This is a genomic window from Alistipes sp. D31t1_170403_E11, assembly GCF_015553985.1.
GTDB lineage: Bacteria > Bacteroidota > Bacteroidia > Bacteroidales > Rikenellaceae > Alistipes > Alistipes montrealensis.
Genome location: NZ_JADNHQ010000003.1, coordinates 172,502 through 230,172 on the forward strand (window position 1 = coordinate 172,502; position 57,671 = coordinate 230,172).

Consider the following 57,671-nt stretch of genomic DNA (forward strand, 5'->3'; position numbering starts at 1 on the left):
TCGTGAACGTCATGGAGGTTCCGTAGTAGCAGTTGTAGCCGCGGACGCAGACGCCGGGATAGAAATGGGCCGGATAACGTTCGGGCGTGATCGAATAGATACCCGGGGCGATCTTCTCCTCGTCGCCTTTCTTAACGAGCAGGTCGATCCCGAGCATGTCGCTCTCGACGAGTTTGCCTTTGCCCTTGCCGTCCCAGCCTCCGCCTAACGGGTATTCGTCCGTAATCTCATAGATTTCCCGGCTGCCTATTACGATATGCTGGAACCCGTATTCGCGGCCCGAGTAGTCGCAGGCCGTGGAGACGGGTACGGTTCCCAGGCCCCGGACCCAGATTTCGCTCTGCGGATAGCAGTCGGCACGGTTTACGCCGTGTGTTTTGAGATAGTCGAAATTCAGTTCGTAGTCGTCCTTCAGGCTCGAAGTACCGTCGTTCTCGTTGTCGCTCGACTGGTCTTCGAGGTAGATTTCGCCCGTGTATGAACCCCGGATCGAGTAGCCTGCAATGGACTGAAGATCGAATTCGATCGTATAATGCGTTTTGCTGCTGCCCTGCCGGATCACGATATCGCCCGAAACGGCGTAAGCGTATTCACCCTGCTGCGTACCGTTGTCGTAGGCTCCGTAGGTTCCCATCGGGATGATTATGCCCATGATCGGGACCTCCACGGTCTTCATCCAGGTAAACTGCGCATACGTATCGGCGGCCTTGTAGGTTCCTGGGATAAGGCGGCGGTCCACCTTGGGATTGGTGAACTTCTCGGCGAATACGGCGATTTTCATGGCGTAGGCGTTGGGTTCGCTGTTCTCCGCCTTCTGGTCGTAGATGGTAATCTCTGTAAGTCCGGTTCCGTTCTCCATGATGTCGCCGTTATACACGGCCTGGGCATAGGCTCCTTCGATGACGATATCGCGCTCGATTTGCGGCATGGCCACGTTGAGCGTTCCGTTGCCGATTGGCAGTTCGCCTTGGTAGACGAGTGTGTGCTCCTCGTAGTTCTTGTCGAGGAACGAGGCCGTGAGGGTTACGATGCCTGCCTGGTCACGGGAGATTTTCACCGGGTCCAGGAGCGTGAACAGTTGCATCTTGCCGTCGGCATCCCGGTAATAGACGCCGCTGTATTCGCCGTCGAAGGTGTGGTCCCCGTGGTTCCCGCTCTCGAAGAAAGAGCCCGTGGGCATGTTCTTCCAGGTTTCGCCTTGGGTCCCGTAGAAATTCACCACGATCGCATACCCTTCCGAAGTGAGGCTGAACTGCGTGCCTTTGACCTCGAACTCGGCATTGGTCAGGGCTGCGTAATATCCGTCGGTCCCGGCATTCCCTTCGTCGGGTCCCATGTAGTAGCCGAAAATCCGGTTGGTAAGGGTTACGTCGTAGACATCGCCCTGCTGCTGTCCCTGCTGCTTAATGCAGGTTCCGTTGTACCCGGCCTGGAGCGTCTCGCCGGATTTCAGGGTTACGTCGAGGTTCATCTTCGCCGTGGTGAGGGAGGTGAGCTGCAGCGACAGCGTCGCTTTTTCGACATTGTCCGCGGCTGCGGAGGATATGTTTACTTTTTTGTAAACCAAGCTGTTACTGGCAGAGAGCAGGTCGACGTTCCCCGTCGGGGTGGTTGTCGAAATCTTCATGTAGTCGTCGGCCAGCAGCATCGCGTCGAGATCGACGAGGCCCTGGGTCGGCGAGAAATAGAAGGTATAGACCTTCTGCTCGTCGACCGTATAGACCACGGATTCGATCTTGCTCTGCACTCCGTTGTACACGAGGGCATTGTCCGATGGTCCGGGTGTCGGGGTGCCGCCATCGTCCGAAGAGCACGACGGCAATAGCAGGCTACATATTCCCAGGACAGGAAGCAGCATACGGAATGGATAGAATTTTTTCATAGAGGTGAGATTTAAAGGGGCCGGGGCGTGACCGGCCGAAATTTCAGTTTGCATTGCTCATCCGTCGTCGTTGCCCGGAACGACGGAGATAATTGCTCACCGCACCTCGAAAGCAGGATTAAAAAAAGAAAGCGTGGTGCTGAAGATTATTTTAACAGTGAGGTTCTGGAAGACCTGGGAGATAAAATAAGCAACAACTCCACGCTATATCCGATAGATATGGATATGACGCAAGAAGAAAAAACCTGCTTATTCTCTCTCCAATTGAATTTTCCAGATTCCACTGTGAGAATAAACTTACACTTTCATATATGTCGCCCAAAAATAGAAAACATATTTGAAATATGCAAGAATTATCTTCTTGTTTAGGAGTTGTTACTGATACAAAAATCGTAAAAATGTTTGTGAAAATCAATATTGACTATAAAAAATGTAATTTTAATCCTGCATAATTGTTGTTTTTTGTAATTCGAATCCTCGTTTTGCGTCGGTCCGGGGCATCCGGGCGAAGTTCGGTCCCGGTTATACCTATTATAATATATACGGAGAAAAGTATAATTTATACGACAAAGAGTTTTTTTGCAGGAGCGCTTCGGCTGCGGCAGCCGGCATGCGGTAATTTGCAGCGTTGAAAAAAAAGAACGACCGGTGTGATTTTCGCGGATTTATGTTAACTTTAGATCTGCAAACAACCGAAAACTGAAATACGATGAATAAACTGTTGCTTACGGCGGTCTGCGCCGTCATTTGCTGGATTGGCCCGGCCCGGCCGGCGCCCCCTTACGTGCCTGCCGGGGAGAATCTTCGGGCGCGGAAGGAGTTTCAGGATGCCAAATTCGGCATCTTCCTGCACTGGGGGCTCTACTCCCTGCTCGGTACGGGCGAATGGACGATGACCAACCGCGACATCAATTATCAGGAGTACGCCAAGCTGGCCAATGCGTTCTATCCGCACGATTTCGATGCTTCGGAATGGGTGTCGGCGATCAAGTCTTCGGGCGCGGGGTATGTTTGCTTCACGACGCGCCACCACGACGGTTTTTCGATGTGGGACACCGCGCAGTCGGATTACGACATCGTGGACGCCACCCCTTACGGGCGGGACATCGTGAAAGCCCTCTGTGACGAGTGCGGCCGGCAGGGAATAAAACTGCACCTTTATTACTCGCTGATCGACTGGTTCCGCGACGATTGTCCGCGCGGCAGGACGGGGCTCGGGACGGGGCGTCCCGGAACGGCGATCGACTATGCGCACTATTACGACTTCATGAAAAACCAGCTCACGGAACTGCTGACCGGTTACGGCCCGATCGGAGCCGTGTGGTTCGACGGGGTGTGGGACCAGGACCGAAATCCCGGTTTCGACTGGAAACTCCGAGGGCTGTACGACCATATCCACGGCATCCAGCCAGCCTGTCTGGTGGGTAACAACCACCACCTCGTCCCGTTCGAGGGGGAGGATATTCAGATTTTCGAGCGCGACCTTCCCGGCGAGAATACTGCCGGGCTTTCGGGGCAGGAGATCGGCCGTCTACCGCTCGAAACGTGCCAGACGATGAACGGCATGTGGGGTTACAAGATTACCGACCTCGACTACAAACCGGCCCGAACGCTGATCCGCTACCTCGTGCGGGCTGCGGGGCGCAACGGGAACCTGTTGCTCAATATCGGTCCCCAACCCGACGGGAAGCTGCCTGCAAAAGCGGTCGAACGGTTGCGGGAGATGGGCGAATGGCTCGCGCGGTACGGCAAAAGCATCTACGGAACCCGCGGCGGCGACATCCCGCCGCACGACTGGGGCGTGACGACGCGCAAGGACGACAAACTCTATGTGCATGTGCTCGATTTGCAGGACGATGCGCTGTACCTGCCGCTCGCGGAAAAGGTTGGGAGCGCCCGGTGTCTGAACAACGGCGAACGGGTGAAGTTTGACGCGCTCCGGGGAAAAGGGATCGTCCTGCACCTGCAGGATATCCCGCAGGACACAGACCGAATCATAGAACTTACGATCCGATGAAACGAAAATTACAGTTGTTTGCCGGCCTGCTGATGCTTGTGGGGATCTTGTCGGCGTGTTCTTCGGCCGGCGACAGCCGCTTCATGCGGCGGGTAGAGGCCGATTTCCGCTACAAGCAGGAATTACTGCCCCGGGGCGACCTGTTCCGGGTGTTCGGCGACCCGATGACGCGGCAGGAACGCGAAGCCATGATGTTCCTTTATGCCTACATGCCCGTGGGAGATATTACCGACTATCCGGGCGGCTTCTACCTTGAAAACGTGCGCAGCACGCTGGCTACCCGGCAGGAGATGCCTTGGGGGCGTGCCGTTTCCGACGACCTGTTTCGGCATTTCGTGCTTCCCGTGCGGGTGAACAACGAGCACCTCGACGATTCGCGCCGGGTATTTCACGACTGTCTCAAACCGCGTGTTGCTGGGCTGTCGATGTACGACGCCGTTCTGGAAGTGAATCACTGGTGTCACGAGAAGGCCAACTACCAGCCGTCGGACGCGCGGACCAGCTCGCCGCTGGCCACGGTGCGCACGGCCTACGGCCGTTGCGGCGAGGAGTCTACCCTGCTCGTCGCGGCCCTGCGGTCGGTGGGCATCCCGGCCCGGCAGGTTTACACGCCCCGCTGGGCGCATACCGACGACAACCACGCCTGGGTCGAGGCCTGGGCCGACGGGCGGTGGTATTTCCTCGGGGCCTGCGAGCCGGAACCGGTGCTGAACCTCGGGTGGTTCAACGCCCCGGCCAGCCGCGGAATGCTGATGCACACCAAGGTATTCGGCTATTACGACGGTCCGGAGGAGGTGATGAAAACCACGGCTAACTATACCGAAATCAACGTGATCTCGAATTATGCCGCCTGCGCCCCGCTTGCGGTGACTGTCTCCGATACCGCGGGGAATCCGGTGGCGGGTGCGGTTGTGGAGTTCAAGCTCTACAACTATGCCGAGTTTTATACCGTTTCGCGCAAAACAACCGACGAACAGGGACGGACATCGCTGTCGGCGGGGCTGGGCGATATGCTCGTTACGGCCGCCTGCGACGGACGGTTCGGCCTCCGGAAGGTCTCGTTCGGCAGGGAGCCGCAGGTGACGGTTGTCCTCGATCACGCAATCGGCGATGAATTTTCGTTTTCTGTCGATGTGGTTCCCCCGGCCGGGAACGCCGACTTGCCGGACGTGACAGCTGCACAGCGTACAGAGAACGACCGCCGCTTCAACTGCGAAGACTCCATCCGCAACGCCTATATCGCTACTTTCCCGGCGAAACCCGCCGTCGCGGAGTTTGCTCGCTCCGTTGGCATGAAGCCGGACGATGTGGCCGGATTTATCGCCGCTTCGCGCGGCAATCACGCCGAGGTCATGGATTTCCTGCGCGAAGCGAGCCGGAAAGGATATGCCAGGCGTGCCCTGCAACTGCTCGCGACCCTGCCGGAAAAGGATCTGCGCGACACTCCGGCGGCGGTGCTTGCGGACCATCTTTATAACACGGACAAGGATGCCGATGCCGCGACCGTGCTGGCTCCGCGTGCGGCCAATGAGATGCTTACGCCCTATCGGTCGTTCCTGCAGCGTGAAATTCCGGCCGCCGATGCCGCTGCTTTCCGCGATGATCCGCAGCGTCTTGTCGGGTGGTGTCGCGACAGCCTGACGCTGCGTCCCGAGTTCTGTACCGTCTCCACAACCGTTTCGCCCGAAGGCGTATGGCGCAGCAGAACGGCAGACGGGCCATCTCGCGCTATCTTTTTCGTGGCCGCGGCCCGCTCGCTCGGCATTCCGGCGTGGATCGACCGCGTGACGGGAAACCTCTTCTACCGCTATGCCGGAAAGGAGGTGCTCGTCGATTTCGAAGCGGCGGACGACCGGCGGCTGGAAACCGGCAGGCTGAAGCTCGGCTATGCGCCGATTCCGCGTCTCGACGATCCGGAATATTTCAGGCATTATACCCTGTCGCGTTTCGACGGAAACTCCTTCTCGTTGCTGAACTATCCCGATTTTGAGAATTGGAGCAAATTGTTCCGCACTCCCGCCGATCTGGAAATCGGCTATTATATGCTCGTGACGGGCAGCCGGCTCGCCGACGGCAGCGTGCTCGCAAACGTGTCGTTCTTCAATGTCCGGCCGGACAGCACGACCCAAACCGGCCTGGTGATGCGTGACAACTCGGAAGCGGTCCGTGTGATCGGGAGTTTCGATTCCGAGTCGAAATTCATCGACGCTGCGACGGGGACGGAAACTTCGGTACTGCTCACCGCAGGGCGCGGCTATTTCGCAGTCGGCCTCGTCGGTGTCGGGCAGGAGCCTACCGATCATGCGCTGAAGGACATCGCCGTGAAAGCCGCGGAACTGGAAAAATGGGGGCGTTCGATCATCCTGCTCTTTCCCGACGAGCGGGCCTACCGGAAATATGCGGCCTCGCCCGCCGCTCCGCTTCCGCGAACCGTTACGTTCGGCATCGACCGCGGTGGCTCCGTCCGCAGACACCTCCTCGAAGCGATGCATCTGCCGGAGACCGTTCCGCTTCCGGTTTTTATCGTCGGCGACACGTTCAACCGCGTCGTGTTCGAATCGCACGGCTATACGATCGGTCTCGGCGACCGCCTCCTGCACACGGTACGCCAATTATAACTGAAAACCATGACAACGGAACTTTGTGCCTATACCTGCGATGCGTGCGACATTGCCCGGCGGACGGGCGTCACGCGCATCGAACTCTGCGCTGCGCCCCTCGAAGGCGGTACGACTCCTTCTGCCGGGCTGATCCGCTATGCCCGGCGCCTGCCCGGCCTGCGGCTGAGTGTGATGATACGGCCCCGGGGCGGGGATTTCCTCTATACGGATGCCGAAACGGCGCTGATGGCCGAAGAGATACGCTTCGCCCGCGAATGCGGGGCCGACGGCGTAGTTTTCGGACTGCTGACCCCGGAGGGAGAGGTGGACGAGGCGCGCACGGCGCAGCTCGTGCGCGAAGCGGCGGGGATGGAGGTGACGTTCCATCGCGCGTTTGACATGGCGAGCGATCCGTTGCGGGCGCTCGAAGCGGTCGTCCGGACCGGATGCCGCCGGGTGCTCACCTCCGGGGGCCGTAATACGGCGCAGGAGGGGCTCGGAACGCTGCGCGCATTGGTGGCTCAGGCGGCCGGACGTATCGAGATCATGGCGGGAAGCGGCGTCGGTCCGTCGAACGCCCGCCTGTTGACCGCCGCGGGGGTGGACGCCCTGCACTTCAGTGCCCGCAGGGAACGGGAGAGCGCGATGCGCTTCCGCAATCCGCAGGTTTCGATGGGCGGGTGCGCCGGTGTTCCCGAATACTCCGTCACCGATACCGACGAGGCGATTGTCCGGCAGATCCTGGCCGAACTCGGCTGACAGGCGGTTTCGTGGCGGCGGATGCCGCCACGTTCGTACAGAGGGAGGCTGGATATGATTCCGGCCTCTTCCTGTTTTTGGCACCGAAACAGGTGATTTGCGTTCAATTTTTGCAGTAAATCGTGCAATAAAATACGAATGCCCTATTTTTATTCTCCCGTTTGGGCGATTTACTGCAGATGCACGACAGTTTTCATATATATACCGACATATCGGCCCTTCCGGCCGGCGAACATGACGCGTACATGGAGGAAGGGTTCGGGGGAATCTGTACCCGGGGGACCGCCGTAATAAAGGTTTTTTCGGTGAGCCGCCGGATATCCAGGAACGATCTGGTGACCGTCCTGCCGTTGCAACAGGTGTCGATCCGTGATGTCAGCGATGATTTTGCAATGACCTTTTTCAGGTTCGACAAGGATATGTTTCTCGATATTATGAGCGGGCTGGGAAAGATCACTCCCGATTTCTTTTTTTACATGCGGAAGAATTTCCAGCTCCGCCTGAACCGGAGCGAAGCCGTGCGGTTCCTGGGTTTTTGCCGCGTAATCGATTTCCGGGGCCGCAGCGACGATTCCAATTTCCGCCGGGAGACCATCCTGCACCTGCTGCGCATCTATTTCTGGGATTTCTACGTCCATTTCCAGAAGGTCATGGCCGCCGGGGAGAAGCCGCTCGCGAACTCCAACAAGGAGAACATCGCCTTCAAATTCGTCATGCTGGTTTCCGAGCATTTCAAAACGCACCGGGAGATTCCGTTTTACGCCGACAAGTTGTGCATATCGACTTCTTACCTGACCCGGGTCGTTCAGGAGATGAACGGCCAGTCTGCGCGTGAGGTGATCGCAGATCATGTCGTCCTTGAAATAAAGAAACTGCTCCGGAACGCAACCTTCGACATAAAGGATGTGGCCCGGAAAGCAGGGTTCGCCAACCAGTCTTCGCTGAGCCGCTTTTTCCGCCTGCATACGAAGATGTCTCCCTCGGAATACCGGCGAACGGTCCATATCATACGATAGAAACAATACCTTATAAATGAAGCAAACTGAAGCCGCCGCCCGAAAAGCGGGCAAAATGTTATTTGAGAAGAATATGTCCGAATTGCTGCACGAACAGATATTCTTTACGGAACGTGTATATGCCTCCCTGCCGATGGGAGTCGAGATTTATGATGCCGACGGAATTCTGCGCGCGCTGAACGAACGGGCGCGGCTGATGTACGGCGTCGAGCGGGCTGCGGTGGTCGATAAGGTAAACCTGTTCGACAGCCCCTACGTCGACGAACAGCTCGATGCGAAGATCAGATCCGGCGAAGAGATCGTCCTGGAATTCGAATACGACTTCGACCGGATCAACCAGGAGTATTTCTCGACACGGAACAAGAATACCATCATTTACGAAGTCAAGGTTTTCGCCATTCGCAACCGGGACGGCGCTATTGTCGGACACATACTTCTCACCAACGACGTGACCTCCACCAAAGAGGCCGAGTACCGCACCGAAGAGAGCAAGAAGAACCTGGAGATGGCTATGGCTGCGGCAAACATGTCTTCGTGGGTCTACGATGTGCGCAAAGGTGTGTTCGGATCGCTCTACGGGACCCCGATCATCGGCAACGGCATGACGCTGGACGAATTGCTGGCCAAACTCTATCCGCAGGACCGTGTTCCCGTGGCGGAACTCTTTGACCGGCTGGCTCGCCGGGAGGTTTTGCAGGGGCAGATCACCGTACGCGTCTTCAATAAAGACGAAGGGCAGTACCGCCATTACGAGAGCCGAATGCGTCTCTCTACCGAACACCGGGGCAAACTGCAGATCATCGGCACTCAACTGGACGTGACCGAAAAGATCCGGATGACCAAGCGGACCCATGACCTTCTGGCCAAGCGCGAATTGGCCATGAAGATCAACGACATCGTCCATTGGGATTTCGACGTGCGGACGCAGAAATTCGAGTCTTACAACGATCCGGTCAACGATTACGCTTCGGACCGTCTGGTCTCCGTGGACGATTACCTGGCCGTGGTCCATCCCGAAGACCGCTCTTCGGTCAACGATGCCATCCAGACCATGTTGTCGGGCAAACAGCTCAACGTCGACTTCTCCTGCCGTATGCAAACCAAATACGACAATGTGTGGCAGTACTGGAACGTCACGGGCGTTCCGTTTGAGAGGGATGAAAACGGCGGAGTCTCGCGGTTCACGGGATTCCGGCAGAACATCTCCAAACTCCACCAGTTGAACGAGGAGCTCAAGGAGCGGAACTATAAGATGGACCTTACGTTCAAGACCGTCGGCATGTCCTACTGGGACTTCGACGTGAAGACCGGGCAATACCGGTCGTTCAACGATCCGGTGAACGATTACAGGTCCGAAAAGAGTATTTCGCCCGAAGATTACCTGAATGCCGCCCATCCCGACGATACGGAGCGTGTCCGGGAAAATATCGAAAGCATGTTCCGGGGTACGAACAAGGAGTTCAGTCTGCAATACCGTTCCCGGACCAAATGGGACCAGGAGTGGCAGACCCTGATCGTTACGGGGCTCCCTTCCGATTGGGATAAAAAGGGGAACGTCATTCGTTACACCGGTATCGCCTTCAACAATACCAAATGGGAAAAGATGGCCCAGGACCTGAAGGATATGAAAGACCGGGCCGAGCTTTCCGACCGGCTCAAATCGGCCTTCCTGGCCAATATGAGCCACGAGATACGCACGCCGCTGAACGCCATTGTCGGTTTTTCCGAATTGCTGGTCGACTGCGACGATCCGGATGAGAAGGCCGAGTACTGGCGCGTTATCGAGTCCAACAACGAACTGCTGCTGCGGCTCATCAACGATATTCTGGACCTCTCGAGGATCGAATCGGGAACTCTCGAACGCAAGCGGGAGAAATTCGACCTGTCGCAGGTCTGCAGCGAACTGTACACGATGATCCGGGCCAAGATCACCAGTCCGGATGTCGAGTTGCTGCAGGACAACCCCTGTTCGGGCTGCTGGATCGTACTCGATTGCAACCGTCTCAAGCAGGTGTGGATGAATTTTCTGACCAATGCGGTGAAATGCACCAGGTCCGGACATATTCGGATGGGATATTCCGTCGAAAGGGAGGGCATCCGGGTTTATGTAGAGGATACCGGAACGGGTATTCCGAAGAAGCTCCAGGACCGGGTTTTCGGCCGGTTCCAGAAACTCAACGAATTCGCGCAGGGTACGGGGCTCGGGCTGGCGATCTCCAAGGCTATCGTCGAGGCTGCGGGCGGCGAGATCGGATTCACTTCTGAACCGGGCGTGGGATCGACCTTCTGGGCCTGGGTGCCGTGTGAGGTATCGAGGCCGGGATACACAGGCCCGTCCGATCCGTCCCTTCCGAACGCCTGTCTGTCGGACGGCGGAGCCCCGGACCGGAAGCTGAAAATCCTGGTCGCCGAGGACAACGACAGCAACTATTCGCTGGTGCGGCATATCCTCAAGAACTACGATCTCACGCGGGCGGCTAACGGCGTGGAGGCCGTCGAGGAGGTTCGCAGCCGGAATTTCGACCTCGTGCTGATGGACCTGAAGATGCCCGTCATGGGAGGTTTGGAGGCGACCCGGAAGATCCGGGAGTTCAACGCCGAAGTTCCGATCGTCGCACTGACGGCTAATGCTTTCGATTCCGACAGGGTCAGCGCCATGGATGCGGGATGCAATGCCTTCCTGGCCAAACCTGTGAAGCGGAAACAGTTGCTCGATCTCTTCTCCGGCCGCCGGTAGACTGGCATCGCCCTCTTTGCAACCGGGGTGCAGCCCTGATCGCCATCCTGAATGCCGTCCGGATACAGAACATGATAAAATAAACCGATGGGTCGCGCTGCCCGAAGGCTTTACGCTTCAGAGTGTTAACTGTGTTCTGAAAGGCCTCTGCCCTGCTTGCACTGCAAAAAAATAATGCTTTTGCAATCAGGTTGCACGAAAATACATCTATCTTTGCCCCAGTGAAACGAATCGTCTCCATACTGTTCCTGTCGGCGGCGGCGCTGGTTTTAACTGCGCTGTCGCTCGTGCCGCATCATCATCACGGAAATGCGGTGTGTACGGTTGCGGAGTTATGCAAGGCCGATTCAATCTATAACGACCGCCACACGGGGCATGACGCTTCCGGCGAGAGCGAATCCGAAGGATGCGTTGTCCATGCGTCCTATGCTCCGTCGGATGTGTTGACGGGCGTTGCGGCTCCCTGCGTACAACCTGCCTTGCAGGCCGTTTCACCGACCCTGCCTGCCCCTGCGGTCTCGCTCCGGCATGCGGGATACGGTCTCTGTATCATCGCCTATACCTCCGTCGTGCCCGTTGCGGGCGGCGGATTGCGTGCCCCTCCCACCCTTTCATAAGCGGAAAATCCTGTTTTTCTCCGCACGCATGTTCTGTTCCGGCATTTCCCGGGGCGGAATTTCTTATGCATGATAATTGCATAATCCTCTTGTAGTTAAACTGAAACCGGATGCACGAACCGCATCCGTATATAAACGACCGAAAGATGAAAAAACAGATTCTCGGAGCGGCGGCTGTTGCTGCACTCCTGCTTGCCGGATGCAACAGCGGACAGGCTGTCGAACACACCGAAGGCGACGGGCACGACCACGGCGCGGAAACTCATACCGAAGGTGACGGGCACGATCACACAAATGAAGGCCATGCGGATGAAATCGTTTTCAGCAAGGAACAGGCAGCCTTTGCCGGTTTGAAGATCGATACCGTGAAGCCCGCTGCATTCAGAAATGTTATCCGTACGAGCGGCGAAATACGCGCCGCCCAGGGCGACGAAGCGACGATCGTGGCAACGGCCAACGGTGTCGTGTCGTTCCCCCGGCAAACCATGACTGTCGGCGCCCCGGTCGCGGCGGGAGCAACCGTCGTGACGATCTCGGCGAAGAACCTCGCCGACGGCGACCCTGCCGCCAAGGCGAAGATCGCCTACGAAACGGCGCTCAAGGAGTATGAACGTGCCAAAGGACTGGTTGCCGACCAGATCATTTCGGCCAAAGAGTTCGAGCAGGTGCGCCTGCGCTATGAGAACGCCCGGACGACTTACGAGGCGCAGGCTGCCGACATGACGGCCTCGGGCGTGCGCGTCACGTCGCCCATCGGGGGATACATCACCAGCCGGCTGGTCGGTCAGGGCGACTATGTGACCGTCGGACAGCCTGTTGCCACCGTGTCGCAGAACCGCCGCCTTCAACTCCGCGCCGACGTGCCGCCCAGCCGGTTCGGCGAACTGAAAACCGTCGCCGGGGCGAATTTCGTCACGCCTTACGATAACAAAACCTATGAACTGGCCGCGCTCGGCGGCCGCCTGCTTTCGGTGGGTAAAAGTTCCGACAAAACGTCGTTCTATATCCCCGTGACTTTCGAGTTCGACAACACGGGCGAGGTGGTTCCCGGCTCGTTCGTCGAGGTGTTCCTGCTCGGCGCACCGCAGCAGGACGTTATTTCCGTTCCCGTTACGGCGCTCACCGAGGAGCAGGGCGTCTATTTCGTCTACGTGCAGGTCGACGATGACGGGTATCTCAAACGCGAAGTCAAACCCGGCCAGAGCGACGGCGAGCGGGTCCGCATCCTTTCGGGGCTTTCCGGCGGTGAACGCGTCGTGTCGAAAGGAGCCTATCAGGTCAAGCTGGCGGCCACCTCTTCGATCGTTCCCGAAGGTCACACCCACTAATCCCCTGCTTCCATGCTGAACCGAATAATTCGTTTTTCACTCGATAACCGCATCGTCGTACTTGTCGGCGCGGTGCTGCTGATCCTCGCGGGCGGATATACCGCGAGCCGGATGGAGGTAGACGTATTTCCCGACCTCAATGCCCCGACGGTCGTTGTGATGACCGAGGCCAAGGGCATGGCTCCCGAAGAGGTCGAGCGGCTGGTGACTTTCCCCGTAGAAACCGCCGTAAACGGCGCTACCGATGTCCGCCGTGTGCGGTCGTCGTCGACCACCGGATTCTCGATCGTCTGGGTCGAGTTCGACTGGGGCACGGACATCTACCGCGCCCGTCAGATCGTCTCCGAAAAACTGGCCGTCGTGGGCGAATCGCTGCCCTCGAACGTGGGCCAGCCGACGCTCGGACCCCAGTCGTCGATCCTCGGCGAGCTGATGATCATCGGCCTCACGGCCGACACCACTTCGCTGCGGGAGCTGCGTACGCTGGCCGACTGGACGATCCGTCCGCGCCTTTTGTCCACGGGCGGCGTGGCGCAGGTCACGGTTATGGGCGGCGATATCAAGGAGTACCAGATTCTGCTCGACCCGGGCCGGATGAAGCACTTCGGCGTCGGGCTGGACGAGGTGATCGCCGTGGTGCAGGAGATGAACCGCAATGCTTCGGGCGGCGTGCTGTATGAATTCGGCAACGAATACATCGTCCGCGGCGTGCTTTCGACCGATAAGGTCGAGGAGTTGAAAAAAGCGGTCGTAAAAAGTCCGGGCGACATTCCGGTGACGCTGGACGACATCGCCGAAGTCCGCATCGGCGCCAAAGCCCCCAAGCTGGGCGTCGCATCCGAACGCGGCATTCCGGCCGTGCTGATGACCGTCACCAAACAGCCGTCGACCAGTACGCTCGAACTGACCGAAAAGCTCGACCGCTCGCTGGCCGAGCTGCAAAAGTCGCTTCCCGCCGACGTGAAAGTTTCGACCGACATTTTCCGGCAGGCGCGTTTCATCGACAGTTCGATCGACAACGTCCAAAAATCGCTTTACGAAGGCGCCGTTTTCGTCGTCATCGTGCTGTTCATCTTCCTGATGAACGTCCGTACGACGGTCATTTCGCTCGTCACGATTCCCATTTCGATCCTCGTGGCCATCCTGACGCTCAAACTCCTGGGGCTGACCATCAACACCATGAGCCTCGGAGGTATCGCCATCGCCATCGGGTCGCTCGTCGACGATGCGATTGTCGATGTGGAGAACGTCTACAAACGCCTGCGCGAGAACCGCCGCAAACCGAAGGCGGAGCAGCTCGGCGTTATCGAGGTGGTTTACGAAGCCTCGAAGGAGGTGCGTATGCCGATCCTCAATTCGACGCTCATCATCGTGGCCAGCTTCGCACCGCTGTTCTTTCTCTCGGGCATGGAGGGCCGCATGCTGGCGCCGCTGGGCATCACGTTCGTCATCGCGCTCTTTGCCTCGACGTTCGTGGCGCTGACCCTTACGCCCGTGCTGTCGAGCTACCTGCTGGGCAATCCCAAAGCGGACCGGGGCGGCAAGGAGCCCTATGTGGCGCGCAAGCTCAAGGCCGGTTATGAAAAGGCGCTCGAATGGGCGTTGTGCCACAAACGCATCGTGCTGGGATCGACCGCCGCGGTATTCGTCGCCGCCGTAGTCATGCTCTCGACCTTCGGGCGCAGTTTCCTGCCGCCGTTCAACGAAGGTTCGTTTACGATCAACGTCAGCACCCTGCCCGGCATTTCCCTCGAAGAGTCCGACCGCATCGGCCGCATGGCCGAGGAGATTCTGCTCTCGGTTCCCGAGATTCAGACCGTAGGCCGCAAGACCGGCCGCGCCGAACTCGACGAACACGCATTGGGTGTGAATACCTCGGAGATCGAAGCCCCGTTCGTGCTCGGCAAGCGGTCGAAGGACGAGGTGCTGGCCGAGGTCCGCGAAAAGATCAAGGTCATTCCGGGTGCGAACATCGAAATAGGCGCACCGATCACCCACCGTATCGACGCCATGCTGTCCGGTACGCGGGCCAATATCGCCGTCAAGCTCTTCGGCTCGGACCTCACCAAGATGTACGAACTGGGCAACGAGATCAAGGCCGCCGTGGCCGATGTCCCGGGTATTGCCGACCTGAACGTCGAGCAGCAGGTCGAGCGGCCGCAGCTGCGCATCGAACCCAGGCGCGAAATGCTGGCCAAATACGGCGTGACGCTGCCCGAATTTGCCGAAATCGTCCGCGTGATGCTGGGCGGCGAGGTCGTCTCGCAGGTTTACGAGGGCAATCGTTCGTTCGACCTCACGCTGAAGGTGGACGATCCCAGCCGCGAGAGCGCCGAACGCATCCGCAAACTCATCGTCGATGCCAACGGCCGCAAGGTTCCGCTCGAAAATATCGCCGAGGTGGTTTCGGCTTCCGGTCCCAACACGATCAGCCGCGAGAACGTGTCGCGCAAGATCGTCGTTTCGGCCAACGTCGCAGGGCGTGACCTGCGGGGCGTGGTGAACGACATCCGCGACCGCATCGACACCCGGATTACACTTCCGGAAGGTTATCATGTCGAGTACGGCGGGCAGTTCGAAAGCGAGCAGGCGGCTTCGCGGACGATCCTGATCGTTTCGGTATTTTCGATCCTCGTAATTTTCCTGCTGCTGTTCAAAGAGTTTCGAAGCGTCCGGCTGTCGTTGGTGATCCTGTTGAACCTGCCGTTGGCGCTGATCGGCGGCGTGGTGAGCATCTTCTTCACGCAGGGCGTCATGAGTATCCCGGCCATCATCGGCTTCATCTCGCTGTTCGGCATTGCGACGCGCAACGGTATGCTGTTGATCGACCGTTACAACTCCCTGCATGCTTCGGGCGCATCGGTCCGCGAAAGCGTCGTCCGCGGTTCGCTCGATCGCCTGAACCCGATCCTGATGACCGCCCTTACGTCGGGGCTGGCGCTGATCCCCCTGGCGTTGGGCGGCGATCTGCCCGGCAACGAAATCCAGAGTCCGATGGCCAAGGTGATTCTCGGCGGACTGATGAGTTCGACGCTGCTCAACGGCTTCATCATCCCCATCATGTATTCCTATATGTACAGTCGGCGCGAAACCGTGGCCGCGGAAACCTTAACCGAAGAATAAGACCATGAAAAAGATACTATGGATTGCAGCGGCATTGCTGGCGGTTTCCCCGCTTGCGGCCCAGAACGCGACCGACGCCGTGCTGCGCTCGGTCGAAGAGAACAACACGACGCTCCGGGCGCTCCGCGAGGAGGTCGCCGCGGAACAACTGGCCAATAAAACCGACATTTTCCTGCCCGGTCCCGATGTGGAGTTCAGCTACCTGTGGGGGTCGCCGGGCGGCATCGGCAACCGCAACGACATTCGCGTCACGCAGTCGTTCGACATCGCCACGATCAGCGGCATGAAAAACCGGTTGGCCGATGACAGGAACCGCCTTGTCGGACTGCAATACAAGTCGGAGCGGATCAAGGTGCTGCTGGAAGCGAAGCGATACTGCATCGAACTCACCTATTACAATGCTCTTCGGGCGGAGGTCGCCAAACGGCTCCGATACGCCCGAACGCTGGCCGAAGGCTATGGCGAACGGCTGGAACGCGGCGACGCCAACCGGTTGGAGTACAACAAGGTACAGTTGAACCTCTCGGCCGTCGAGGGTGAAATGGCGCGCATCGAGGTTGAACGCGCCGCCCTGCTCTCGCAACTGGCGCGGCTCAACGGCGGTGCTCCCGTGCAGTTCGACGATATGCTTTACGGCGCACAGGAGCTGCCCGCCGATTTCGAGGCGTGGTATGCCGATGCCGAGCAGCAGAATCCGCTGCTGCAATACGTCCGCACCCAGGTCGAAGTGAGTAAAAAGGAGGTGAAGCTCAACAAGACGCAGGCCCTGCCGACCTTTTCGGCGGGTTATATGCGTGAAAAGACGCTGGGACAGGCTTACCAGGGCGTCACGGTCGGAATGTCGATTCCCCTGTGGGGCAACAAGAACAAGGTGAAGCAGGCCAAAACCGCTGTCATTGCGGCGGAAGCCCGGCAGGAGGAGGCCCGGCAGCAGTTTTACGACCAACTGCAAACGCTCTACCTGCGTGCCGACGGGCTGCGGCAGACGGCGGCCAAATACCGTGCTTCGCTGTCGTCGCTCAACAACACGGAATTGCTGGCCAAAGCCTTGAACGCAGGCGAAATATCGTTGTTGGATTACATCGTCGAGATAGGGCTGTATTACGATACGGTCAATCAGGCTTTGTCTGCCGAACGGGACTACCGGCAGGCTTTTGCCGATCTTTCGGCTGTCGAGCTGTGACATGCCGGTCTTTTCCCTTACCCCGGTTCCGGCCTGTTTTTTCCGGAACGGGGGTAATTTGTTTCCGGGTCTGGAAATGCCTGCCTCAGCGCGTCGTGACGCCGTTTTGCGAAAATAATCCGGACTTTCGACCAGTTTTTCGGGAATAACCGCTATCTTTGCCACAGGTTTGGTTCTCCTGTTCCCGGATGCGGGAGGGAGTGAAAAGGGAATCGGGTGTAAGTCCCGGACAGACCCGCTGCTGTGTAGCTCCGTTTTCGTTCCGAACATCTCGGCCACTGGTCCCTAAGGGGATCGGGAAGGCTTCGGAACGGGAGTCAGTCAGAAGACCTGCCAGATCGATTCGACATCAGGTAACCCCGCGGAATGGGCATTTGATATCGGCTGTAATTACTGAATGGTTTTTGTTTCGGCCTGCCTCCGGATTCGTGCCTTTCCGGCACGCGGTTTTTACCGGATCAGGGTCGGTTTGATGAGGATGACGCTTATGGAATTACTCGAACGATTATTATTTGGGTCCGAGTCGCTTTGGGGCGGCGGAGTTGCCCACTCGGTGCTGATCCTGGCACTGGTCGTTGCATTGGGCATCATGTTGGGCAAACTGAAAGTCGCCGGTGTGTCGCTGGGAGTGACGGGCATCCTGTTCGTCGGCATCGCCTTCGGCTACTTCGGAATGAATATCGACCAGCACCTGATGCACTTTCTCAAGGAGTTCGGACTCATCCTTTTCGTCTATTCCATCGGTCTGCAGGTCGGCCCCGGATTCTTTTCGTCTTTCCGCAAAGGCGGTATTACCCTGAATAAGCTGGCTGTGCTGGTAGTGCTGCTCGGCGTCGCCACGACGGTCGCGCTTTATTATATCACAGGCCTTTCCATAACGACGATGGTCGGCGTGATGTCGGGCGCTGTTACGAATACGCCGGGCCTGGGCGCCGCCCAGCAGGCTTTCAGCGACCTGCATGCCGGGGCCGATGCGCCGGACATCGCCACGGGTTATGCCGTGGCCTACCCGCTGGGTGTCATCGGGGCCATCCTCACGCTGGTCGGACTTCGCTACCTGCTGCGTATCAATGTGCAGAAGGAAGAAGCCGCCGCCGGACAGGGCATGGATGTACAGAAAGACGCGGTATCCCGTCGTCTTTCCGTCGAGATCACCAATGCGGCCGTCGATGGAAAAACCATTGCCGATATCCACAGCCTTGCGCTGCGCGATTTCGTCATCTCGCGCATCAGCCGTCCCGGCGGAAGTCCCGAACTGGCCGACGCTGATACGGCGCTCCACTGCGGCGACCGGATCCTGCTGGTAGCTGCGCCGCGTGATGTCGAAGCGCTGGTCGCCCTGCTCGGCCGGGAGGTCGACGCCGCGCCGATGATCCAGGACAAGACGATGATTTCGCGCCGCATCCTGATCACCAAGCCCGAACTCAACGGCAAGACCCTCGCCGAACTGCGCGTCCGCAACACCTGCGGAGTGACCATCACGCGCATCAACCGTTCGGGCATCGACCTGGTAGCTTCCGGGAACCTGCAACTGCAAATCGGCGACCGCGTGACGGTCGTGGGCCCCGAATTGTCGGTAGCCCATGCCGAGCGGCTTTTCGGCAATTCGCTCAAGCGGCTCAACCATCCCAATCTGATCCCTATTTTTATCGGCATTGCGCTGGGCGTGGTGCTGGGCAGCATCTCGTTCTGGATTCCGGGCGTTCCGCAGCCAGTCAAACTGGGACTGGCCGGCGGCCCGCTGATCGTCGCCATCCTGATCGGCCGCTACGGACCGCACTACAAACTGGTCACCTATACTACGATGTCGGCCAACCTGATGCTGCGCGAAGTGGGCATTTCGCTTTTCCTGGCGGGTGTGGGGCTGGGCGCGGGCGAGGATTTCGTCCCGACGCTCCTCGCGGGCGGATACGTCTGGATCGCCTACGGAGCCGTGATTACCGTCGTGCCGTTGCTGCTGGCGGGACTTTTCGGGCGTTTTTACTATAAACTCAACTATTATACGCTGATCGGCGTCCTCTCGGGGGCGTCGACCAACCCGCCTGCGCTGGCCTATTCGGCCGAGCAAACGTCGTCCGACGCTCCGTCGGTCGGCTATGCGACCGTTTATCCGCTGTCGATGTTCCTGCGGGTGCTGGCGGCGCAGCTTTTGATCTTGCTATTTGTATAAACCGAAAGACGCGGTGAAGAGAATACCTTAATCGCCATCCCCAAGTATAGAAACCTGCATTGGCCGCGTCTTTTCTTAAAAACGACAGTTATGAATATTGTACTGTATGGAGCGTCGGCCGAGACCGCCGGACGCATTGCAGGCAAGTACGGCCTGAAAGTGGTGAATTCCCCTGATAAATTCGACGCGTCGGGAACGATGATACTCGTTCCTGCGATCAGCACACCGCGCTATCTGCTGGCATTCTACAACGCCATGCTGCGCCACGAAAACGATGTCGATGCGGTTATTATCTGCGGCATCGAATCGTGTGAAGTCGCCAGTACGGTGCAGTATTGCACGCCCCAGGGCAAATTCTTCTCCCTCAGCGGCGAACTGGAAAAGGACGAACTCGTCTCCGAGTTGTGTCTGATCCTCGACTCTCTTTTTGCCGAAGGCAACCAGATCAACCTCTGACGAATTACGCTTCCTTCAGGTCGGCGAACCAGTAGGTGTAGGTCTTCGTCTTTCCGTCGTCGAGGCGGATGTCGTAGCTCTCGCTGAAGGGTTTCCCGAGCCGGAACGGCACGGGCGAGCGGAAGATCGGACCGTCGTAGCAGAAGGTGTGGTATTCGCCGTTTTCCCCGTTGGGGTCGGTCCCGGCGGGCAGCGATGCGACGAACCCGGCGTCGATCACCTGGCCGATAGCGCTGGCTCCGAGACCGTCGGCCATGGTCGTCACGACGACTGTTTTCAGTCCCGTCGCGAGGTAATCGCGCATGACTGCCTCCGACGATTGACCCCACAGCGGTTCCACGACCTCGATTCCATGCGGCGCAAGTTGCTGTTCGCGGTATTTCCGCACGTCGTGCAGGAAGATGTCGCCGAAAATGAAATGCGTCACACCCTGGGCCTTGAACTGCTCCACGGCACGGGACATCGCTTCTGCATAATCCTCCATATTGCCTTTGGGCGTCAGGTCGGCTACACGGAGCGGAATGCCGATGCTTTCGGCCTGCGCCTGTAACAACGGCATCGGAATCCCGTGCATCGTCGAGCGGTGCGTGTCGCGGTTTACCGTCGTCAGCAGGGCTGCGATTTCATATCGGTCCGACCGGACGGCCCGCCACAGGGCATGGGCCGAATCTTTGCCGCCGCTCCAGTTGAAAACGGCCTTTATCCGTTCCATACGATCTTTTTCGTGTCGTGGAAGAACCCGCATACGAGCGTCAGGTATTCGGGTATCAACCCTTCGCTGCCCCATTTCAGGTGGATGCCGAACAGTTCGGAGGTCGTGCGTTCGATGTCGAACCCGCAGGCTTCGAGCGATGGCCGTACCAGTTGCGGATGGCGGCAGGGCCTGCCTTCAGGGCGCGTGCACTCCCCTTCAGGGCAGTAAAGACACGTTCCGACATAGGCGAACGACCGTCCGCCGTACTGCCCTTCCATTTCGAGCAGCCGCCGTTCGAGCCGTTGTCGTTCGGGACGGATCAGGTGCTTTGCCTCCGAAATCGGGATGCCGGGCTTTTTCGGCGTGATCTTCGTGGCTATGATCAATGCCGTTTCGTAGCGTGTGAGGTACTCGGCCTCGTTGAAGTTGAACGGCGGGCAGCCCCAGCTTCGTCCGTAGTTGCTGCAATCCTGGCAATAACGGGCTATTCGCCCGGCGTCGCGGAAGCGGGCGATGTAGTCGGCGACGGGAAGTTCCGCCGTAAAATCTTCTGCAATGTAGTGAGCTGAAAAATCCATGGTGCAAAATTAATAAAATCCGTCCATTGAGGACGGATTTTTTTTGCCTGTGGGAGCCGGCAGTAAATCGTTGTATGGCAGACAACGTTGAACTAATCTCTAATTTTCCGGCTCCCACCGACAAAGTATGTGTGTCACGGCTTGCGCCGGAATCGCTCCGTGATGTCCTCCATCCCGCCGTCCGGTCCTATCCGGTAGAGCCGCTGGTTGGTCGTCGGCGACGAGAGCGGACCCTGCGCTTCGACCCAGCCGCCCAGTTTGATGAAATCGAACGCCGTGGTCTCGAAGCCTTCCGGCAGCGTCTCCCGCCCCGAGTACCAGCCCGTATGCAGGATCGGATAGGTCTTCCGCACGATACCCGCCAGCCGGGCGATCGTGTGCGGCTCGGCGTCGCCGCCCATGAAGCAGACGCAGGTTACCGAACGCCCGTAGCAGGCCAGCAGGGCCAGCAGTTCCGCGTCGTCGAGTTCGCGGCCTTCGTCAGCCGCAAGGTGCGGACTGTGGCATCCCGGGCAGCGGTTGGGGCAGTTCGTGATGTTGAACGCCAGCGTCGTTTCGCCCGGGATTTCCGCGAACACCACGTCGAAATTGTGATACTTTACCATTTACTCAGCTTTTGCGTAGAAGCGCCGCGACGCCTCCTGCTGACGCGCCGCCGAGAAGTTCGAGACGCGCTTCATGTAGCCGATCACGCGCGTCAGGTAATCCAGGTTGTCCGAGTGGCACTCGGGACACTCCTTCAGGTAGCGTTTGTCGATGTGCCCGCACTTGTTGCAGACCGTGTTGGGGATGTTGAACGTAAAGTAGTTGCACCCTTCGGTGGCCGCTACGCGCAGCAGGTGGCGGTACTGCTCCTTCGAGAGATGCTCTTCGAGGTTCATGTGCAGCGCCGAGCCGCCCGTGAGATGGTCGATATATTTGCGGCCGTGGAGGCGGAACTTGTCGATGACGTTCAGCGACTCGTCCTCGACGACGTAGAAATAGGAGTTGTAACAGTCGCGCGGCACGGCATATCCGTCTTCGCGATCCCACTTGGCATGCTTCACGCCGACGTTTTCCGCCGGAATCATCTCGCAGTTGAACATCACCTCCTTCGAGCGGTATTTCTTGTTGTAGCGCTCGATCAGCCCGAGCACCTGCTGCACGAATGCCGCATAGTCGTCGTTGTCGTCGATCCGGATGCCGAGTGCCTCCGCCGCCTCGACCAGCCCGTTGACGCCGATCGTGAGGTATTGGCGTGCGAGGTTGATGTAACCCGCATCGAAGAGCGGCAGCATGCCTTTGGCCTTCAGCTCCTTGAGGTTCTCGTTGTAGGCCATCTGCACCTTGTGGACCAGGTCCACGACCTCTTCCAGGTAAGTCATGTAGTGCATGCCGTTCTTTGCGGCATACTGGATGCAGCGATTGAGGTTGATCGTCAGTACGCTCTTCGAGCCGGTCGAAACGCCGCCCGCGCCCAGCGTGTAGCTGAACCCGTTGTCCTGGATCTCGTTTCGCAGGCGGCAGCACGACGACAGCGAATCGGCGTTGTCGCTGATGTAGGTGAAGAACGAGTGCCCTGCGGCGTACATCTCGGCCGTGAAGTCGCCCCACTCCCGGTCCATCGCGTCGCCGTCTTTAGTCAGCAGTGCCATCGTCTCGACGGGGAACGTCAGGACGGTTTTCGTGCGCTCGCGGTTGAACCACGTCATAAAGCGCTTCTGCAACCATGACAACGACTCCCAGTGGGGTTTCGAACCGTCCGGGAAGACGAATTCCCCGAAGAGCGATTCGAAATAGTAACGGTCGTAGTAGGCGACGTTCCAGAACACGGCCTGGAAGTTGCGCGCCCCGGTGGGCTGGTTGATCGAGTAAACGATCTGCTCGAAGCAGTCGGTGATCATCTTGTCGATCGTACGCTGTTTTTTCGAGAGGTCGACGACCTTGTCCGCATGCTTGTAGTAGTCTTCGCCGTATTCCTGCTCGACGAAATAATTCATGTACATCAGGAATTCGGGTGTGGCGCAGGCTCCCGACAACATCGACGAGACGATGAAGACCATGTTGACGAACCCGCCGCAGAACGATTTGAGGTTCGTCGGGCGCGTCGAATTGCCGCCCACCGACAGCGTGCCGCCCAGCAGCCACGGGTACATCGTGATCGAGGCGCAGTAGTTGGCCATCGATGTCTCGTCGTTTTTGTAGATGAAATGGTTTTTCAGCAGGCGCATGTATTTGTCCGACAGTTCTTTGCCGTACATCTCCTTGATGCGGTCGGTCAGCAGGCGGCGGTTCAGGCGGATGAAGTTCTGCTTCGGAAGTTCTCCGATCAGCGTGGCGATGTTCTTGTTTTCGACGTTGGCGTTGGCATCGTATTTCGAACCCGTCGCGGGGTTCGACGCATCGCAGTAGTTGATCAGGAATTCGAGTTTTTCGCGGTCTTCGCGGTCCTCGGTGTGTTTCTGGCGGTAGAGCATGTAGCTCTTGGCTACGGCGAAATAACGTTCGGCCATCAGGGCCACTTCCACCTGGTTCTGAATCTCCTCGACGTTCATGCCGTCGGCCACATGCACGCGGCTCAGCACCGACGTGAGGTCGTCGTCCGTGGCATATCCGCCTACGGAGAGAAATGCTTTGCTGATCGCGCGTTTGATCTTCTCGACCGAGAAGGCTGCGCGTTTGCCGTCGCGTTTGACGATGTAAATCTCCGAAATACCCATATCTATCCCATATTTGTTATGTGCCGGCGCTGTGCGAAGTCCCGTTCCCTCCTGCGGTGACCGTGGGAGAGGCGTTCTTTCGTCGAAAACATTGACAGTGTAAAATGGTCCGGGTATCGCCCTAAATCCCGAAGGCGGATACCGTTCCCGGCAAGGCAGGTCTTCTGACTCGCTCCTCCCGCACGCCTTCCCGTCCCTGCGGACAGTGGCATAAAGAGTGTGCGGAACGCAACGGAGCTTACAGCTACGGGAATAGTCCCTGATTTTCACAGGAGTTCCCTTTTGATCTCATGCCGGCAGCCGCCGGCGGAGAACCTTGCACGGAAACAAATATAGGGATAGTTCCCTGGAAAGCGAATACCCTCCGGGGCTTTTAATGAACATTTTGTGAACAAAAGCTATCCGGCGTAGCTGTGCATGCCTCCCGGGGGAGTTCGGGCCGTGACCGTGTCGTCGCATAAATGTGGTATTGTTGTTGCCGCAGATCGGTGGAACGATTTAAAAAACTGAAAACCATGGGAAAGATAGAAATCCGGAACGACCGCACGGTCCTTTCCACCGAAAACAACGGCTACGCCCGCGACGAACGCGACGAGACCCTGGTCGAAGACGATTTGGTGGATACCGAGATTCCGGTCGACGACCGTATTCCGGACGGGATCGACGAGATCGTCGAGGACGACCGTCCGGTTTATGACGAAGAGGGTTACCGCCACAAACCGGGCGAATAACCCGTGCCGACACCGAAAAAGCCATCGTTCCCGAAGGACGACGGCTTTTTCGTAATGCGGGCTGCCCCGCTGTTTCGTGTTTATTTATTGGTATATCTCGTTTAGCAGGCGTGCCAGGCGGCGTCCGCCGCGCAGGAACTGCTTTTCAACGACGGGCGTATACTTGAAAATGTAGTCGTACGAGATTTTCGTCCCCTCGGGGCTGAAGTCGTAAATTTCTTTGCAGATTTCGTGCGTCTCCTTCACCCAGTCGGCAGGCTCCCCCGCTACGATCTGTGCAGCCTCTTCGTCCGTCAGCCGGTCGATCTGCTGCTGCCACTCGCTGTAACTCCAGTTGTGCACCGCTTCGGGAATGTTCGTATCCCAGGCTGAGTGCAGGTTCGTCTCGCGGCCGAAAAAACGCACGGGACGCTTGTTGCCGCCCAGGTCGCTCAGCCGTCCGAGGTGCATCGGGCAGTGCATGTCCCCGACCAGATGGATCAGCATTTTGAGGTTCAGCGTCTCCTCTTCGGGCGTGAGTTTTCCCGATTTGAGCTTTTCGGTGATCTCCGTTACCGCCGTCAGCACGTCGCCTTTGGGATTCCGGGGCATTGTTTCCAGCGTCTGGCCTTCGTCGATGTTCAGGTAATGCCAGGTCTTCGAGTAGGCGTATTCGGGCCAGTAGCTGGCGAAGTCGAGCCAGTTGGCGATATATACGGGCGAATAACCGTCGAGGGCTTTATGGACCTTATCCGCCGCTTCGGGCGTCAGATGGCATTCGGCGATGTAGGCCGTCACGTCGTGTCCCTTCTGTCCCCACGCAAAAGCCCCGCGGGCGAAAAGGAGGCACAAACTTATCAGAAACAGTTTTTTCATCTATCCGGGGTGTTTGCAGTTCGTGGGGCGGCGCGCTTAGTGGTTCATCGTTGCGAGGAACTCCTCGTTGGTGTCGGTAAGGCCCATTTGCTTCTGGAGGAACTCCATGGCTTCGACGGGCGTCATATCCGAAAGATACTTGCGCAGCACCCACGTGCGGTTCATCACGTCGCGCGGCAAGAGCAGGTCTTCGCGGCGGGTTCCCGAGGCGATCACGTCGACTGCCGGGTAGACGCGCTTGTTGGCCAGCTTGCGGTCCAGCTGCAACTCCATGTTACCCGTACCCTTGAACTCCTCGAAGATCACTTCGTCCATCTTCGAACCGGTGTCGATCAGCGCCGTGGCGATAATCGTCAGCGAACCTTTTTCCTCCGTGTTGCGGGCCGCACCGAAGAAACGCTTGGGTTTGTGCAGCGCATTGGCGTCGACACCTCCCGAAAGCACCTTGCCCGATGCGGGCTGCACGGAGTTGTAGGCGCGTGCCAGACGGGTGATCGAATCGAGGAAAATCACGACATCGTGTCCGCTTTCGACCATGCGCTTGGCCTTGTCCAATACCATTTCGGCCACCTTCACGTGGCGCGAAGCCTGCTCGTCGAAGGTCGAAGCCACGACTTCCGCCTTTACGTTGCGGGCCATTTCAGTTACTTCCTCGGGGCGTTCGTCGATCAGCAGCACGATCATGTAGACTTCCGGATGGTTGTCGGCAATGGCGTTGGCGATCGACTGCAACAGCATCGTTTTACCGGTCTTGGGCTGCGCCACGATCAGTGCGCGCTGGCCCTTGCCGATCGGTGAAAACAGGTCTACGACACGCGTCGACATGTTGTTGTGTCCGTTGCCCGTGAGGCAGAATTTCTCGCTGGGGAACAGCGGCGTCATGTATTCGAACTGCACGCGGTCGCGGATGTACTCGGGTTTGAGGCCGTTGATTTCGTTCACGCGCACCAGCGGGAAATATTTTTCGCCCTCCTTCGGGGGACGTATCGCACCGTTCACCGTGTCGCCGGGTTTCAGACCGAAGAGCTTGATCTGCGAAGGCGAAACGTAAATGTCGTCGGGGGAATTGAGGTAGTTGTAATCGGCCGAGCGGAGGAATCCGTAGCCGTCGGGCATGACTTCCAGCACGCCTTCGCCTTCGATCTCTCCGGCGAAGTCGTCCTTGGTGATGACCTCCTCTTCGGTGTGGCGGGGAGCGTGTTCCGCATGGGCGTTCTGCGCCTGTACGGATGCGGTCGAACCCTCTTCCTGCCCCTCCTGTGCCTTGGGCTTGCGGCCCCGGCGCTTGGGCTCGGCCTTGACCGGCTCCGCGGCCTGTACTTCGGGCTGCGGCTCTGCGGTCCCGGTCTCTGCGGGCATGGGTTGCGGCTCTTCCTCGGGAGTAATCTCCATCGGCAGTTCGAGCTCGGGCATCACCTCCTGCTTGGGTGCGGGAGCTGCACTTTCGGTTTTCGACAACCGCGGACGGCGTCCGCGCGGCGCTTTGCCTTTGGCCTCGGCGGCCTGGGGCTCCGTTTCCTGCGCCGGTTCTGCGGCTGCTGCGGGAGCCTGGTGTATTTCTTCGTTTTTATCTTTTGCGGGAGCCTCCTCCGTGGAGTCACTTCCGGCTATTTTCGCTATCAGGTCACGCTTCTTCACCATAACATTGGTGATGCCCAGTGCTTTAGCTATTTCACGCAGTTCGGCAAGGCTTTTCCCTTCCAGCGCTTTCAGATCTTGCATAATTTATTTCCGGTTGAATGTGATTGTCAAAAACAGGACGGTCGCCCTGTTCGTTGGAATTCGCCTGCAAAGATAGTGCATTATTTTGAATTACAAAATAAAAAAACGCCTTACTCCCCTGAACGGCAGGTGAAACGGTAATCTCCGAAGGCGAAATACCTACTAATAGCGATTGCGCGCCCCGGAATTTTGCACGACCTTTGTCCCGGAAACAATGAAAACAGGAATTTCTGCCGTCGCATTGTTTGTATTGTTAATGTTTGTGTGTGAAAAACCCTTCCGTGTCACGGAAGGGTTTTTGTGTCAGTTTGCGGTCCGGTATTCGTTGGGCGAACACCCTACTACCTTCTTGAACAGGCGCGTGAAGTGCTGCGGGTAACGGAACCCCAGCGAATAGGCCACTTCGCTGATCGAACGGCTGGTGTCGAAGATGCGCTCTTTGGCGATGTCGATGACTTTGAGTTGGATGTACTCCTGCGCCGACTTGCCGGTCTCCTTCTTCACCAGGTCGCCGAAATAGTTCGCCGACAGGTGCAGCTGCTCCGCACACCAGCGTACCGACGGCACTCCCTCCTGCTCGGGCCGGTCTCCCTGGAAATAGTCGCCCAGCAGGCGTTCGAATCCCGCCAGCACGTCGCGGTTGATGTTGTTGCGCGTGATGAACTGCCGTTCGTAGAACCGCGTGCTGTAATTGAGCAGCAGCTCGATGTTCGAGACGATCAGCGTGCGGCTGTGGTTGTCGATGGCGTGTTTCAGCTCCGACTGGATATTTTGCAGGCAGTCCAGCACGACCTGCCGCTCCTGCTCCGAAAGATGCAGGGCCTCGCTCACTTCGTAGGTGAAAAACGTGTAACCCGAGATGTTGCGCCCGAGCGACGTGCCCCGCAGCAGGTCGGGGTGAAACAGCAGGGCCCAGCCTTTGGGCTGGTAGGTCTGGCCGTTGTTTTCATAGCCGATCACCTGTCCCGGGGCCAGGAAGACGAGCGTGCCCTCCTGGTAGTCGTAGTAGTTGCGCCCGTAACGCAGGTCGCCGCATTTCACGTCCTTGAGGAAGATCGTGTAGAACCCGTACACCTGCCGTTCGTAATGGGCCGGTCCGCACTTCGAGAAGTCGATGACGCTCACCAGCGGATGCAGCGTCTCGATGCCGCGCGATTCGTTGTACTGGAAGATGTTGTCGTATTTAACCACCGTATCCATAATCCGTTCGTTTTGTTTACGGCAAAGATAGCATAATTTTCGGCCTCTGCTCCGCCCCTGACGCCGAATCGGTAATTATGGTACGACGAACCGTAATCCGGGTAAGGTTGCCGGGTATACTGGGCCCTACTTTTGTCAAGTGGAATTGTGTAAATGGAAAAACGATGAAAACAAAATTGATTTTAGCAACGATGGCGGCTTTCGCCGCTTCCGGGGCCGGGGCCCAGCCGCAGCCGGCGCCTGCCAAAAAAGTATTGGTAGCCTATTTCTCCCACAGCGGCAACACCCGCGAATTGGCGCGGCAGATCGGCGAGGCCGCGGGCGGGGAACTTTTCGAAATCGTCCCTGTCAAACCCTATCCTTCGGACTACCAGGCCGTGGTCGACCAGGGCAAGCGGGAAATCGAGGCGGGAGCCCGGCCTGACCTGAAAACCCGGGTCGGCGACATGTCGCAGTACGACGTGATTTTCGTCGGCTCGCCCTGCTGGTGGGCCACTGTCGCACCTCCCGTGGCGACGTTCCTTGCCTCCTATGATTTTGCGGGCAAGACCATCGTGCCGTTCATGACCCACGAAGGCAGCCGCATGGGCCACAGCGAGGCCGACATCCGTAAACTCTGTCCGCAGTCCGCCGTTGCCGACGGGCTTCCTGTCCGCGGCGGTGCGGTGCGCAATTCGAAAGACGCCGTTGACAAATGGGTCCGGGGCCTCGGGCTGGGCAAATAATGAAAAAGAGCTTCGGAAAACCGAAGCTCTTTTTTTATCAACTGCAAAAGTAGACGCAGCCGTATATCAATCCGGCGGCCAATGCGCCCAGCAGCGGCCCCGCCACGGGAACCCAACTGTAACCCCATCCGCTCGGGCCTTTGCCCCGGATCGGCAGGACGGCGTGCGCCAGCCGCGGCGGCAGGTCGCGGGCCGGATTGATCGCATAACCCGTCGTGCCGCCCAGCGACATGCCGATCGCCATGATCAGCATCGTCACCGGGAAACTTCCCAGGCTGCCCAACCCGATCTCCGGGGTGTTCTGCTCGTTGCCGATGGCAAGGATCACGAACACCAGCAGGAACGTGCCGACAACTTCGCAGAAGAGGTTGCGCGGCTTGTTCATGATGGCAGGCATCGTGCAGAAGACGCCGAGTTTCGATGCCGGGTCGTCCGTCGCGTCGAAATGGTCCTTATAATACATGTATACCAATACGGCTCCGCAAAATCCGCCGAGCAGTTGCGCTGCGATGTAGCCCGGGACATATGCCCACGGAAACGATCCAGCCACGGCCAGCCCGACCGAAACCGCGGGATTGAGGTGTGCGCCCGAGTAAGGCCCTGCGATCAGCACGCCGCACATCACGGCCAGGCCCCAGGCTATCGTGATCACGACCCAGCCGCCTTCGAAGCCTTTCGATCGTTTGAGGACGGTCGATGCGACCACCCCGTCGCCCAGCAGTACGAGCACCAGCGTCCCGATGAACTCGAACAGGCATTTGGTGAAGAATGTGATTTCCATATCCGTTTCCGTTTAGTCGTTCCTGTTGTGTAATACCCGCTTTACGGCGTCTTCCCAGCCTGCTATGGCCGTCTCGATCGGCTTGCGGTCGGCGGCCGGTTCGAAGACGTGCTCCGCCTGCCACTGCTGCCTGATCTCGTCGATGCTCGACCAGTACCCTACGGCCAGTCCCGCCAGGTAGGCGGCTCCCAGCGCCGTGGTCTCCGTCACGCAGGGGCGGATGACTTTCGTGTCGAGCAGGTCGGCCTGGAACTGCATGAGCAGGTTGTTGCGCGCCGCGCCGCCGTCGACTTTCAGTTCGACCAGCGTGACTTCCGCGTCGCGCTGCATCGCTGTCACGATGTCGAGCGTCTGGTAGGCAATCCCCTCCAGCGCCGCGCGGGCGATGTGCGCTGCCGTCGTACCGCGGCTGATGCCGCTGATCGCACCCCGGGCGTACTGGTCCCAGTGCGGAGCCGCCAGTCCGGTCAGTGCGGGCACGAAATAAACGCCGTTGGTGTCGGGAACCGATGCCGCCAGCGCCTCTATTTCCGACGACGAACGGATAATGCCCAGCCCGTCGCGCAGCCACTGTACGACCGAGCCGCCGACGAAGATGCTTCCTTCGAGGGCATAGTTGACTTTGTCGCCGATTTTCCAGGCAATGGTCGTCAGCAGGTTGTTTTTCGAAACGATAGGCTTTTCGCCGCTGTTCATCAGCAGGAAACACCCGGTTCCGTAGGTGTTTTTCACCGAACCCGGCTCGACGCACATCTGCCCGAACAGGGCTGCCTGCTGGTCGCCGGCAATGCCCGCAATGGGAACTTTGTGGGCGAAAATCGTGGTTTTCGTAGCTCCGTAAACCTCGCTCGACGATTTCACTTCGGGCATCATCGAGGCCGGAATGCCGAACAGCTTCAGCAGTTCTTCGTCCCATTGGAGCGTGTGGATATTGAAAAGCATCGTGCGCGAGGCGTTGCTCACGTCCGTCACGTGCACCTCGCCGCGCGTCAGCCGCCAGATCAGCCATGTGTCCACCGTGCCGAACATCAGTTTGCCCTTTTCGGCCCGTTCGCGTGCGCCCGGCACATTGTCGAGTATCCATTTGATTTTCGTGGCGCTGAAATAGGCGTCGATGATCAGGCCCGTCTTTTCACGGATGTATTCGGTTTTCCCCTCGGCTTTCAACTGGTCGCAATACTCCGACGTGCGGCGGTCCTGCCACACGATGGCGTTGTATACCGGCTCTTCGCTCTCCGAGTCCCACACGATCGTCGTCTCGCGCTGGTTGGTAATGCCGATTCCGGCGATGTTCAGGCCGTTGATGCCGATGGCTGCGATGGCTTCGGCGACGACCGAGGCCTGCGACGACCAGATTTCGTGCGGATTGTGCTCCACCCACCCCGGTTTGGGGAAATACTGGGTGAATTCCCGCTGGGCCATCGAGCAAATCTGCCCCTTATGGTCGAAAACAATCGCACGGGAACTGCTCGTTCCCTGATCCAGTGACAAAATGTATTGCTCCATATTTTTTTCGGTTTTATCGTTGCTTCGAATCCAGCCGGACAACTTTGAAGCCGCCCGTTTACAAATCTACCAAAAAAATCCGTATTTCGAATCAAAACTGAAAAGTTTTTTTTCGAAATACGACGAAAAACGCCCGGAACGATCGTTGTCGTTCCGGGCGGCTGTCGGCCGGGAGCCCTCTATTCGAGTCCGCACCATTTCAGAAAGGCCTCTTTGTCGACCGAGGCGCAGCCCGTCGAGGAGTGTCCTCCGGCGAAATAGGGCTCGTCGCGGTCGGGTACACTGCCCTCGCAGCCCCATCCTTCGTAATACATGTAGAGCGTTCCGGCGAGTTCGAAGACTTCGCCGAACCAGATGCCGCCCTGGTCCCAGCGTCCGGCGTCGCCGCGTTCGAAGAATGGCCGGGAGTTGCGCACCTTCGTCCAATTGAGCAGGTCGTCGGAGTAAGCGACGTGGAAACGTTCCGGAAAATCGAAATGGCGGTCGCTGCCCTGATAGACCATGAACCATTTGTCGATACCGTCGAGGCGGAATATCCGCGATCCGTTGACCGACTTGAGGTCGAAATCCCCGGGGCCACCGCCCGGCAGCAGGACCGTGTGTATATCTGCTCCGGCCAGCGTTTCGGGGTTGCTCGTCACGGCGCAGTCGATCTTCAATTGTCCGTCGCCGTAGCCGTAACCGTAATAGATGTAGTACTTTCCGTCGTGGTAGACGGCGTCGCTGCACCCTACTCCGTCGCGGAGCATTTTGCCGGCCGAGAAGCTGAAGCCTCCGTCCGTGGATTTACGGCAGGCCAGCGAACCCTGCTTGTTGTCGAGTGTCCCGCGTACGGCCTGGTAGAAGAACCACACTTCGCCGTTCGCTCCCACGCAGGGAGCACAGTCGAGCAGGTGCAGTTCGTCGCAGGTCCCGGCCTCGCCGTGGGCGATCACTGGATTGGCGGGATACTCGCTCCACGGTCCGGCGGGTTTGAAGTCGGCCGTCTCCTGCGTGAAAAGACCGATCTGGTCGTGGTAGAATCCGTAGGGGTTATAGCCGCTGCCGCGGATGTACATGCGCCACTTGCCGTCCGGGGATTCCGCAGGGGTCAGGATGGCCGCATTAGCGATATGTTCGCGGCGCCAGTCGGGCATACCGGCCCCATAGGTCAGCACGGGACCGTTGCCGACGCGCTGCATCAGCGTTCCGGCCTTGTTGTCCGGACCCTTGATATCGTCGAAGTACCAGTGTTCACCCGACCCGGTCTCCCCGGCGTCGAACAGCAGGATGATCTGGGTATATTTGCCGTCGGGCAGGTTGCGCGTCGAGAAATCGAACGTCAGTTCGGTCCACTCGTTGGCGTTCGGCACCACGACGTTGGTGATCTCCTGCGGGGTAGCGCCGTTGCCTTCCAGTTTGAAGTAGACCTTGCCGTTGGCCTTGGGCGACCAGACCTTCATCGTGAAGACCGCGCTGCTGCTGAACACCATCGGATCGGAGATCGGATCGCTCCACAGCAGCTCCCACTGATGGCCGCCGGAGACCACATGTCCCACATGGTCGCTCGTGTTGATGCCCGTCTTGTAGGGATTCTCGATCACCTCGAAGCTCATCGGCCGATCCGAATCGTTGATGTTGAACTGCATGCTCACATCCTCGAAATTGCAGAAGTCGATCACTTGCGCCGGTTGGGGTTCGGGCTTCTTTTCGCCCTTCGGTCCCGTCACATCGTCGAAATACCACGTTTCGCCCGGAACTGCGACCCCGGCGTCGAACAACAGCAGGATGCGGTCGTAGGTGTAATCGGGCAGGTTCATCGACGCGAAGTCATAGGTGTATGTCACCCACTTTCCGGTTTGGGTCGAGGCGACCGAGGTGATCTCCCTGGCCTCGGCGCCCGCCGAACTTTCGAGTTTGAGGTAGATCGACGCCCCGGTTTTCGGCGCATAGACCTTCACCGAGAATTTTGCGCCGTATTTGCTGAATGCAAAGGGCTTTTCCAGGGTCTTGCTGTAAAGCAGCTCCCACTGTGCGCTGCCCGTGACGACGCGCCCTACGTGGTCGCTGTTGTTGCCGTCGGTCACCGGATTGGGAATGACCTCGTACTGCATGTCTTCGCTGCCGGCGATCTGGAATTCGAGATCAGAGGTCTCGAAATCGCTGTAATTCTCCTCTCCCTCGCCGGGTGTCGGGCCGGGACCGGGATCGGCGCCCTCGCCCTTCATCCGGAAGATATCGTCGAACAGCCATTTCTCGCCCGATCCGGTCTCTCCGGCATCGAACAGCAGCACGATCTTGTTGTACTTGCCGTCGGGCAGGCTGCGGTCGGTGAAATCGTAGGTCAGCGTCTCCCAGCGGTTCGCCGAGACCGAAATTACATCGGTGATCTCCTGCGCATTGACGCCGTTGCCTTCCAGCTTGAAATAGATCTTGCCGCCGACCTTGGGCGAGCAGACCTTCATGGTGAACTTGGCGCCGTCCTTCGTGAAGTCGAACGGAGCGGTCAGTTCCTCGCTGTAAATGAGTTCCCACTGGCCGCCTCCGGAGATCACCTGACCGTAGTGGTCGCTCGTGTTGCCGCCCTGCTTGTCGGGATTCTCCACGACGCTGTATTCGAGTGCGTCGTTGGTCTTGAATCCGAGGTCCGTGGTCTCGAAGTCGCACACGACGACATACTCGTCGCCGGGGTCGGGACCCGGCCCGGGTTCCGCAGGTTCGTACCGCACCAACGGTTCGTCGTTGCCGCAGGCGTTCATGGCCAGCGTCACGGACGAAAGGAGCATAAAACTGTATTTAAAAATGTTCATGGCTGTTGATTTTTAGGTTATAATCTCGGATATCCTTCGTTCTGCTGGAGTTTTTCGTTGGCGAGCAACTCGTCGCGTGGGATCGGGAAGACGTTCAGGTGGGCGTCTTCACCCGTGCCCTCGTGCTGGAACCACTTTTTGGTTGTGAAGACCCCGAAGCGGATCAGTTGTTGGCGGCGGTGTCCCTCCTGACAGAACTCCCAGGCATACTCCTGCAGGAAACGCTCGTCGTCCAGTTGCGACACCTGCAGCATCTTGGTCGACGTGAAATCCGCAAAAGCGCGGCGGCGCACGTCGTTTATCAGCCCCACGATGGTCCCGTCGGCCGTCTTGCCTTTCTGACGCCACAAGGCTTCGGCCTTCATGAAGAGCACATCGGCATAACGGAAAATGACGAAATCGTTGCTCAGCAGATTTTTGGCTTTCTTCTTGATCTCGTATTTGTTCATCCGCACGCCGGCGCCCTCGCCCGTCATCGACTCGGGTTTGCCGGGGTTGTAGATCGGGATGTTGCGCGTATAGACCAGCGGCAGCCCCTGATCCTTCGGGTCCTTGGGGTCGCACAGGATCGGGGAGCCCGGCACGCCGGTCAACTCGCCCGTGTTGTCATAGAGCGGACCTTCGGCCCACGAATCCTCGAAACGGGTGTCGGCCGGATCGTAGCTGTTCGCCAGATCGGGCGTGGCGCAGCAGCCGCCCCAGAAGAACGTCTCGGTGTCGTGGTGGTAGCGGTAATTCCAGTGGTGGGTCCAGAGATGGATGCGGAACGGCAGCGCCGAGTCGTAGATCTCATCGTTGCAGCCCGCGAGGATGATCTCGGGCGAATTCTGGTTCTCGGTGACGAATATCTGCTTGTAGTCGCTGTCGAGCGAATACTTCTTCGAATTGATGATCTCGTCGCAGAGGTCCGTGACCTCCTGCCAGTGGCTCTCGCCCACCCACACCTCGGCATTGAGGTAGACCTTGGCCAGCAGCATCGTCGCGGCGTAGTAGTCCCAGCGTCCGTAACCCTTTTCGGTCAGCAGGCCGCGGTTGTCCCGAATCTCCTTCACCACGAATTCGAAAATTTCCTTGCGCGGAGCGGTCTCCGGCAGCCAGCCCTTCGGAACGTCGTATCTGGTCACCAGGGGCACGTTGCCGTACATGTCGCAGAGCACGTAATACCAGAAGGCGCGCGCCACATGCAGTTCGGCCATCAGTTTCTCCTTGCTCTCGGGTTTGATCTCGGCGTTCCCGAACTCGTACAACAGGCGGTTGCAGGTATTGATAGCCGCATAAGCCTTGCGCCAGTTGCCTAGGATGTGGGCGTCGTCGATGTTCCACGTATGGTTGTTCAGGCGCTGGTAGATGCCGCCGTCGTACCACGAACCGCCGCGGCTCGGGGTCACCCAGCAGTCGCCGGCCTCTTCGTTGGTGTAGAGCCAGCAGCCCTCGATGTGGACGTTGTCGCCGGCATAGAGCGTCCGCAGGTCGGAGTAGACCGAGCCCAGCGCCGCGGGAATATCCTCTTCGGTAAAATTGTCGAAATAATCGTCGGCGGTAAGCTGGTCGTAGACCCGCTCGTCGAGATTGGTGCAGGCTGCCTGCACGAGAGCCGCCGCCGTCAGTATGTAGATCAGTTTTTTCATTGTTGCAGCAATTTAAAATCCCAGTTTGACACCGAAAGTAAAGGTCCGCGTGGTCGGATATCCCGCGACGTAATCGACGCCCGGGGTCAGGCCGTTGAAGTTGATCTCGGGATCGACGCCCTGGTAGCGGGTGAAGGTGTAGAGGTTCAGCCCCGACGCGTAGAGGCGCAGCGTGCGGATCGGGTTCTTGGGGTTCTTGAAACGGAACGTGTAGCCGAGGGTGATGTTATCGATCTTCACGAAGTCGCCGTCCTCGACGTAATAGCTCACGTAGGCCGGGGCTGTGGCTACGTAGTGGTTGTACTTGTTGCGCAGGATCGACCGCGGGAAGTTGTGGTCGGCGCCGCGTGCGAAGTTCTCCCACAGCATCCGGTACTGGTTGAGAATCTGGAAGTCGAACGAGCCGCGCAGGGTGACCGAGAGGTCGAAGTTCTTCACCTGCAGGTTGGCCGTCAGCGCGGCGTGCATCGTCGGGATGCCGTTGCCGATCACCTGCCGGCTGGCGTTGTCGCCGTATTCGCCGCCCTCGACGATCCACGAACCGTTCTCGTTCATGCCGATACTCTTCCAGCCGTAGAAGTCGCCGATGCGGCCGCCCTCGCGCACGATATGCGTGCTCTTTTGTACGGGAGCGCCTGTGGAGCCCAGTTCGAGGAAGTCGCGCTGGTACATTTCGTTCGAGAGGCGTTTCATCCTGTTGGTGTTGTACGAGAAGTTGCCCGTCACATCGAAGCGTACATCCTTGGTGCGGATGATGCCGCCGCTAAGCATCACCTCGACGCCCGTATTGCTCACCTTGCCGACGTTGGCCAGCGTGGTCGACGCGAGGTTGGGCGGCACGGGAACGTTGTACTCGTAGAGCAGGCCGTCCGTAGTCCGGTTGTAGAAGTCGACCGATCCCGACAGGCGGTAGTCGAACAGCGCGAAGTCGAGGCCGGCGCTCAGCTCATGCTTCTCCTCCCATTTCAGGTCGGGATTGGCGTTCATGTGCGGGGCTATCGTGTAAACGTACTTGCCGTCGATCAGTACGGGCGATCCGAACGCATATTTCAGGTGCGAAAGATAGGGCGACGAGGGCTCGCTGCCGGTCACGCCATAGCCGACGCGGAGTTTCAGTTCGTCGACCCAGCGTACGTCCTTCATGAACTTCTCCTTCGAAATGCGCCATGCGCCCGACGCGGCGTAGAAGAGTCCCCACTTGTGGTTGGCGCCGAATTTCGAGGACCCCTCGTAGCGGAGGCTCGCCGAGAAGAGGTAGCGGTCGTCGTAACCGTAGTTGGCGCGCCCGAAGAACGAGACCAGGCGGCTCATGTTTTTGAACCCTCCCATCGTGGCGAATCCGTCCTTGAGAGCCATACCCGTTCCGATGATGTTCTCGCCGAGGATGTCGGTCGGGAAGTTGTAGTTGTACATGTTGAATCCGTCGGTCAGATAGTCGTTGTAACTGTAACCGGCGAGCGCCGAGAAATCGTGCTTGTTCCAGCGTTCGGCATACTGGCCGTACAGTTCGAGGGTCTTGGTTTGGTTCATGCTGCTCTGGCGCCACGCCTGCCCCTTGTAATTGGTGTCGAACTTGCGGGTGGCATAGCTGCCGTCGATGTTGCCGAAATAGCGGTAGCCGCCGATCATCGTGAACGTCAGGGGCCCGATCGGCGTGTAGGTCACTTTGCCCGAAGCCTGTATCTCGTTCCAGCGGGTGGTGTTATTGTACTCGTTGATGAGTTTCACCGGGTTGGTCGAATCGACGAAGATCGAGTAATCGCCCGTCGGGCCGTAGATCGGTTCGGTGGGATTGGTGACCAGCGTGGCGAACAGCACTTCGTCGGTCGATACCGTGTGACCTACGGTGAATACGTCGTTGATGTTGGCGCTGAGGGTCATCTTGTCGTTGAAGAGCGAGCGGTTGAAGCCGAATTTGAGGTTGGTCCGCTCCTGTCCCGTGTTGCGGATGATGCCGTCGCGCGAACGGTAGTCGACGCTGGCGTAATAATTAGACTTGGCGTTGCCGCTTTTGAGCGCCAGGTGGTGCGTGTGCGAGAATGCCGTCCGGAACACCTCGTCCGACCAGTCGGTCGAAGCGCCCTTGTCGGTGGGCGTGAAGAATCCGTTGGTCGTCCTGCCGAGGTTGCGGTATTCGTCGGCCGAGAAGATGTCGATCTGGTTGGAGATGGTCTCCGCCGAAGCGTATCCGTGGTAGTCGATTGAGAATTTGTCCCCGGCTTCGGCTCCTTTCTTGGTCGTGATCAGGATCACGCCGTTCGTGCCGCGCGTACCGTATATGGCGGCGGCGGAACCGTCTTTGAGGATGTCGATCGACTCGATGTCGTCGACCGAGACGTTCGACAGGCTGCCGCCCGAAATGCCGTCGATGACGATCAGCGGCTCCTGACTGCCCGTCAGCGTCGAGACGCCGCGCAGCATCACCTGCACCCCGCTGTTGTTGGGGTCGCCCGAGGTCGTGTTGACGGCCAGACCGGCCACGCGGCCTTGCAGCAGTTGCAGCGGGGAGGTCACGGCGCCCTGCACGAACTCGTCGCTCTTGACCGAAGCCACTGAACTGGTCAGCGTGCTCCGCTTGACGGAGCCGTAGCCGACCACCACCACGTCGTCCATGGCGATCTCGGCGTTGTTCAGCGTGACCGACAGCTGGGTCTGTCCGGCCGGCACGTTGCGTTCTGCGGATTCATACCCGATGTAGGAGAAGACCAGCACCGCGGGGCTCTTCTGCAACCGGAGCGAATAACTTCCGTCGGCGGCGGTCGACACGCCGTTCGTCGTGCCCTTCTCGATGACTGTGACACCCGGCAGCGGCTGCCCGTCGGTTCCCGACACGACGCCCGCAACGGTTTGCCCTTGGGCTGCGGCCGAAAGCGCGAAGCCTGCGAACAAAATGCACAGGAACATCCTGGAAATTGTAAAGTTGTTCATATACAAAATAGGTTAAAGTTTCAACACAAAATTAAGGATTAGCATCTCTGCGGAACAGCATTATTCCGTCAAAAACATGGACAAAACATGGATTCAGCCTGTTTGAAGGGCGATTACTCCTTTTCGGGAGCCACCTGCTCGCGCCATTGCTTGGGCGAGACACCGAAGCACTTGCGGAAAGCGCGGCTGAAGTAGGAGGAGTCGGAAAATCCGACATCGAACGTAATCTCGGAGACGGTCTGCGAGGTCTCGCGCAGCAGGCGTGCGGCGTATTTGAGCCGGATGTTCTGGATAAATTCGTTGGCCGACTGCCCGGCGGTTACTTTCAGCTTGCGGTAGAGTGTCGACTGGCTCATGTTCAGCCCGGCGCACAGGTCGTCGACGCTGAAATCCGGGTCGGACAGCCGGTCGAACACCAGTGCCACGGCCCGTTTGAGCCACTGCTCGTCGGAATCGGAGTGCGTGATGTCGACGTTCGAGAGGTCAATATCTATCTTATAGGCTTCGCGCGCCTTCCACGCATTGTATATCAGGTTGCGGATGCGCAGCGTCAGCAGCGAAAATTCGAACGGTTTGACCACATAGGCGTCGGCCCCGGCCTTGTAGCCGCGTTCCCGGTAGTTGTTCTCCGACAGCACGGTCGTCAGGATGACGCGGATATGGCTGGTTTCGATGTTGCCTTTCACAGCCTTGCACAGTTCGAAGCCGTTCATGCCGTCGCCCAGCATGACATCCGTGACGAGGATGTCGACCCGTCTCGACCCGATCGTCTCCAACGCCTGTTCCGCATTGGCGACGCCCTCCATGCAGAACTTTCCGCGGAGTGACTCGACGACCATGTTGCGCATGTCGGCAGCGTCGTCGACGACCAGCACGACGGTCTGACGCTCCATTTCGAGATAGGCCGGGTCTTCGATCTCGGTCTCGATCTCGGGCGTCAGCCGCGACTCGTCGAATATTTCGGGATTGTAACGGGTGATGTCAACGGGATGTACCTCGCTGACTCCGGCGCGCACGGGCAGCCAGAAGATGAAGCGCGTGTATTCGTTCTCGCGGGACTCGACCTCGATGGCTCCGTCGTGCAGTTCGACGAGCGATTTCACATACGAAAGTCCCACGCCCGAGGAGTAGCGGTCATAGGTGTGGCCCGTGAAAAATCGTTCGAAGATATGCGGCAGTTTGTCGGGCGCGATACCGGGTCCCGAATTGGTGACTGTGGTGTATACCCTGCCGTCGCGCTCTGCCGCGCCGATCTCGACATGTCCGCCGACGGGCGTGTATTTGCAGGCGTTCGACAGCAGGTTGCTGAGCATCTTCTCCAACTTGTCGATGTCGGCCCATATGATCAGCCCTTTGTCGAACTCCTGCAATTCGACACGGATGTTCTTGCTCTCGAAAAGCCACGTGTAACGCCCGAGCGCAGATTCGACGAACGGCCGGTAGTAGAAGGGCTGGATGCGCAGTTTGAGGTGCTCCAGTTCGCGGAAGGCCAGCAGTTCGTTGATCAGTCCCAGCAGTTTGTCGGCGTTGCGCTTGATGATGTTGAAATACTTTTCGCGCAGCGCGGCCGGGACGTTGCCTTCGAGGAAACTGGTGATGGGACCGATGATCAGCGACAGCGGCGTTTTGAACTCGTGCGAGATATTGACGAAGAAGCGCAGTTTCAGTTCGTTCATCTCCTTGTCCTTCTCGCGGGCGAGCCGTTCCAGCTCGAAGGCGTGTCGCGTGCGGGCGTTGTTCATCAGCAGCCAGAGCAGGTAGCCTGCGACCGACAGGGCCAGCACCAGGTACGAGAGCCTGGCCGCGAGGCTCCGCCACCAGGGCGGACGGATGAATATGGCCAGCGAGCGGCTGTTGTCCGAGGGCGTTCCGTCGGGAGCGAGCGTGCAGACCGTCAGCCGGTATCGGCCGAACCCGAGCCCCGTGAAATCGATGCGGCGCTGTGTCCCGAGCCGGTGCCAGCCGTCGTCCATGCCTTCCAGCCGGTAGGCGTAGTTCAGGGCGTTGTTGTCGAAGACATTGCACGTGAAATCGACGCCCCACGAGAGACGGTTGCTGCGCAGCACCAGCTCCCCGACCGTATTGAGGTCTTCGGGCAGCGCACTCCCCTTCTGTGTGTTTATATACTGCTTTTCGTTGTAGATATAAAGGCTGCCGAACCGGATCGGATGCTCCCCGACGGGTGTTCCTTCGCGGGCTGGGTCGATGGCCACGATTCCGTCGGTGCTGCCGAACCAGAGTTTGCCGCCGATGCGGGCGCAGGCGTTGTAGTTGAACCGGTTGACCGGCAATCCGTCGGCGATGGTATAGTTGGTGAAGCGGGTTAGCCCGGCGTCGCATTTGTAAATGCCCGAATTGGACGAGAACCAGACATTGCCGAACCCGTCTTGCAGGATGCCGTAAACCGTATTGTCGGGCAGCCCTTCGGTCGTGGTCCAGCGGCGGACGGCGAGGTCGTCGATTCCGACGGCCGTCAGCCCCTCCTTTTCTGTGCCTGCTAGGATGCGCCCGTCGGCCAGTTCGCACAATGTGACGTATTTGCGGGCTCCGGTTTCGATGTGCACGGGCTCGTAATTGCGCGACCGGTCGAGTTTGAAGATCCCCTCGCCGTAGCAAGCCAGCCAGATATTGCCTTTGTAATCTTCGAGGATGTCCCATACGAAGACCCACGACGGCACCGCCGCGAAGCGTTCGAAACGCTCCGAAGCATAGTCGTAGCGGAACAGGCCGTCGTAAAAGGTCCCCGCCCAGAGATTGTCGGCGCCGTCCTGCAGCAGGCTGTAAACGCTGTTCGAGGGTGTCGTGGCGCCCGTTTCGTTCCGGTTGAATGCGCTCTCGCCCGGCCGCATGCGGTTCAGGCCGCCGTAAAAGTTCCCGACCCAGAGGTTTTTGCGGTCGTCGATGCAGACAGCGTGCACGTTGTCGTTGTTCAAGCCGCTGTTGCGGCTGTTGTAGTTCCGGAAATGCGATGTGGCGGTGTCGTAGACGAACAATCCCCGGTTCTCAGTACCGATATAGATACGGTCGCCGACCGAGGTGATGGAGCTGACTGCACACCCTTTCAGTTCGTTGCGGCCCGACGCCGAGACCAGATCGGCGAACATGCCGTAACGGTCGTTCATCACATTGACGCCTCCGAAGAACGTTCCGACCCACATCGTGCCGTCGCGGTCGCGGCAAAGGCTGTACACCGCATTGTCGTTCAGTCCCCACATGTCGTTTTCGCGGCTGTACAGGAACTCCGTTCCCGTGTCCGGGAAGATTGTGATGCCCTTTTCGGTCCCGGCCCACATCTTTCCGTCGCGGTCCGTTCCCAGGGCGCGAACGATGTCGTTGCTCAGCGTGCCCTGCCGTTCGCTGAAATGTTCCGCCGTACCGGCCGCATCCACCCGGAAAAGACCGGAACCCTCGGTCGCGGCCCACAACCGCTCTGCGCCGTCTTCGGCCAGCGCCTTGACGGCGTGATGTGACCCGGTGAGCGGAATGCGTTCGCATTCGCCGCCCTCGCCCATACGCCACAGACTGCCGCCGTTGTCGCCGAACCAGACCGTGCCGTCACGCCGGCAGATCACGGCCGTGATCGCCGGAAATCCCTCCGACGGAGGCGGGACGACCGTGCAGGTGTTCCGTGCCGGGTCGATCCGGTTCAGTCCGTTGCCCGTACCCACCCACAGCGCGCCGTCCGCCGTTTCATCCATGCAGAGCACGTCGTCGGACGAAAGCCGGCAAGGACTCTCCTCGCTGGAGGCATAGCACGTGTAGGTGTTGTAGCGGCGGTTGTGGCGGTAAAGGCCGTCGTCGGTCCCGAACCAGAGGTCGCCGGCGGCATTCTCTTTGACGAAGGTCACATTGGCTGCCGTACCGTTGCGGCGGTTGCTGAAGGCGTACTCCTCAAATTCATAGCCGTCGTAACGATAGGTCCCGTACATGGTTGAGAACCAGAGGTAGCCGTGGCTGTCCTGGTCGATGTTCCATATCCAGGTGTATTTCAGCCCGTTCTGGTTCGTGATATGCCGGAACCGGTAACGGGAGTCCGTTCCGTCCGCCGCGGCACGGGCCGCAGAAAGGCTGAATCCTGCCGGCATCAGCAGGGATGCCAGCAGGAGTGCCAGGATTCGGTATGACGAACGAAGTCGCATGGGTCGTTTTTTGGTCGTTATTCGGCCGAGTGCCGCCCCGCCATCGGGAATTCGGTCACGCGGAGGGTCGTGCAGCCGTAAGGAATCAGTTCGATTTCGGCCTCTTCCGCCGTGCTGAGACCGTACATGATACTGTAAGGCAGCGGTCCGGCCATCTGGTTGTATTCTTTCCATGAAGGAATGCGCACGGCCCGGGTCCGTATCGTGACCGGTGCGGCCTCCTCGCTCCACGGACGCGCCGCCGCGGCCTTGGCCGTATCGACGCTCACCGCGTAATGCGTTTCCAATTTATCGTCGGAACACTGGATCAGGGCGTAGTTCCAGGGCGTTGGCGACGTGTGTTCATAATGCCACTCCCCCTGATAGACCGGATCGCAGTCGTTGGGCACTTTCCGGCATTCGGTCTCCATCTTCAGGGCGTACACCAACGGTCCCCGCTCGACGGTCCGGGCATTCTCCTTCCAGGTCGTCAGCCGCACGCGCGGCGAGAATCTCAGTTCGAGTTCGTCGCCCGCGGTCCATTTGCGTTCGATGGTTGCCAGACGGTCCTCCCCGACGGAGAACTCCACGGCCTCGCCGTTGAGCCGGATTTCCGTGTCGGCGCTCCATGAGGGAATGCGTACCGTAAAGGGGAACTGCGCCGGGCGCGCCAGCTCTTCGATACGGAACGCCACCGTCTCGCTGAACGGGTAGTTCGTCCGCTCTTCGATACGGACACCGACGCCTTCAGCCACCTTCATCCGCACCTCCGAGGGGGCGTACTGCGTGACGGCCACCCCGTTCGCGGGCGTCGCATACCAGAGGTTCTGCGTGAATTTTGGCCACCCCTGATGCATGTTCGACGTACAGCAGGGATAACCGGTCAGGATGCCGAAACAACAGTCGAGACCGTCGTGGTTGACATCGAAATTCCGCATTCCGCTCGTCAGCTTCACCTGATTGACCTGCTGGAAATACTGACGGGTGACGAACTCGTCGTCCACCTGCGCCGGCAGCGCGTTGTAGGCAATCTTCTCCAGCAGTTCGGCGAATTTCGGGTCGCCCGTGATGCGGTACATCGTCTCCAGCGAGAACATATACTCTACGATGGTACACAGTTCGACGCCCTGCGTCGGGTCGGTGCCGTGAATCGCCTCGTCGCCGCTGAACATGCCCGTCGGATAGCCGTGGTAACGGCGCAGGTCGTCCAGTGCGCGGTCCAGCGCATCGAGGTACTTCTGCTGCGGATCGGCTTGCCAGTAGACGATCGGGGTTTTGATACCCTGGGCGAGGTTCACGGCGTGGATCGTTCCCACGCGCGTCAACTTGTCGCCTGCGAGGAACATCTCCGTATAAGGCGTCGTCTGCGTATAGAGTTTGCGTCCTAACTCCAATAACGTCTCGTCGCCCGTAATATTATAGAGCCAGTACACGGCCATCATGTTGTCGCCGCCGCGGAAACGCGCCCAGAAACTCCAGTTGTCGAGCGGATACCGGTCGAGATGGGCCAGCTGATAGTGGAAATAACGGGTCATGAAATCGACTACGCGCTCATCGCCCGTCGCCGAATGATACTGCATCAGCACTTTGAGCATTACCATTTTGGGCCACCAGTCGCGGCAGTTGTCGCGCTGCAGACCGGGTTCGAATTCGTAATCGGTCACCGGTCCGAAATAGCCGTCCTCCTGCTGGCTGGCGAGCGTCCATTCGATCCATGGACGTGCTTTGGCGATCAGCGCCGAATCTTGCAGGATATAGGCCAGCGGCACCAGTCCGTCTATCCAGTACGGACCCCGTTCCCATTGATCGCCGTCGCCGCCCAGCCAGCCGTTGCGGGGCCCCATCACCAGCGGATAGATTTCGTCGAGACGCCCCGTCGCTCCGTCGCGCTGGGCCGTCAGCATTTCGCGCAGCCATCCCGACGGCGAGATGCTGCCGAGCGGCAGTTCCACGAAAGCCTGCGGCTGCAGGGGCGCGCGGGTTCCCCTGTAATTGATGTTCTGCGGAGTTTCGGCGGCGCCACACGAAACGAGCGTTGCGGCCAGCATCCCGGCGGCCGTCCATGATCCGATAGTTCGTTTTAATTCCATGAGCAGTTTTGTTGCAAATTTAATTCGAAACAAAAATAATCCATCCGGGGAGATTCTATCGGAAACATCCTGTCAAAACACCGGACAAATCGTTCATCGGCATGTTCAGTGCATATGCGGCAGGTATAAATACCCGGGGATGCGGAAATATACGATATTTTTCCTACCTTTATTCTGCCGAACAACCTAAAAAATGCGCTTATGAAATTCTTTATCGACACGGCCAATCCGGAGCAGATCCGGCGCGCTCATTCGCTGGGCGTTCTCGACGGTGTGACGACCAATCCTTCGCTGATGGCTAAAGAGAACATCCGGGGTGAGGAGGCCTGCTTCCGTCATTACATCGAAATATGCAACATTGTGGACGGCGATGTCAGCGCCGAGGTGATCTCGACGGATTTCGACGGCATGGTCCGCGAGGGTGAACACCTCGCCGGACTGCATCCCCGCATCGTCGTGAAACTCCCCTGCACGGCCGATGGAATCCGCGCCGTGAACTATTTCGCTGGAAAGGGCATCCGCACCAACTGTACGCTGGTCTTCTCCATCGGACAGGCCTTGTTGGCCGCAAAGGCCGGAGCTACCTATGTTTCGCCTTTCGTCGGGCGTCTGGACGATATTTCCGAGGACGGTGTGGCGCTCGTGGCCCATATCGTGCGCGTCTACCGCTATTACGGTTACCGAACGCAGGTACTTGCCGCGTCGATCCGCCACACGCAGCACATCATCCAGTGCCTCGACGCCGGGGCCGACGTAGCGACCTGTCCCCTGGCGGCCATTGAAGGGCTGCTCAACCATCCTCTGACGGATCAGGGACTGGCGAAATTCCTTGCGGACCACGCCCGGGTAAACCGTTGACCGAATCTGTCCATGCAAACCTATACCTACATCGAACGCGGACGATTCGAACTCCGCGAAAAGCCGGAGCCCGGGCTTCTCCATCCGCGCGATGCCATCGTGCGGGTTACGCTCGGCAGCATCTGCACCAGCGACCTGCACATCAAACACGGCAGCGTACCGCGCGCCGTGCCGGGAATCACCGTCGGACACGAAATGGTGGGCGTCGTGGAGCAGGTCGGTGCGAATGTCTCCACGGTCAGCCCCGGCGACCGCGTTACGGTCAATGTCGAGACCTTCTGCGGCGAATGTTTCTTCTGCCGACACGGATACGTGAACAACTGTACCGACCCGAACGGCGGCTGGGCGTTGGGCTGCCGCATCGACGGCGGGCAGGCGGAATATGTCCGGGTGCCTTATGCCGACCAGGGACTCGATCTCATTCCCGACACGGTAAGCGACGAGCAGGCGTTGTTCGTGGGCGACATCCTGTCCACGGGTTTCTGGGCCGCCCGCATCTCGGAAATCGGGGCGGAAGATACGGTTCTCATTATCGGGGCCGGGCCGACGGGTATCTGTACCCTGCTCTGCGCGATGCTGAAACGACCGAAACGCATCGTTGTCTGCGAGAAGTCCCCTGAGCGCATCCGCTTTGTCCGGGAACATTACCCCGACGTGCTGGTCTGCGAGCCGGCGATGTGCCGGGATTTCGTGCTTCTTAACAGCGACCACGGAGGAGCTGATGTGGTGTTGGAGGCGGCCGGTGCGGAGGATACGTTCCGCCTGGCGTGGGAGTGCGCCCGTCCCAATGCCATCGTTACAGTTGTGGCACTCTATGACAAACCGCAGACGCTTCCCCTGCCGGAGATGTACGGCAAGAACCTGACGTTCAGAACCGGCGGAGTGGACGGCTGCGACTGTGCCGAAATCCTGCAACTGATAGCGGCGGACCGGATCGACACTACCCCGCTTATCACGCACCGCTTCCCGCTGAGCCGCATTGACGATGCCTACCGCCTCTTCGAAAACCGGTCGGACGGTGTGATCAAGATCGCTGTCGAGTGCGGGAAATAGTGCCTTGCTGCATTTCTATGCGTCAATATAAAGATACACAATTTTTTAGACAGAAACAAATCTTTTATTCTATCTATTTTGGCGGAGCATTTTTCGTATCCGTCGAAATCCATCAAGTGATTCCACGCTCTCATCGGTAAATACTCCCCGGACTTTGAGGCCACGGACTAAAGCCGAAAAATCATTTCAACGTACAGCCGTCATGCGGCTTGATATAGAGCGCATAAGTGGTAAATGCAAGAAGATGAAGTGATGATCAAGCCTGTACCTTGCTTTTGCAGATTCTTCGTCTTTTGTTACCTTTGTTCAGCATCCATGCACCTGTTGTGACGCGATTTATTGCAGGAGGGAGGGGCCGACGACTACCCCTTCCATTTTTTTGTGAGGGGAGAAGGAAACTGCTTTTGCGCTGAAAATCAGAATAAAAACCTTTCGCGAAAACCCATTGAACCCAAAACTGTTTTCGAACAGATAAAAGCCATAGGCTTTTATCCCTGATTTTATCGTCGCAGCACCCCTTGAAGCAAAATAAAGGTCTCTGAATTGCAAAGAAAAGTCCTCGGAATGAACAGCCTCTTCCTGATAATTTTATATCTTGCATATAAATAAACGATAATGCGATCTACCCACACAAGATATGCGGCTATTACAGCAACTGATTTGTTGCTGGTATCATGGTTGATTTATTGTGCTTTGAGGAATGTATGGAGTACGGGAGGCATCAGCAATATGACTCCTTATTTATTCGTTTTTTCATGCTATGTTGCAGCCCGGGTCTTCCGAAGATATGCGTCGTTGTTATGGGGGATCAGTATTGTCGGCATCTGGCAGTCTGTACTCGCCCTCATGCAACATATCGGTTGGATTGCAAGCCGTCATCAATTATTTGATGTTACAGGCTCATTCGGAAACCCGGGACAGCTCGGCGGTCTGTTGGCTGTAAGTATGGTTTGCATGGTGTGCTTGGTCATGCAAAGACGAAAAGGCCGGGTTTACCTTTTTCCCTTATTTTTGCTGCAAGCCTATGCTCTATGGCTTTCAGATTCAAGAGCCGGATGGATAGCTGCCGTCTGCGGAGGATTATTCCTGCTCTGGAATCGTCCGCCCGGGGCATGGCCCAAATTCAGGACATCGCTTCCCGTTAAGATTATTCTCTGCATATTGGTTGCGGTCTTCCTCTGGGGGCTGTATTGTTACAAACCCGATTCAGCAAATGGGCGTATGTTAGTCTGGAGAGTCAGTGCAGATATGATCGCAGACAAACCGCTCTTAGGACATGGAATAGGTGGATTCAACCGGAACTACATGCATTATCAAGCAGCCTTTTTCGAAAAACATCCCGATTCCGCTTATCAGCAATATGCAGACAACGTCCAATATGCTTACAACGAGTTTCTACATATCTGGGTGGATCAAGGTGTGATCGGACTTATATTGTCCATCGTACTGATCGGAGGAGCATTACTTGTGCCGGCAGAGAGAAACGCATACAAAGGACCATTGATCGCATATCTGGTCGTCGCACTGTTTTCTTACCCGTCATATGTTCCCGGACTATTGGCCCTATTCCCAATTCTGTTGGCCGCAATCCAAAGCCGGCCGCTATCCATTCATATTTCGAAAGGCGTTTACTGGGGATTCGTTGCCGCAGCGTTATGCTGTGCCGGATATGTCGGAAAAGAATATGTTTTTCGGAAACAATGCAGGACTACAATCCAGGGTCTATTCTCATCCTCTGCATCGGAAATCGCCGAGGCCAGGAAGTTCGCGGCGGACCATTATCGGCGTTTACTGGCCTATCCCCGGATTGCCGATGTATATGCCCAGTATGCATTCCAGCATTACGATCCCCAAGAGGCGCTGGCGATACTCAGCGATGTCAAAAAGGTCGTGCCCACATCGGAACTTTACTGCGATCTGGGAGACCTGCATAAAGCCCTCGGCGATTTTAACAGTGCACGCGATTGTTACCGGACCGCCGGCAATATGATACCGAGGCGGTTGACTCCGAAATACAAGCTTTTCGTATTGTTCCGGGATATGGGCGATACATGTTCAGCGAGGCGTCAGGCTGCAAAAATCCTTGACATGCCGATCCGGCTCGAAGGGACCCGCACGCTGAAAATGAAGGCTGAAGTCAGGCAATTTATGACAACGCCTCAATAAAACAGCCCCAGACACACGTCTGAGGCTGTCGGATGAAGTGCACGGAAGATCATCGTCTTTCTTTGAGAAACTTCAATATCGATCTATACTGTAATGTTATGGGATACTTCGACAACGATACCTTTTTTTTGCAGATCCTCAATTAACATTTTATAGTCGTTAGGGCTAACCAGGTCTATTACATAGTACCATGATTTTTTTTGTCCATTTATAATTTGCAATCGAGTCTGCGTTAATCCTCCTGAATTTTTCAATTTTATCCGGGTTATTGTTTGATAAGGGTATGCCTTATGCCAGAATCGGCATACCGCATTTTTCAAAATCAATTCATTGTCGGTCAATTCAATATAAAAGAAAGCACAGGCCGATGCCGCTAACAGTATGATCAGCGGGATAAACGGGATGAGCAATAAGGAGTTTTTTTCAGGAACATAAAGGATTACTAATGGAATTATGCATACAGAAATCAAAATAGGGATAAAACAAGCCCAGATCGTTACCGAACTCCAAATTGAACGCTTATAAATTTTCATGACAAAAAAGAATTATGCTATTGATACCGATGCCGGAATATAAATATATATATGACCTCCGTTTTCATGAGGAATCTCCAAGAGCATGGGACTATATGTAAAGAAAGTTGAAGCTAATCCTATCACGGCACTTGCAACTCCTAAAACACCTGCAACTGGCGCAACTCCGATGATTGCAAATCCTATCGCCATAGACCCCAATACCGTGGATGTTATCGTTAACATATCTGCTGTTGAAATATTCCCGTCAGAAACAGCAACAATAGTTTGATATGTTCCAATTGCACATCCGAGTCCAGATAATCCATAACCGAATTTTGTCAATGCCGAATCATCCACATTTTTCAAAAAATTAGTGCAAGATGTAAAAATTCCATACGTGTTAACACCTACCCCAAAACCATTTACAAAACCTGTAAAGGCGCTTGTCCGCTTTATTGTTTTACATTCAACATTCCCTTTTGATAAATCTTCCATCATCTTATCTACCCCTTTCTTCCCAATTGCACGCATATCCGTTGTGGGATTTGGGGGAGTTGTTTCACCGGGGTTACCTCCTCCACCTCCCCAATCTCCCGTGCCGGAATTTTGGCAGTCTCCGCTACAAAACATACTTCCACAAAAGGGACAATAATTTTCCTCTGGTTGACCAGGATCAGGAGTAGGATCTGGATCTACTATAACAGGTGGAATCCACACCGAATCTGGAACGCCATCTCCGTCATAATCGTAGAATATGTTGCCTTGCTCATCGTAATAAAAGCCATTGCCCAAATCCTCATAATCCTTATTTCCAAAATCCCAATCATCTTCACCGCCAGCCCGTGTTGTAACACATGCTTTATTCGCAAGATACGTATTTTTTAATATTAGTTTAACGCTTTCAAATTTTTCTTTATTGCATCCAGGTAAAAATACTCCATAAGTTTTCTTTCCCTGTTCATATTTATTAATTCGTACTAACATATTGGATTGAGGTAAGCTATAAATTGCTAATCCCGAAAATGCCCCTTTATTTGTACAATTTAAAAATTGGGATAAAATGTCTTTTTCGTTAGCATTTTTTGTATCAGGAATAAGAGTCAGAATATAACTCGAAATCATATCTGTTTTAATATCCTTTACCACGATTAACTTTTGATAAACATTCACATGCGTAGCTATTGCAGCGCAATCCCTATATGTCGCCCTAAAAGCAGCCAGTTTTCTATCTGACAAAATAGGAATATCATATGATATAATAGAATTATTCGCAGAATGAACACCATCAGACCACTGAGGTGTAAATTCCCCGGGAGATAACGGGCTTAAATTATCCTTTTGTCCTGTCCGTGTTTGGCTTTTTATAAATTGATTCTGAAATGCTGATCGCGCGTCTTCAATTGTAAATGATGCGGATTCTTGTGTTTGGAATTGCTCAATGCTCGGTTCGGAAGAACATCCTCCGAGCAAAAACGGCAATAGCAGGGCCAAATATAAATTTCTCATAACGATAAAGGTTTTAGGTTACCACCAAATCTGGATGTTGTTTTCATAGGTAAAAGGCCGCTCTTCGATGCCCTTGGTAAGGTTGCGAAGATACAGCAGCGCATTGTCCGGAACATGATCGTAGGTCAACGATTCGCAGTCGGCTGTCTGCCGGCCGAGACTGATCCACCGATTGTCCCAGTAAAAAAGTTCGTAGGTATCGCCCGGCGAAATATCGTTGTCGTCCGTTCGCGGACAGATACCGATGCTGCCGATCCGCCGGGAAACAGGAAATTTCAATCCGATCCACAGATCGTTGAATCCTCCCGTACAGGTAAAAAAGGTCAGCGGGTTTCCGTCGAAAATATGGATAAGTGTCGTTTCGGATGCAATGGCCGGAGCCGCAATAGTTGCGCCGGACAGACGCGTGCCGCCCTCATCGTAAAATACGAGTTCGCCGATCGAGAATCCGCCGCTACGTTTCCGGAGACGAACATACCGGTAACAGGATGCATCATCGACAGGAACTTTCTGCAAATAGCTCGATGGCGTAGACGTAACGGTATATAGCGTTTTTGCGTCCGAAAAATCGGGCCGATTCGCCCCTTCGACAACGCAGAGTTCCAGGCTCTCGGCGAATTTGACAATACGTTCCAGCCGCGGATACTTGCGGGACAAAACGACTCGTCTTTTCCGGGTCGTATCCGGAATCAGATAGCGGGGTTCACAGCCGGACGCAAGAACGAACGGGGCATTGACCGGATATTGGCCGAATTGATCGGCAACGACCGGCAGGTAAACAATTCCCTTTCCGAGACTCTCGCCTTTCTCTTCGCCACGTTGCCCGGCATGGAAATCCGTTCCGACATCCGCAAACCGATAAGTATTCCCCTTGCGCACTCCCCAAGCTACGATCCCCCAATTCCACCGATTGGGAACTGCAAGATATGCAAGCCGGGATTCCGCTTTATCGGATCGGATCGGAATATCCACATCCGTTGTGGGGGCTCCGTATTCAGCCGTTACATCGTACAAATCGAATTTATCGAAAACAGGCGGTATGAATTCCGATTCCCGAAATTCGTAGAGCGTGGTTTTCTGTAAGCCGTATGTTCTGCGATAAATCTTAGGGACCTTATTGGCCAACTTCAAACCATTCTGCAAGTCATTGCAGGTATTGAACCCGACAGAAGTGCCATCGGGCAGCAACAGGGCATTGAGCGAGTGACCGAGATTATGATTCCCCCAACGCGGAATGATGTCGAAAGCCACGGGCAGCCCTACCGAGCGCATAACCATTGCCGTGTACAGGCACTGATCGTCGCAGGTCCCGCGTTTCGTTTTCGTATAGAATTCATACGATTGCCGGCCGGAATCCCGAAATATGGAATAGATGCCGAATGGCAGTTGCTTTTCGATATTCCGGCAAAGTACTAACGGATCGGTCTCGGACAAGAAGTGTTTATGGTCGTTGTAAGCCGATCGGCGCCAGCCGTAGTCCAGCGGTTCAGTGCTGATACGATACGGCATTACATACTCTCTGAAAACAGCCTCCGAATACATATCCCGCCAAGGGCTGTTGTCCCAAATCCGGCTTGCCAACTGTAAATCCAGCCACAGGGAATCCGCCTTTATTCGGGTTGTATCGTATACCTGAAACCATGTTTCAGTTACCTCGTTGCCTCCGGACATCGTAGTATGCGAAAAATCCCGGGTTGAACTCTTCGCATTGGATCGTTCCAGAGAGTCGAGATATGCGCCGAAAACCGCACCCTTTCCGCCGTCCAGCATGGCATATTTTCCGGCCATATTCTCGATCAGATACAATGCCCGCTTTCGCAGCGATTTATCGTCCGATCGGGTGGCTTGTTCATAGAATGCAGCCAACTCCGGAGAACCGCTTCGGTCGACAGTTCGCTTCGCGTCATTGGTGCATCCCAATAGTCCTGCAAACAGGAATGGCCAAACGTATTTCAAACCATGCGCTGCCATAAATACGACTTTTACTTATTCGGATAGGCGTTTTTAATCCACATATCGGCACATTGCGTCGAGATTTTTTCCGAAAGGGCATTGTAGGTAATCCGGTCGACTGAATCGAGTTTCATGGCCTTGTCATCTCCCGTTGCCCCCGTTTTAACGACAGCAAGACGACCGATAGCGCGACTGTTCATCACATCTTTATAGATTTCATACTGCTGAGGGGTCATATCATGTGTATAACGAATGTAGTTATCGTGGTAACGGAAATGATATTCGTGCCATTGAGCATACTGCTCGGAAGTCAGCGAGGCTTTCATATCCGCCAACAGTTTCATGTGCGCCGTATGCTTTTCAGCCGTTATGGTTTTCGCATCTTTATCCGACCATTCGGCAGCCCGTGTCGCATAGGTGAAGTCCAGATAATTTTGTCCCACTACATACGACAGATTGTAGCTGAACTGCGGAAAATAGGTTCGCACGAAAGCGGCTTTATCCTCAAGATCAATATAGCGAATCAACTCCTCGCCTTTCATCTCTCCGACGAGAGCCTTCAATGCCTTGTTCCGTTTATCCAGCGTTTTGCGCTGCAATGCCTTTTTATCTTTTTCCGGAATCTTTTGCTGGGCAATCCCACGCAACTCTTTTTTACCGTCTTCGATAATCTGCAGCATTTGAGTCAGTGACATGTCCGACAGATTCAGGTTTTCACGATACCTTCGAATCTGATCGCTGTTGCGATTGTCTGCTGCCCACTTCGCATATTGATCGGGGCTAAAGAATGTCTTCACCTTGTTTTGAAACTGTTTGCAAAGGTCGATATGTCCTGCAATCCACTCTTTGCGGGGATGGGGCGTATCGAAAAAGACATGCGACTGCGCAGCTTTTTCGGCCAAAGCGGCATCGTACTGCGCCAACTGTTCGGATGTCAAATTGTATGCAGCCGTCAGATAAGCCCGACGATCGGGATTATAGATACCGTCGCGGTCGAAATAAGGCTGCGCCTGGATTGCCGTAGCTATACAAAGAAACAATCCGGCGAATATAGTTTTAATAAACAGATTTTTCATGGTTGCATTATTTTATGTTGAGTTCTGGGATGAGCACTTCTTTTATTATAACAGATTAAAATCTGCTTTGGGGCTTGCCAACAGGAATTAACTCAATTTGATCATTTCGAATATCCCTCCTGTCGATGCAATAGATTTCATTGTGCTGTAATATTTCCTGATATTTCGCTTTCGCTTGAGATGAAGTAAGCGTCGGACCGATAATATCCCAATCGATATATGTTACGGTCTTCAAAAAATTCTTGTGCTTTGTTGTTATCGGGACAATATCTTTCGATATGAATGTTAAGCAGAGATTATCTTGATCATAAAATAATGATATTACACGAGGTATGTTCCTCCATTCTGTTTGCGAGTCTGCTGGCGTTACTTTCGAATGCCAAACCCCACTTGGTTCTGTTTGATCAGCCTCATTGGTTGGAACATCCGTAGAGGTAAAAACTAAATATACGGGCACTTGTGCATGGGTCGTTGATGCGATGGCCACCAACGTGACGAAGATTAATAAGAGCTGTTTCATTTTAGTAAGTCATGTTTTTTTAAATAAACCTCTGTATTGTGTTGTTTATATTTAGGTAATTGGGTAAATTCATCCGAATTCATTGCTCCTCCACCCCATTTCCCATACTCGTAGAAGTCTTCGTCTTGTCCAGGAAAAGCATCAATTTCTCCACCCATGCGTGTCTGGACACAAGATGATTTTGCAAAACGGATCTGACTTAATATAATTTGCATTTGTTTTACCCGCTCTTCATATTGGTTAACCCCAAATGTTCGACGATACCTCCTTTGCTATATTTGCTAATATAAGACGGCTTATTTGAATATAATTGGTAATAGATCGCATATCCACTATAATTCTTCATATCATCGGATTCCGGAACGATTTCATCCATCCCGTTTTTGTGATTTGCATAATATGCGCGAACTGGAACAGCAGCATCAGATATTGAGATAAATGGCTTTTCAAACCGAATTTTTGCAAAACAACCAGTTTCACCGCAACATCTACTATATAAGGCTGTGCCGCACAATTCGTGTACTCTAATCCAGGATCGTTAATACATGAATAAAGGAGTAGGGGGATTACAAATGCAATCCAAAGTTGAAGTTTTTTCATAAGACGGTTAAATTTAGATGGTTGTGGATATTGACAATATAATAATAGATATCATTCAATACAATATATAGTAAAAAAATGTAAACGAATGAATGATATAATCCATATATAATCAACAACTAAGATAAAAGCAGTTGGTGGAATTTTGTAAATTTAAGAATATGATATTGTAATGGTTGTTTGCTAATAAAAGAATGGAGCCAGGCATAAAATAGTAGTATCCCGGAGATTTGGGATAATTCCTTATCACTATATGACGCGATCAGTGAGTTTTATTCTTATGAGGTGATACGTATTGAGTGTTAATGCAATAACCTGTGCTAATGACCTATTCAGGCTCGAGCAAAACAAGTCACGAATCGGCTCGTATAAACCTGCTCCCAAATGCGTCTTTCCGTAAGACCCAAAAAACGAAAAAAACCTTACATGTCATTGATACATAAGGTTTTTGCTCTTTATTGCCGCCTCTTTCTCAAGGCTTCCAGAGCGGAAAACGGGATTCGAACCCGCGACCCTCAGCTTGGGAAGCTGATGCTCTACCGACTGAGCTATTTCCGCATTACGGAGTACAAAGTTACTCCGTTTTTTTTATTTGTCAAGTTTTCGGCCCCCGAAAATAGCGCTTAATCCACGATTTTTTTCAGCGATGCGAGGTTTTCGGGATTTTTCAGGTTGCGTCCGTCGGCTGAGTAGAGATAGTCGATCCGGCTGCGGAAATGCTCTTCGACCTTCCCGCGGACGACTTTCATCGTGCTGTTCACCAACCCGTTCTGCTCCGTGAAGGCCTCGTCTACAATAGCCAGCCCTACGGGCAGCCACCGCTCGGGGAACTCTCCGGCGTAAGGACCTCCGGCCCGGTAACGGTCGATCTCACCCCCGATGATCTCCGCTGCAACGGCGGCGCGCTCCGCTTCGGGCGTTTTGCGGGCTTCCAGTTCGCGGCGCAGCGCCTCGCGGTTGGGAACCACGATCGCCCCCGTAAACGGACTTTGGTTGTTGTGGATGATGATCTGGTCGATATACGGCGATTTGTCCACAATCGCCTCTTCCATCCCCTCGGGGCTGTATTTCTCGCCGTCCGATGCGATCAGCAGGCTTTTGAAGCGTCCCAATACATACAGGAAATCGTCCTCCGTGACATAGCCCATGTCGCCCGTGTGCAGCCATCCGTCGCGCACGGTGTCGGCCGTAGCTTCGGGATTTTTCCAATATCCGGCCATGACGTTCTCGCCGCGGATCACGATTTCGCCCTTCTGTCCGCGGGGAACTTCATTCCCCTCTTCGTCGAGAATCTTCAGATCGAGCGGAATGAGTATCTTGCCCGATGAACCGAATTTGTGTCCGTGATATTTGCCCGAATTGGCCGAGATCACGGGCGTCGCTTCCGAGAGTCCGTAGCCCTGATACATCGGGATGCCGATGGCATAGTAGAAACGCTGTAACTCCGTGTCGAGCAGCGCCCCTCCGCCGACGAAGAACTGCAAGCTGCCGCCGAACGCTTTCCGCACCTTTCGGAACAGGATGGCATCGAACAGCGCAACGGCGGGTTTGAGCACGATGCGCCAGCCGCGCCCTTTGCTGTATCCGTCCCGGTTGTAGATATATGCCGTGCGGAGCGCCAGGTTGAACAGTCCTTCGGTGAACTTGCCTTTGGCGCGTATCGAACTTTCGATGCCTTTGCGGAAATTCTTGGCCAGCGCCGGAACCGACAGCAGGAAGTGCGGCTGCACCTCGCGGATGTTCTGCGGAATATTCTTGAGCGTCTCCATCGGCGTCGAGCCGATCTGAACCGTTGCCACCGATGCGCCGCAGGCGATCACGATGTAGAATCCTGCGACATGCGCGAAGCAATGGTCCAGCGGCAGGATGATCAGCGTGCGGTAATGGGACGGGATGTCGATGCGCGACAGCGACTGCTCGACATTGGCCGTGTAGTTGCGGTGCGTCAGCACGACGCCCTTCGGGTCGGCCGTCGTTCCCGACGTATAGGTGATCGAGGCGTAGTCGTCGTTCTGGATGGCCTGCCCGATCTTCATGAATTCCTCCTTGTTCTTGGCGAGATAATCGCGCCCCATGCGTTTCAGCGTCCCGTAGGCCGTCTCACCCGACTCCAGCGGAATGTGCCCGAGAACGATCACATGTTCCAACTGCGGCAGTTCGGCGCGGATGCGGCGAATTTTCGGCAGTTGGTGTTTAGATACGAAAATGGCCTTGACCTCGGCGTGCCGCAGCCGGAACAGCAGGTCGTTCGACTCTTCGAGTTTCACCGACAGGGGTACGCTGATGGCTCCGGCGTAGAACAATCCCAGTTCCGAGATGATCCATGCGTTGCTGCCTTCGGCCAGGATCGCCACTTTGTCTGCGGGGCGGATGCCCATCGAGGCAAGTCCCGCTCCGACTTCCAACGCCTGTTCCCGGGTTTCAGCGTAAGTCGTGGGTTCGAATTTGCGGTGTCGCTTTTCCAGCAGGAATGTTTTGGCCCCGTATTTCCA

Annotated in this window: 39 protein-coding genes, 1 tRNA gene and 2 riboswitches (2 of these 42 running past the window's edge); of the genes, 16 read left to right on the plus strand and 24 right to left on the minus strand. The window is 56.5% G+C overall.

The window, feature by feature from the left end:
* Window positions 1-1,882, minus strand: partial view of a hypothetical protein gene (locus I2E69_RS07205; protein WP_195460353.1) — the 5' portion only. Its footprint begins 368 nt before the window's first position; the window shows 1,882 of its 2,250 coding nt (coding positions 1-1,882); the start codon lies at window positions 1,880-1,882; its stop codon lies beyond the left edge, outside the window.
* Window positions 1,883-2,591: 709 nt separating this feature from the next.
* Between I2E69_RS07205 and I2E69_RS07210 the strand changes: the two genes are divergently transcribed.
* The 11 genes from I2E69_RS07210 (at window position 2,592) to I2E69_RS07260 (ending at window position 19,888) form a co-directional block, all read left to right on the plus strand.
* Window positions 2,592-3,899 carry an alpha-L-fucosidase gene (locus tag I2E69_RS07210; RefSeq protein WP_195460355.1) on the plus strand — a complete coding sequence of 436 codons (1,308 nt, stop codon included), beginning with the start codon at window positions 2,592-2,594 and terminating at the stop codon, window positions 3,897-3,899.
* Window positions 3,896-6,517, plus strand: coding sequence for a transglutaminase domain-containing protein (locus I2E69_RS07215; protein ID WP_195460357.1), 2,622 nt, complete (start codon window positions 3,896-3,898; stop codon window positions 6,515-6,517). Before I2E69_RS07210 ends, I2E69_RS07215 begins: the two co-directional genes overlap by 4 nt.
* Window positions 6,518-6,526: 9 nt before the next feature.
* Window positions 6,527-7,258: a copper homeostasis protein CutC gene (locus I2E69_RS07220; RefSeq protein ID WP_195460359.1), complete on the plus strand. Its 732-nt coding sequence runs from the start codon at window positions 6,527-6,529 to the stop codon at window positions 7,256-7,258.
* Window positions 7,259-7,563: 305 nt separating this feature from the next.
* Entirely contained in the window at window positions 7,564-8,274 is a 711-nt protein-coding gene (locus I2E69_RS07225; RefSeq protein WP_288331459.1) for an AraC family transcriptional regulator, read from the plus strand.
* Window positions 8,275-8,290: 16 nt separating this feature from the next.
* Window positions 8,291-11,011, plus strand: coding sequence for a response regulator (locus I2E69_RS07230; RefSeq protein ID WP_195460361.1), 2,721 nt, complete (start codon window positions 8,291-8,293; stop codon window positions 11,009-11,011).
* Between the two features lie 221 nt (window positions 11,012-11,232).
* Window positions 11,233-11,628: a DUF6769 family protein gene (locus I2E69_RS07235; protein ID WP_195460362.1), complete on the plus strand. Its 396-nt coding sequence runs from the start codon at window positions 11,233-11,235 to the stop codon at window positions 11,626-11,628.
* Between the two features lie 146 nt (window positions 11,629-11,774).
* A complete protein-coding gene (locus I2E69_RS07240; RefSeq protein WP_195460363.1) occupies window positions 11,775-12,956 on the plus strand; it encodes an efflux RND transporter periplasmic adaptor subunit in 1,182 nt (393 codons plus the stop codon).
* Between the two features lie 12 nt (window positions 12,957-12,968).
* Window positions 12,969-16,079: an efflux RND transporter permease subunit gene (locus tag I2E69_RS07245; protein ID WP_195460365.1), complete on the plus strand. Its 3,111-nt coding sequence runs from the start codon at window positions 12,969-12,971 to the stop codon at window positions 16,077-16,079.
* A gap of 4 nt (window positions 16,080-16,083) precedes the next feature.
* Entirely contained in the window at window positions 16,084-17,262 is a 1,179-nt protein-coding gene (locus I2E69_RS07250) for a TolC family protein (protein ID WP_195460367.1), read from the plus strand.
* A 153-nt stretch (window positions 17,263-17,415) separates the two neighbouring features.
* Window positions 17,416-17,615: riboswitch (cobalamin riboswitch) on the plus strand.
* 134 nt (window positions 17,616-17,749) lie between these two features.
* Entirely contained in the window at window positions 17,750-19,432 is a 1,683-nt protein-coding gene (locus I2E69_RS07255; protein ID WP_195460369.1) for a putative transporter, read from the plus strand.
* A 90-nt stretch (window positions 19,433-19,522) separates the two neighbouring features.
* Window positions 19,523-19,888 carry a hypothetical protein gene (locus I2E69_RS07260; RefSeq protein WP_195460371.1) on the plus strand — a complete coding sequence of 122 codons (366 nt, stop codon included), beginning with the start codon at window positions 19,523-19,525 and terminating at the stop codon, window positions 19,886-19,888.
* 4 nt (window positions 19,889-19,892) lie between these two features.
* Here the strand turns inward: I2E69_RS07260 and I2E69_RS07265 are convergent, their stop codons facing one another.
* The 4 genes from I2E69_RS07265 to nrdD all read right to left on the minus strand — a co-directional run bounded on the left by I2E69_RS07265 (window position 19,893) and on the right by nrdD (window position 23,859).
* On the minus strand, window positions 19,893-20,600 hold the full coding sequence (locus tag I2E69_RS07265) for an adenine nucleotide alpha hydrolase (protein WP_195460373.1): 708 nt from the start codon (window positions 20,598-20,600) through the stop codon (window positions 19,893-19,895).
* Window positions 20,588-21,160, minus strand: coding sequence for a DUF2284 domain-containing protein (locus I2E69_RS07270; protein ID WP_195460375.1), 573 nt, complete (start codon window positions 21,158-21,160; stop codon window positions 20,588-20,590). Before I2E69_RS07270 ends, I2E69_RS07265 begins: the two co-directional genes overlap by 13 nt.
* Before the next feature lie 134 nt (window positions 21,161-21,294).
* A complete protein-coding gene (locus I2E69_RS07275; protein ID WP_195460376.1) occupies window positions 21,295-21,765 on the minus strand; it encodes an anaerobic ribonucleoside-triphosphate reductase activating protein in 471 nt (156 codons plus the stop codon).
* Window positions 21,766-23,859: an anaerobic ribonucleoside-triphosphate reductase gene (nrdD, locus tag I2E69_RS07280; protein WP_195460378.1), complete on the minus strand. Its 2,094-nt coding sequence runs from the start codon at window positions 23,857-23,859 to the stop codon at window positions 21,766-21,768.
* A 136-nt stretch (window positions 23,860-23,995) separates the two neighbouring features.
* A riboswitch (cobalamin riboswitch) is annotated at window positions 23,996-24,193 on the minus strand.
* A 181-nt stretch (window positions 24,194-24,374) separates the two neighbouring features.
* Between nrdD and I2E69_RS07285 the strand changes: the two genes are divergently transcribed.
* Window positions 24,375-24,590 carry a hypothetical protein gene (locus tag I2E69_RS07285; protein ID WP_195460380.1) on the plus strand — a complete coding sequence of 72 codons (216 nt, stop codon included), beginning with the start codon at window positions 24,375-24,377 and terminating at the stop codon, window positions 24,588-24,590.
* A gap of 84 nt (window positions 24,591-24,674) precedes the next feature.
* On the opposite strand, the gene I2E69_RS07290 is transcribed toward I2E69_RS07285, so the two are convergent.
* The 3 genes from I2E69_RS07290 to I2E69_RS07300 form a co-directional block, all read right to left on the minus strand.
* Entirely contained in the window at window positions 24,675-25,445 is a 771-nt protein-coding gene (locus I2E69_RS07290) for a S1/P1 nuclease (protein ID WP_195460383.1), read from the minus strand.
* 36 nt (window positions 25,446-25,481) lie between these two features.
* Window positions 25,482-27,167, minus strand: coding sequence for a transcription termination factor Rho (gene rho / locus I2E69_RS07295; protein ID WP_195460385.1), 1,686 nt, complete (start codon window positions 27,165-27,167; stop codon window positions 25,482-25,484).
* 303 nt (window positions 27,168-27,470) lie between these two features.
* Window positions 27,471-28,367: a helix-turn-helix domain-containing protein gene (locus I2E69_RS07300; protein WP_195460387.1), complete on the minus strand. Its 897-nt coding sequence runs from the start codon at window positions 28,365-28,367 to the stop codon at window positions 27,471-27,473.
* 164 nt (window positions 28,368-28,531) lie between these two features.
* On the opposite strand from I2E69_RS07300, the gene I2E69_RS07305 reads away from it, so the two are divergent.
* Window positions 28,532-29,092, plus strand: a complete 561-nt coding sequence (locus tag I2E69_RS07305) for a flavodoxin (protein WP_195460389.1) — start codon at window positions 28,532-28,534, stop codon at window positions 29,090-29,092.
* Between the two features lie 37 nt (window positions 29,093-29,129).
* On the opposite strand, the gene I2E69_RS07310 is transcribed toward I2E69_RS07305, so the two are convergent.
* The 7 genes from I2E69_RS07310 to I2E69_RS07340 all read right to left on the minus strand — a co-directional run bounded on the left by I2E69_RS07310 (window position 29,130) and on the right by I2E69_RS07340 (window position 44,932).
* The gene (locus I2E69_RS07310; RefSeq protein ID WP_195460391.1) at window positions 29,130-29,873 is read right to left on the minus strand and encodes an MIP/aquaporin family protein; all 744 of its coding nucleotides are present in this window, start codon (window positions 29,871-29,873) and stop codon (window positions 29,130-29,132) included.
* A gap of 12 nt (window positions 29,874-29,885) precedes the next feature.
* Window positions 29,886-31,379, minus strand: coding sequence for a glycerol kinase GlpK (glpK, locus tag I2E69_RS07315; RefSeq protein ID WP_195460394.1), 1,494 nt, complete (start codon window positions 31,377-31,379; stop codon window positions 29,886-29,888).
* Between the two features lie 179 nt (window positions 31,380-31,558).
* Window positions 31,559-34,168, minus strand: coding sequence for a hypothetical protein (locus tag I2E69_RS07320; RefSeq protein ID WP_195460396.1), 2,610 nt, complete (start codon window positions 34,166-34,168; stop codon window positions 31,559-31,561).
* Between the two features lie 17 nt (window positions 34,169-34,185).
* Window positions 34,186-35,796 carry a RagB/SusD family nutrient uptake outer membrane protein gene (locus I2E69_RS07325; RefSeq protein ID WP_195460398.1) on the minus strand — a complete coding sequence of 537 codons (1,611 nt, stop codon included), beginning with the start codon at window positions 35,794-35,796 and terminating at the stop codon, window positions 34,186-34,188.
* 12 nt (window positions 35,797-35,808) lie between these two features.
* The gene (locus I2E69_RS07330) at window positions 35,809-38,724 is read right to left on the minus strand and encodes a SusC/RagA family TonB-linked outer membrane protein (RefSeq protein WP_229095418.1); all 2,916 of its coding nucleotides are present in this window, start codon (window positions 38,722-38,724) and stop codon (window positions 35,809-35,811) included.
* 113 nt (window positions 38,725-38,837) lie between these two features.
* Window positions 38,838-42,863 (minus strand): hybrid sensor histidine kinase/response regulator transcription factor, encoded by a 4,026-nt coding sequence (locus I2E69_RS07335; protein ID WP_195460400.1) that lies wholly within the window; start codon window positions 42,861-42,863, stop codon window positions 38,838-38,840.
* A 17-nt stretch (window positions 42,864-42,880) separates the two neighbouring features.
* Window positions 42,881-44,932: a beta-L-arabinofuranosidase domain-containing protein gene (locus tag I2E69_RS07340; RefSeq protein WP_229095419.1), complete on the minus strand. Its 2,052-nt coding sequence runs from the start codon at window positions 44,930-44,932 to the stop codon at window positions 42,881-42,883.
* Window positions 44,933-45,133: 201 nt separating this feature from the next.
* Here I2E69_RS07340 and fsa point away from each other — a divergent pair, with 201 nt between their 5' ends.
* The 3 genes from fsa (at window position 45,134) to I2E69_RS07355 (ending at window position 49,009) form a co-directional block, all read left to right on the plus strand.
* On the plus strand, window positions 45,134-45,790 hold the full coding sequence (gene fsa / locus I2E69_RS07345; protein WP_195460402.1) for a fructose-6-phosphate aldolase: 657 nt from the start codon (window positions 45,134-45,136) through the stop codon (window positions 45,788-45,790).
* A gap of 12 nt (window positions 45,791-45,802) precedes the next feature.
* Complete coding sequence (locus I2E69_RS07350) at window positions 45,803-46,843, plus strand: alcohol dehydrogenase (protein WP_195460404.1); 1,041 nt, start codon at window positions 45,803-45,805, stop codon at window positions 46,841-46,843.
* Window positions 46,844-47,458: 615 nt separating this feature from the next.
* Entirely contained in the window at window positions 47,459-49,009 is a 1,551-nt protein-coding gene (locus I2E69_RS07355) for an O-antigen ligase family protein (RefSeq protein ID WP_195460406.1), read from the plus strand.
* 83 nt (window positions 49,010-49,092) lie between these two features.
* Here I2E69_RS07355 and I2E69_RS07360 read toward each other — a convergent pair whose 3' ends face one another.
* The 9 genes from I2E69_RS07360 to I2E69_RS07400 all read right to left on the minus strand — a co-directional run.
* A complete protein-coding gene (locus I2E69_RS07360) occupies window positions 49,093-49,542 on the minus strand; it encodes a hypothetical protein (protein WP_195460408.1) in 450 nt (149 codons plus the stop codon).
* A gap of 12 nt (window positions 49,543-49,554) precedes the next feature.
* On the minus strand, window positions 49,555-51,030 hold the full coding sequence (locus I2E69_RS07365; RefSeq protein ID WP_195460410.1) for a hypothetical protein: 1,476 nt from the start codon (window positions 51,028-51,030) through the stop codon (window positions 49,555-49,557).
* 18 nt (window positions 51,031-51,048) lie between these two features.
* The gene (locus tag I2E69_RS07370) at window positions 51,049-53,001 is read right to left on the minus strand and encodes a hypothetical protein (protein ID WP_195460412.1); all 1,953 of its coding nucleotides are present in this window, start codon (window positions 52,999-53,001) and stop codon (window positions 51,049-51,051) included.
* A gap of 11 nt (window positions 53,002-53,012) precedes the next feature.
* Window positions 53,013-54,059, minus strand: a complete 1,047-nt coding sequence (locus I2E69_RS07375) for a hypothetical protein (RefSeq protein WP_195460413.1) — start codon at window positions 54,057-54,059, stop codon at window positions 53,013-53,015.
* A gap of 55 nt (window positions 54,060-54,114) precedes the next feature.
* The gene (locus I2E69_RS07380; RefSeq protein WP_195460415.1) at window positions 54,115-54,579 is read right to left on the minus strand and encodes a hypothetical protein; all 465 of its coding nucleotides are present in this window, start codon (window positions 54,577-54,579) and stop codon (window positions 54,115-54,117) included.
* Window positions 54,576-54,794, minus strand: coding sequence for a hypothetical protein (locus I2E69_RS07385; protein ID WP_195460417.1), 219 nt, complete (start codon window positions 54,792-54,794; stop codon window positions 54,576-54,578). The genes I2E69_RS07380 and I2E69_RS07385 overlap by 4 nt, the downstream gene beginning before the upstream one ends.
* Before the next feature lie 127 nt (window positions 54,795-54,921).
* Window positions 54,922-55,179 carry a hypothetical protein gene (locus I2E69_RS07390; RefSeq protein ID WP_195460419.1) on the minus strand — a complete coding sequence of 86 codons (258 nt, stop codon included), beginning with the start codon at window positions 55,177-55,179 and terminating at the stop codon, window positions 54,922-54,924.
* 485 nt (window positions 55,180-55,664) lie between these two features.
* Window positions 55,665-55,737, minus strand: a tRNA-Gly gene (locus tag I2E69_RS07395).
* A gap of 65 nt (window positions 55,738-55,802) precedes the next feature.
* On the minus strand, window positions 55,803-57,671 hold the 3' portion of the coding sequence (locus tag I2E69_RS07400) for an AMP-dependent synthetase/ligase (protein ID WP_195460421.1). 39 nt of this gene lie beyond the right edge of the window; only the last 1,869 of its 1,908 coding nucleotides appear in the window; the start codon falls outside the window, past its right edge; the stop codon is at window positions 55,803-55,805.

What these genes read in the sequence shown, in the direction of transcription:
- I2E69_RS07210 (WP_195460355.1), top strand. Translation starts at nt 2,592, where the DNA reads ATGAATAAACTGTTGCTTACGGCGGTCTGCGCCGTCATTTGCTGGATT.
- I2E69_RS07215 (WP_195460357.1), top strand. Translation starts at nt 3,896, where the DNA reads ATGAAACGAAAATTACAGTTGTTTGCCGGCCTGCTGATGCTTGTGGGG.
- I2E69_RS07220 (WP_195460359.1), top strand. Translation starts at nt 6,527, where the DNA reads ATGACAACGGAACTTTGTGCCTATACCTGCGATGCGTGCGACATTGCC.
- I2E69_RS07230 (WP_195460361.1), top strand. Translation starts at nt 8,291, where the DNA reads ATGAAGCAAACTGAAGCCGCCGCCCGAAAAGCGGGCAAAATGTTATTT.
- I2E69_RS07240 (WP_195460363.1), top strand. Translation starts at nt 11,775, where the DNA reads ATGAAAAAACAGATTCTCGGAGCGGCGGCTGTTGCTGCACTCCTGCTT.
- I2E69_RS07245 (WP_195460365.1), top strand. Translation starts at nt 12,969, where the DNA reads ATGCTGAACCGAATAATTCGTTTTTCACTCGATAACCGCATCGTCGTA.
- I2E69_RS07250 (WP_195460367.1), top strand. Translation starts at nt 16,084, where the DNA reads ATGAAAAAGATACTATGGATTGCAGCGGCATTGCTGGCGGTTTCCCCG.
- I2E69_RS07255 (WP_195460369.1), top strand. Translation starts at nt 17,750, where the DNA reads ATGGAATTACTCGAACGATTATTATTTGGGTCCGAGTCGCTTTGGGGC.
- I2E69_RS07260 (WP_195460371.1), top strand. Translation starts at nt 19,523, where the DNA reads ATGAATATTGTACTGTATGGAGCGTCGGCCGAGACCGCCGGACGCATT.
- I2E69_RS07265 (WP_195460373.1), bottom strand. Translation starts at nt 20,600, where the DNA reads ATGGAACGGATAAAGGCCGTTTTCAACTGGAGCGGCGGCAAAGATTCG.
- I2E69_RS07270 (WP_195460375.1), bottom strand. Translation starts at nt 21,160, where the DNA reads ATGGATTTTTCAGCTCACTACATTGCAGAAGATTTTACGGCGGAACTT.
- I2E69_RS07275 (WP_195460376.1), bottom strand. Translation starts at nt 21,765, where the DNA reads ATGGTAAAGTATCACAATTTCGACGTGGTGTTCGCGGAAATCCCGGGC.
- nrdD (WP_195460378.1), bottom strand. Translation starts at nt 23,859, where the DNA reads ATGGGTATTTCGGAGATTTACATCGTCAAACGCGACGGCAAACGCGCA.
- I2E69_RS07285 (WP_195460380.1), top strand. Translation starts at nt 24,375, where the DNA reads ATGGGAAAGATAGAAATCCGGAACGACCGCACGGTCCTTTCCACCGAA.
- I2E69_RS07290 (WP_195460383.1), bottom strand. Translation starts at nt 25,445, where the DNA reads ATGAAAAAACTGTTTCTGATAAGTTTGTGCCTCCTTTTCGCCCGCGGG.
- rho (WP_195460385.1), bottom strand. Translation starts at nt 27,167, where the DNA reads ATGCAAGATCTGAAAGCGCTGGAAGGGAAAAGCCTTGCCGAACTGCGT.
- I2E69_RS07300 (WP_195460387.1), bottom strand. Translation starts at nt 28,367, where the DNA reads ATGGATACGGTGGTTAAATACGACAACATCTTCCAGTACAACGAATCG.
- I2E69_RS07305 (WP_195460389.1), top strand. Translation starts at nt 28,532, where the DNA reads ATGAAAACAAAATTGATTTTAGCAACGATGGCGGCTTTCGCCGCTTCC.
- I2E69_RS07310 (WP_195460391.1), bottom strand. Translation starts at nt 29,873, where the DNA reads ATGGAAATCACATTCTTCACCAAATGCCTGTTCGAGTTCATCGGGACG.
- glpK (WP_195460394.1), bottom strand. Translation starts at nt 31,379, where the DNA reads ATGGAGCAATACATTTTGTCACTGGATCAGGGAACGAGCAGTTCCCGT.
- I2E69_RS07320 (WP_195460396.1), bottom strand. Translation starts at nt 34,168, where the DNA reads ATGAACATTTTTAAATACAGTTTTATGCTCCTTTCGTCCGTGACGCTG.
- I2E69_RS07325 (WP_195460398.1), bottom strand. Translation starts at nt 35,796, where the DNA reads ATGAAAAAACTGATCTACATACTGACGGCGGCGGCTCTCGTGCAGGCA.
- I2E69_RS07330 (WP_229095418.1), bottom strand. Translation starts at nt 38,724, where the DNA reads ATGAACAACTTTACAATTTCCAGGATGTTCCTGTGCATTTTGTTCGCA.
- I2E69_RS07335 (WP_195460400.1), bottom strand. Translation starts at nt 42,863, where the DNA reads ATGCGACTTCGTTCGTCATACCGAATCCTGGCACTCCTGCTGGCATCC.
- I2E69_RS07340 (WP_229095419.1), bottom strand. Translation starts at nt 44,932, where the DNA reads ATGGAATTAAAACGAACTATCGGATCATGGACGGCCGCCGGGATGCTG.
- fsa (WP_195460402.1), top strand. Translation starts at nt 45,134, where the DNA reads ATGAAATTCTTTATCGACACGGCCAATCCGGAGCAGATCCGGCGCGCT.
- I2E69_RS07350 (WP_195460404.1), top strand. Translation starts at nt 45,803, where the DNA reads ATGCAAACCTATACCTACATCGAACGCGGACGATTCGAACTCCGCGAA.
- I2E69_RS07355 (WP_195460406.1), top strand. Translation starts at nt 47,459, where the DNA reads ATGCGATCTACCCACACAAGATATGCGGCTATTACAGCAACTGATTTG.
- I2E69_RS07360 (WP_195460408.1), bottom strand. Translation starts at nt 49,542, where the DNA reads ATGAAAATTTATAAGCGTTCAATTTGGAGTTCGGTAACGATCTGGGCT.
- I2E69_RS07365 (WP_195460410.1), bottom strand. Translation starts at nt 51,030, where the DNA reads ATGAGAAATTTATATTTGGCCCTGCTATTGCCGTTTTTGCTCGGAGGA.
- I2E69_RS07370 (WP_195460412.1), bottom strand. Translation starts at nt 53,001, where the DNA reads ATGGCAGCGCATGGTTTGAAATACGTTTGGCCATTCCTGTTTGCAGGA.
- I2E69_RS07375 (WP_195460413.1), bottom strand. Translation starts at nt 54,059, where the DNA reads ATGAAAAATCTGTTTATTAAAACTATATTCGCCGGATTGTTTCTTTGT.
- I2E69_RS07380 (WP_195460415.1), bottom strand. Translation starts at nt 54,579, where the DNA reads ATGAAACAGCTCTTATTAATCTTCGTCACGTTGGTGGCCATCGCATCA.
- I2E69_RS07385 (WP_195460417.1), bottom strand. Translation starts at nt 54,794, where the DNA reads ATGCAAATTATATTAAGTCAGATCCGTTTTGCAAAATCATCTTGTGTC.
- I2E69_RS07390 (WP_195460419.1), bottom strand. Translation starts at nt 55,179, where the DNA reads ATGAAAAAACTTCAACTTTGGATTGCATTTGTAATCCCCCTACTCCTT.